The 57,671-nt window shown below is 70.3% G+C and carries 47 protein-coding genes (2 of these 47 only partly in view); 21 read left to right on the top strand and 26 right to left on the bottom strand.

Translation table 11 applies throughout. The features are described from left to right. On the top strand, nucleotides 1-640 hold the 3' portion of the coding sequence (locus tag AFR_RS32270) for a calcium:cation antiporter (RefSeq protein ID WP_023561017.1). The gene continues 461 nt to the left of window position 1, outside the view; only the last 640 of its 1,101 coding nucleotides appear in the window; its start codon lies off the left edge, out of view; the stop codon is at nucleotides 638-640. Nucleotides 641-1,617: 977 nt separating this feature from the next. Here AFR_RS32270 and AFR_RS32265 read toward each other — a convergent pair. After that, nucleotides 1,618-1,935, bottom strand: coding sequence for a VOC family protein (locus tag AFR_RS32265; protein ID WP_023561016.1), 318 nt, complete (start codon nucleotides 1,933-1,935; stop codon nucleotides 1,618-1,620). Between the two features lie 210 nt (nucleotides 1,936-2,145). Further along, on the bottom strand, nucleotides 2,146-3,204 hold the full coding sequence (locus AFR_RS32260; RefSeq protein ID WP_023561015.1) for a LacI family DNA-binding transcriptional regulator: 1,059 nt from the start codon (nucleotides 3,202-3,204) through the stop codon (nucleotides 2,146-2,148). A gap of 241 nt (nucleotides 3,205-3,445) precedes the next feature. Between AFR_RS32260 and AFR_RS32255 the strand changes: the two genes are divergently transcribed. Continuing rightward, on the top strand, nucleotides 3,446-4,852 hold the full coding sequence (locus tag AFR_RS32255) for a DUF1996 domain-containing protein (RefSeq protein WP_023561014.1): 1,407 nt from the start codon (nucleotides 3,446-3,448) through the stop codon (nucleotides 4,850-4,852). Between the two features lie 67 nt (nucleotides 4,853-4,919). On the opposite strand, the gene AFR_RS32250 is transcribed toward AFR_RS32255, so the two are convergent. Then, a complete protein-coding gene (locus AFR_RS32250) occupies nucleotides 4,920-5,480 on the bottom strand; it encodes a DUF305 domain-containing protein (RefSeq protein ID WP_023561013.1) in 561 nt (186 codons plus the stop codon). 217 nt (nucleotides 5,481-5,697) lie between these two features. Here AFR_RS32250 and AFR_RS32245 point away from each other — a divergent pair, with 217 nt between their 5' ends. Beyond that, nucleotides 5,698-8,340 (top strand): discoidin domain-containing protein, encoded by a 2,643-nt coding sequence (locus tag AFR_RS32245; protein ID WP_023561012.1) that lies wholly within the window; start codon nucleotides 5,698-5,700, stop codon nucleotides 8,338-8,340. Between the two features lie 62 nt (nucleotides 8,341-8,402). On the opposite strand, the gene AFR_RS32240 is transcribed toward AFR_RS32245, so the two are convergent. The 4 genes from AFR_RS32240 to AFR_RS32225 all read right to left on the bottom strand — a co-directional run bounded on the left by AFR_RS32240 (nucleotide 8,403) and on the right by AFR_RS32225 (nucleotide 15,563). Then, on the bottom strand, nucleotides 8,403-9,203 hold the full coding sequence (locus AFR_RS32240; RefSeq protein ID WP_084298208.1) for an endonuclease/exonuclease/phosphatase family protein: 801 nt from the start codon (nucleotides 9,201-9,203) through the stop codon (nucleotides 8,403-8,405). A 185-nt stretch (nucleotides 9,204-9,388) separates the two neighbouring features. After that, nucleotides 9,389-10,723, bottom strand: coding sequence for an outer membrane protein assembly factor BamB family protein (locus AFR_RS32235; RefSeq protein ID WP_023561010.1), 1,335 nt, complete (start codon nucleotides 10,721-10,723; stop codon nucleotides 9,389-9,391). 9 nt (nucleotides 10,724-10,732) lie between these two features. Next, on the bottom strand, nucleotides 10,733-12,061 hold the full coding sequence (locus AFR_RS32230) for an outer membrane protein assembly factor BamB family protein (protein WP_023561009.1): 1,329 nt from the start codon (nucleotides 12,059-12,061) through the stop codon (nucleotides 10,733-10,735). Between the two features lie 103 nt (nucleotides 12,062-12,164). Further along, the gene (locus tag AFR_RS32225; RefSeq protein ID WP_023561008.1) at nucleotides 12,165-15,563 is read right to left on the bottom strand and encodes a discoidin domain-containing protein; all 3,399 of its coding nucleotides are present in this window, start codon (nucleotides 15,561-15,563) and stop codon (nucleotides 12,165-12,167) included. Between the two features lie 445 nt (nucleotides 15,564-16,008). Between AFR_RS32225 and AFR_RS32220 the strand changes: the two genes are divergently transcribed. The 5 genes from AFR_RS32220 to AFR_RS32200 are packed head-to-tail and all read left to right on the top strand — an operon-like array spanning nucleotide 16,009 to nucleotide 20,221. After that, a complete protein-coding gene (locus AFR_RS32220; RefSeq protein WP_023561007.1) occupies nucleotides 16,009-16,368 on the top strand; it encodes a YciI family protein in 360 nt (119 codons plus the stop codon). Further along, nucleotides 16,365-17,606: an RNA polymerase sigma factor gene (locus tag AFR_RS32215; protein ID WP_023561006.1), complete on the top strand. Its 1,242-nt coding sequence runs from the start codon at nucleotides 16,365-16,367 to the stop codon at nucleotides 17,604-17,606. The genes AFR_RS32220 and AFR_RS32215 overlap by 4 nt, the downstream gene beginning before the upstream one ends. A 29-nt stretch (nucleotides 17,607-17,635) precedes the next feature. Next, nucleotides 17,636-18,316 carry a response regulator transcription factor gene (locus AFR_RS32210; protein WP_023561005.1) on the top strand — a complete coding sequence of 227 codons (681 nt, stop codon included), beginning with the start codon at nucleotides 17,636-17,638 and terminating at the stop codon, nucleotides 18,314-18,316. Next, nucleotides 18,309-19,658, top strand: coding sequence for a HAMP domain-containing sensor histidine kinase (locus AFR_RS32205; RefSeq protein WP_023561004.1), 1,350 nt, complete (start codon nucleotides 18,309-18,311; stop codon nucleotides 19,656-19,658). Before AFR_RS32210 ends, AFR_RS32205 begins: the two co-directional genes overlap by 8 nt. A 41-nt stretch (nucleotides 19,659-19,699) precedes the next feature. Further along, nucleotides 19,700-20,221 (top strand): hypothetical protein, encoded by a 522-nt coding sequence (locus tag AFR_RS32200; protein ID WP_023561003.1) that lies wholly within the window; start codon nucleotides 19,700-19,702, stop codon nucleotides 20,219-20,221. Between the two features lie 65 nt (nucleotides 20,222-20,286). Here AFR_RS32200 and AFR_RS32195 read toward each other — a convergent pair whose 3' ends face one another. Both AFR_RS32195 and AFR_RS32190 read right to left on the bottom strand, forming a co-directional pair. Beyond that, a complete protein-coding gene (locus AFR_RS32195) occupies nucleotides 20,287-21,060 on the bottom strand; it encodes a DUF5995 family protein (protein WP_023561002.1) in 774 nt (257 codons plus the stop codon). A 164-nt stretch (nucleotides 21,061-21,224) separates the two neighbouring features. Next, nucleotides 21,225-24,077 (bottom strand): helix-turn-helix transcriptional regulator, encoded by a 2,853-nt coding sequence (locus tag AFR_RS32190; protein WP_023561001.1) that lies wholly within the window; start codon nucleotides 24,075-24,077, stop codon nucleotides 21,225-21,227. Nucleotides 24,078-24,246: 169 nt separating this feature from the next. Here AFR_RS32190 and AFR_RS32185 point away from each other — a divergent pair, with 169 nt between their 5' ends. The 6 genes from AFR_RS32185 (at nucleotide 24,247) to AFR_RS32160 (ending at nucleotide 35,364) form a co-directional block, all read left to right on the top strand. Then, nucleotides 24,247-24,882: an adenylate/guanylate cyclase domain-containing protein gene (locus AFR_RS32185; protein ID WP_023561000.1), complete on the top strand. Its 636-nt coding sequence runs from the start codon at nucleotides 24,247-24,249 to the stop codon at nucleotides 24,880-24,882. A gap of 40 nt (nucleotides 24,883-24,922) precedes the next feature. Beyond that, the gene (locus AFR_RS32180) at nucleotides 24,923-25,828 is read left to right on the top strand and encodes a serine/threonine-protein kinase (protein WP_052359524.1); all 906 of its coding nucleotides are present in this window, start codon (nucleotides 24,923-24,925) and stop codon (nucleotides 25,826-25,828) included. Beyond that, a complete protein-coding gene (locus AFR_RS46910; protein WP_041841303.1) occupies nucleotides 25,810-30,156 on the top strand; it encodes a diguanylate cyclase in 4,347 nt (1,448 codons plus the stop codon). Before AFR_RS32180 ends, AFR_RS46910 begins: the two co-directional genes overlap by 19 nt. Before the next feature lie 119 nt (nucleotides 30,157-30,275). Next, nucleotides 30,276-32,330, top strand: a complete 2,055-nt coding sequence (locus AFR_RS32170; RefSeq protein ID WP_041841302.1) for a DNA gyrase/topoisomerase IV subunit B — start codon at nucleotides 30,276-30,278, stop codon at nucleotides 32,328-32,330. 16 nt (nucleotides 32,331-32,346) lie between these two features. Further along, nucleotides 32,347-34,869, top strand: coding sequence for a DNA gyrase/topoisomerase IV subunit A (locus AFR_RS32165; protein ID WP_023560998.1), 2,523 nt, complete (start codon nucleotides 32,347-32,349; stop codon nucleotides 34,867-34,869). A gap of 279 nt (nucleotides 34,870-35,148) precedes the next feature. Continuing rightward, nucleotides 35,149-35,364, top strand: a complete 216-nt coding sequence (locus AFR_RS32160) for a DUF397 domain-containing protein (protein ID WP_023560997.1) — start codon at nucleotides 35,149-35,151, stop codon at nucleotides 35,362-35,364. A 15-nt stretch (nucleotides 35,365-35,379) separates the two neighbouring features. Here the strand turns inward: AFR_RS32160 and AFR_RS32155 are convergent, their stop codons facing one another. Beyond that, nucleotides 35,380-36,261, bottom strand: coding sequence for a helix-turn-helix domain-containing protein (locus tag AFR_RS32155; RefSeq protein ID WP_023560996.1), 882 nt, complete (start codon nucleotides 36,259-36,261; stop codon nucleotides 35,380-35,382). Between the two features lie 294 nt (nucleotides 36,262-36,555). On the opposite strand from AFR_RS32155, the gene AFR_RS32150 reads away from it, so the two are divergent. Further along, the gene (locus tag AFR_RS32150; RefSeq protein WP_148308125.1) at nucleotides 36,556-37,212 is read left to right on the top strand and encodes a hypothetical protein; all 657 of its coding nucleotides are present in this window, start codon (nucleotides 36,556-36,558) and stop codon (nucleotides 37,210-37,212) included. Nucleotides 37,213-37,750: 538 nt separating this feature from the next. Here the strand turns inward: AFR_RS32150 and AFR_RS32145 are convergent. Both AFR_RS32145 and AFR_RS32140 read right to left on the bottom strand, forming a co-directional pair. Then, entirely contained in the window at nucleotides 37,751-38,353 is a 603-nt protein-coding gene (locus AFR_RS32145; protein WP_041841301.1) for a maleylpyruvate isomerase family mycothiol-dependent enzyme, read from the bottom strand. 37 nt (nucleotides 38,354-38,390) lie between these two features. Then, on the bottom strand, nucleotides 38,391-38,834 hold the full coding sequence (locus AFR_RS32140; protein WP_023560993.1) for a MarR family winged helix-turn-helix transcriptional regulator: 444 nt from the start codon (nucleotides 38,832-38,834) through the stop codon (nucleotides 38,391-38,393). 73 nt (nucleotides 38,835-38,907) lie between these two features. Between AFR_RS32140 and AFR_RS32135 the strand changes: the two genes are divergently transcribed. Beyond that, a complete protein-coding gene (locus AFR_RS32135) occupies nucleotides 38,908-39,282 on the top strand; it encodes a cupin domain-containing protein (protein ID WP_023560992.1) in 375 nt (124 codons plus the stop codon). A gap of 309 nt (nucleotides 39,283-39,591) precedes the next feature. On the opposite strand, the gene AFR_RS32130 is transcribed toward AFR_RS32135, so the two are convergent. The 5 genes from AFR_RS32130 to AFR_RS32110 form a co-directional block, all read right to left on the bottom strand. Then, on the bottom strand, nucleotides 39,592-40,467 hold the full coding sequence (locus AFR_RS32130; RefSeq protein WP_023560991.1) for an aldo/keto reductase: 876 nt from the start codon (nucleotides 40,465-40,467) through the stop codon (nucleotides 39,592-39,594). Between the two features lie 58 nt (nucleotides 40,468-40,525). Further along, a complete protein-coding gene (locus AFR_RS32125) occupies nucleotides 40,526-40,945 on the bottom strand; it encodes a MarR family winged helix-turn-helix transcriptional regulator (protein ID WP_052359523.1) in 420 nt (139 codons plus the stop codon). Nucleotides 40,946-40,963: 18 nt separating this feature from the next. Then, the gene (locus AFR_RS44170; RefSeq protein WP_023560989.1) at nucleotides 40,964-42,475 is read right to left on the bottom strand and encodes a GGDEF domain-containing protein; all 1,512 of its coding nucleotides are present in this window, start codon (nucleotides 42,473-42,475) and stop codon (nucleotides 40,964-40,966) included. A 143-nt stretch (nucleotides 42,476-42,618) separates the two neighbouring features. After that, nucleotides 42,619-42,828, bottom strand: a complete 210-nt coding sequence (locus AFR_RS32115) for a hypothetical protein (RefSeq protein WP_023560988.1) — start codon at nucleotides 42,826-42,828, stop codon at nucleotides 42,619-42,621. Nucleotides 42,829-42,884: 56 nt separating this feature from the next. Further along, nucleotides 42,885-43,718 carry a class I SAM-dependent methyltransferase gene (locus tag AFR_RS32110; protein ID WP_023560987.1) on the bottom strand — a complete coding sequence of 278 codons (834 nt, stop codon included), beginning with the start codon at nucleotides 43,716-43,718 and terminating at the stop codon, nucleotides 42,885-42,887. A 125-nt stretch (nucleotides 43,719-43,843) separates the two neighbouring features. Here AFR_RS32110 and AFR_RS32105 point away from each other — a divergent pair, with 125 nt between their 5' ends. Next, nucleotides 43,844-45,103, top strand: a complete 1,260-nt coding sequence (locus AFR_RS32105; RefSeq protein WP_041841300.1) for an ROK family protein — start codon at nucleotides 43,844-43,846, stop codon at nucleotides 45,101-45,103. 63 nt (nucleotides 45,104-45,166) lie between these two features. Here AFR_RS32105 and AFR_RS32100 read toward each other — a convergent pair whose 3' ends face one another. From AFR_RS32100 to AFR_RS32065, 8 genes are all read right to left on the bottom strand, one after another. Next, nucleotides 45,167-46,570 (bottom strand): GH1 family beta-glucosidase, encoded by a 1,404-nt coding sequence (locus AFR_RS32100; RefSeq protein ID WP_023560985.1) that lies wholly within the window; start codon nucleotides 46,568-46,570, stop codon nucleotides 45,167-45,169. Nucleotides 46,571-46,643: 73 nt separating this feature from the next. After that, nucleotides 46,644-47,651, bottom strand: coding sequence for an ABC transporter ATP-binding protein (locus tag AFR_RS32095; RefSeq protein ID WP_023560984.1), 1,008 nt, complete (start codon nucleotides 47,649-47,651; stop codon nucleotides 46,644-46,646). Continuing rightward, entirely contained in the window at nucleotides 47,648-48,733 is a 1,086-nt protein-coding gene (locus AFR_RS32090) for an ABC transporter permease (RefSeq protein ID WP_023560983.1), read from the bottom strand. The genes AFR_RS32095 and AFR_RS32090 overlap by 4 nt, the downstream gene beginning before the upstream one ends. A 3-nt stretch (nucleotides 48,734-48,736) precedes the next feature. Beyond that, the gene (locus tag AFR_RS32085; RefSeq protein ID WP_023560982.1) at nucleotides 48,737-49,717 is read right to left on the bottom strand and encodes an ABC transporter permease; all 981 of its coding nucleotides are present in this window, start codon (nucleotides 49,715-49,717) and stop codon (nucleotides 48,737-48,739) included. Continuing rightward, nucleotides 49,714-50,847 (bottom strand): ABC transporter ATP-binding protein, encoded by a 1,134-nt coding sequence (locus AFR_RS32080; protein WP_023560981.1) that lies wholly within the window; start codon nucleotides 50,845-50,847, stop codon nucleotides 49,714-49,716. Before AFR_RS32080 ends, AFR_RS32085 begins: the two co-directional genes overlap by 4 nt. Nucleotides 50,848-50,927: 80 nt before the next feature. Continuing rightward, nucleotides 50,928-52,613, bottom strand: a complete 1,686-nt coding sequence (locus AFR_RS32075; RefSeq protein WP_023560980.1) for an ABC transporter substrate-binding protein — start codon at nucleotides 52,611-52,613, stop codon at nucleotides 50,928-50,930. A gap of 119 nt (nucleotides 52,614-52,732) precedes the next feature. Continuing rightward, nucleotides 52,733-53,755 (bottom strand): LacI family DNA-binding transcriptional regulator, encoded by a 1,023-nt coding sequence (locus AFR_RS32070; protein ID WP_023560979.1) that lies wholly within the window; start codon nucleotides 53,753-53,755, stop codon nucleotides 52,733-52,735. A 183-nt stretch (nucleotides 53,756-53,938) separates the two neighbouring features. After that, nucleotides 53,939-54,787, bottom strand: a complete 849-nt coding sequence (locus AFR_RS32065; protein WP_023560978.1) for an NAD-dependent protein deacetylase — start codon at nucleotides 54,785-54,787, stop codon at nucleotides 53,939-53,941. 91 nt (nucleotides 54,788-54,878) lie between these two features. On the opposite strand from AFR_RS32065, the gene AFR_RS32060 reads away from it, so the two are divergent. From AFR_RS32060 to AFR_RS32050, 3 genes are all read left to right on the top strand, one after another. Further along, nucleotides 54,879-55,226, top strand: coding sequence for a hypothetical protein (locus AFR_RS32060; RefSeq protein ID WP_023560977.1), 348 nt, complete (start codon nucleotides 54,879-54,881; stop codon nucleotides 55,224-55,226). Nucleotides 55,227-55,420: 194 nt separating this feature from the next. Then, entirely contained in the window at nucleotides 55,421-56,089 is a 669-nt protein-coding gene (locus AFR_RS32055) for a hypothetical protein (RefSeq protein ID WP_148308124.1), read from the top strand. A gap of 113 nt (nucleotides 56,090-56,202) precedes the next feature. Next, nucleotides 56,203-57,243, top strand: a complete 1,041-nt coding sequence (locus tag AFR_RS32050) for an App1 family protein phosphatidate phosphatase (protein WP_023560975.1) — start codon at nucleotides 56,203-56,205, stop codon at nucleotides 57,241-57,243. Between the two features lie 3 nt (nucleotides 57,244-57,246). On the opposite strand, the gene AFR_RS32045 is transcribed toward AFR_RS32050, so the two are convergent. Continuing rightward, the gene (locus AFR_RS32045; RefSeq protein WP_041841298.1) at nucleotides 57,247-57,426 is read right to left on the bottom strand and encodes a hypothetical protein; all 180 of its coding nucleotides are present in this window, start codon (nucleotides 57,424-57,426) and stop codon (nucleotides 57,247-57,249) included. Between the two features lie 17 nt (nucleotides 57,427-57,443). Between AFR_RS32045 and AFR_RS32040 the strand changes: the two genes are divergently transcribed. Next, nucleotides 57,444-57,671: the 5' end (the start) of a hypothetical protein gene (locus AFR_RS32040; RefSeq protein WP_023560973.1), read on the top strand. It continues 417 nt past the right edge of the window; only the first 228 of its 645 coding nucleotides appear in the window; it begins with the start codon at nucleotides 57,444-57,446; the stop codon falls past the right edge of the window.

Here is a 57,671-nt window from a genome sequence, read left to right as displayed (position 1 = left end):
CTTCACGACCAGCCGCCCCGGCCCGCAGTTCTCCCCGGCCCAGCTCGCCTTCGCCGCCGTGGCCTCCCTCGGTCTCTACCTGCTCTTCGTCCTGGTCCAGACCCGCCGCCACCGCGACTACTTCATGCCGATCACCACCGCCGGCGAAGTCATCGAAGGCGAGGACCACCTCGAACCACCCTCGTCCAAAGCAGCCCTGACCAGCCTGGGCCTCCTGCTGGTCGCCCTCATCGCGGTCGTCGGCCTCGCCAAAGGCGTATCCCCAGCCATCGAATCAGCCGTCGCAGCCGCGGGAATGCCCCAGGCCGTCGTCGGCGTGGTCATTGCTCTGCTGGTGCTGCTCCCCGAGACGATTGCAGCGGTTCGGGCCGCGGCGCGCGACCGCATGCAGACAAGCTTGAACCTGGCGCTCGGCTCGGCGATGGCCAGCATCGGCCTGACCATCCCGGCCATCGCGATCGCCATGATCTGGCTCGACGGACCCCTGCTCCTCGGCCTGGGCGGCACGCAGATGGTGCTGCTCGCCCTGACCGTCGTGGTCGGAACGCTGACGGTCGTCCCCGGCCGCGCCAACGTCCTCCAAGGCGGCATCCACCTGAGCCTGCTGGCCGTCTTCCTCTTCCTGGCCGCCAGCCCGTAACCCAACGCGCACTCTCCAAACCGGCGCCGTCCCAGCTGCTCCTTCGGGGAGCGGGGGAGGGTGGTGGCTGCGGCGGCCGGATCAACGTCACCGGCCGTCTTGCAACGGTCCGTGCGTAGTGCTGGCCGCCGCTCCGCCAGGGTCGGGCGACCTGACGGTTCGGCGGGCGGCTTGTCAACGGTCGTCCCGCCTGTCGATCCCGGCCTTCGCTACGTCTTGGCCAGTCGGCTCCGGGCCGGGTCCCGCTCCGAGATCTTTGGCCTGTCCGGTGGGGATGACGATCGACTGTGATGTGACGGATGTCGGGCATGGCCGCTCGGTATGGACCGTCTGCCCCAACTTCAGGGAAGTCGGGGCTGTACGGGCTGGGGCTACACGGGCTGGGGAAGGCCCAACTTCAGGGAAGTCGGGGCTATACGGGCTGGGGAAGGCCCAACTTCAGGGAAGTCGGGGCTACACGGGCTGGGGAAGGCCCAACTTCAGGGAAGTCGAGGCTATACGGGCTGGGGAAGGCCCAACTTCCTTGATGTTGTGACGAGGCGCCGCATCGGCGATCAACCTCGGGATGATTTGTCGGTTTGTTGCGGCTGCTGATGCGGCGGCCAGGTCCGTGGTGGTTCTGATCGTGGGTCTGGGTGTCCGGTCGACCGCGCCGGGCGCGCGGTGGTCGAGGCGGAGCAGGAATCCGCCGGTCTCTCCTCCAACTTCAGGGAAGTTGGGGCTGTACCAGCTGGGGGAAGGCCCAACTTCCTTGATGTTGTGAATGGGCACCGCATCGGCGATGGACTTGGCAGTGGTTTATCGGGATTGTTGGTGTCGGTCGGGCCTGGTGATGGCCTGGTCGTGAGTACGGGCGTCAGCTCGACGGCGCCACGAGTGCGGTGGTTGACAGCGGGGATGCGCTCGCGCCGTTTGTCGAAGAGTTCGAACTTGCGGGTCAGCCCAGCAGGCCGCTGCCTGCTGCGGGATTGCGGCGCTCAGGTGGGAAGCGGTGCGGTGAAGACGATGGTGTTTCCGTCCGGGTCCGTCACTGTGAGAACGCGGGAGGACGTTGCCCCTTGGATGCCGGGGTGGTCGATTCCTTCGCGGTTCAGCCGGTCGGCGAGCTCGTCGAGGTCGGACTCGTCGACGACCATCGTCGAGCGGCCGGCGCGGTCGGTGTCCTTCCAGACCTGGACGCCGAATGTCGAGGTCAGGTGCCATTCGGTCAGGCCTTCCATCGGCCGCTCATCGGGGTCGCGGCCGAGCAGCCTCGTGTACCACCCGACGGCGGTTTCCGGGTCGGTGACCGTCATCTGTGCCAGTAGCCGGGTTATTGCCATGCCGGGACCGCTACCCCGTCGACCGCTGGTCCATGCAGCACGTCCACCTTCGTGGCGGGAGGCGGCAGGGAGCAGCGGCCCGGGCGGCAGCCGTTGCAGGCGGGATGCCCGCTGGTGCTTGTCTCGGCCGGTCGAGTGCCCAGGGGCGTGCAAGCAAGAGGAGGCCGGGCGGAGCGTCCGGGGTCAGGCCGACTGGCGGACGATCAGGGTGGGTTCGTAGATGACGGACGAGATGCGCATCGTCGGGTCCTCGACGCGGGCCAGGAGCAGCCGGGCGCTCTCCGCCGCCATGTCTTCCAGGGGGTGCCGGACCGTCGTCAGGGCCGGGCTGGCGGCCACCGCCGCGCTGCTGTCGTCGAAGCCGACCATGGCGACGTCGGCAGGGACCTGGCGGCCGGCGTCGCGGAGGGCGAGGAGGGCGCCGAGGGCCATCAGGTCGTTGGCGACGAAGACGCCGTCGAGGCGGGGGTTTTCGGCGAGGAGCGTACGCATGGCTTCTTCGCCGCTCTCCTGGGTGAAGTTGCCGGAGACGAGGGGGACCCAGGCGTGGCCGTGGCGGGCCATGGAGCGGCGGAAGCCGGTGATGCGGTCGTTGCTGGCGGGGACGTCGGCCGGGCCGGAGATCATGCCTATGAGCTGGCAGCCGCGGGTGACGAGGTGGTCGGCGGCGAGGGACGCGCCGGTGTCGTTGGCGAGGTCGACGTAGTTGATGGGGACGGGGTCGGCGGGGCGGCCGATCAGTACGGCGGGGACGCCGGCGTCGGTGAGCATGCGGGGGAGCGGGTCGTGGCCCGGCAGGGACAGGACGATCACGCCGTCGGCGAGGCCGTGGCGGAGGTCGCCGACGAGGCGGGTGCGTTGTTCCTCGGTGCCGACGATCTGGAGGGCGAGCTGGATGCCGGCCGTACGCAGGACGCTCATCAGGCCGCCGACGACGCGGCCGAAGTACGGGTCGGCGAAGAAGCGGCCCATGAACGGGTCGTCGTCGTGGGACTCGGAGTCGGAGACGACCAGGGCGACCGTGCCGGTGCGCCGGGTGACCAGGGAGCGTGCCAGCCGGTTGGGGACGTAACCCGTCTGGCCGACCGCGTTCCACACCATTTCGTGGAGCTGCGGGTCGACGTTGCGGATGCCGTTGATGACGCGGGAGACGGTCGCCCGGGACACTCCGGCGACCCGGGCGACGTCCTCGAGGGTCGGCAGTCGCTCACCCACGGGCACCCGTCCGGTGCCGGCGGTCACGGGGTCGAGCTCCGGGTCTTCATAACAGGTTTTATAGCACACCTCGGAGAGCGCTCTCCGACAAGACCGCTCCAGCCCCGGTGCGCCGCGTATTAGTTCCGGATCTGCCCCAGCATATTGACGAGCGTGCAACTTGGGCGTAACACTTCGGAAAGCGCTCTCCAAGTACGTCCCGCCTCGTCGGCCGATCCCCGCACCGCCGTCCGGTGAGGCACTCGTCCTCGTCCCCGTGGGAGAACTCATGAGATCAGGGAAAAGCCGGTTCAGACGGCTCATCGCGCCGCTCGGCGTGGCCGCCGTCGCCGGATCGCTGCTGGTGGCGGGGGTTCAGTCGGCGCACGCCGCCGACACTCTGCTGTCGCAGGGCAGGCCGGCGCTCGCCTCCTCGCTGGAGAACGGCGAGTCGCCCGCGGCCGCCGCGGTCGACGGCCGGGCCGACACCCGCTGGGGCAGCCAGTGGGCCGACCCGCAGTGGCTGCGTGTCGATCTCGGCAGCACGGCCACGATCAGTCAGGTCGTGCTGCAGTGGGAGGCGGCGTACGCGAAGTCGTTCCAGATCCAGACCTCGCCGGACGGCAACGCCTGGACCAGCATCTACAGCACCACAACGGCGACCGGCGGCACGCAGACGCTGACGGTCAACGGCAGCGGCCGGTACGTCCGTCTCTACGGCACCCAGCGCGGCACCGGCTACGGCTACTCGCTGTACGAGTTCAAGGTGTACGGCACGAGCGGCAGCACCCCGCCCGCCGGTGGTGGTGACGGTTATGTCCTCGCGAACCCGCCGGTGACCGGTGTGGTCCCGTCGACGGCCACCCCGCCGGCGACGAACCCGCCCACCACGCACCACGAGTTCCAGGCGAACTGTTCGGTGAGCCGGTCGAACCTGCCCGACGACCCGATCGTCTTCCCGAACATGCCGGGCGCTTCCCACTCGCACACGTTCATGGGCAACACGACCACGAACGCCGCGACGACACTGGCCAGCCTGAACGCGGGCGGCACCTCGTGCATCACGCCGGGTGACAAGACCGGGTACTGGATGCCGACGCTGCTCAACGGCACCACCGCGGTGCAGCCGCTCGGCCGTCAGGTCATCTACTACAAGAGCGGCGTGATCGACTACCGCAGTGTCCGCCCGTCTCCTCCCGGTCTGCGGTACGTGGTGGGCAGTCCGGTGGCGACGCTGGACGAGTTCAAGAACGCGCCCGGCGCCGTCGAGGGCTGGGAGTGCGGCGACAGCGTCCGTAACTGGGACTTCCCGGCGTCCTGCCCGGACGGCACGCAGCTGAACATCCGGTACCAGGCTCCGAGCTGCTGGGACGGCATCCACCTGGACACGCCCGACCACAAGAGCCACATGGCGTACCCGACGGTGGGTGTCTGTCCGGCGAGTCACCCGGTGGCCGTCCCGATGATCGAGTTCAAGATGGCGTTCCCGGTCAGCGGGAACATGGCGAACGTCAAGCTGTCGAGCGGGCGGGCCTACTCGTTCCACTACGACTTCTACAACGCCTGGGACGCGCCGACCCTGAACGCGCTCGTCAACCACTGCATCAAGGGCGGGCTGCAGTGTGACCCGCGCGGCTTCGATCAGTACAAGCCCGAGCGGGGTGCGGCGCTCAACGAGAACTACGTCCTTCCGTAACCGATAAAAGCAATCGTCCGGGTGCCCGCACGGGCACCCGGACGATTTACGGTCCGCTCGATAACAATTATCCGGCGACTTTCGGCAGATATTTTTTGCGGGTGCCGATGACCTCGCCGGCGAGTGCCTTGGTGCGGGGCTCGAGTCCGGATTTCTCCTCGCTGCCGGCCAGCCGCACACCCTGGTCGAAGTGCGCCTCGAGGTGGGCCAGCAGCAGTTTGTCGAACGCAGGTCCGCGCACCTTGGCGGCCTCCGCGACCAGTTCGGGGGTCATCATGCCCGGCATCGGCATGCCCTTGTGCGGGTTCTCGGCGGGGAGCTTCGCCTCGTCGTGCAGGGCCCGCAGGGTGGCCAGCTCCTGGTCGTTGACGGCTCTGACCTCGGTGACCAGTGCTTTGACCTCGGGGTCGGTGCTGTGTGCGGGGACCAGGTCGAGCAGCGGGAGCAGCTCCTCGTTCATCGCGATGTTGATCTCGACCCAGGCCAGGTCGGTGCCGCCGAAGAAGGACGACGCGGCGGAACTGGCCGCCGGCGGCGGGGCCGAGGCGGTGCCCGCGTCGCAGGCCGAGGCGCCCAGCAGCAGGGCGAGCAGACAGCCGGCCACGGCCGTGCGCTGCGGATAGATCACGCCGACTCCATTCCACACGGGGCGCGAAAGCCGAAAGGGAAGCGTCTCAGTGTCAATGCCGCCGACTCGGGTGTCAATGCGGCATTGGCCCTTCCTTCACGGCGTCATCTTTCAATTCCGGAACCCCAGCGTATTGACGTGACGCAACGTCCCCGTAACAATCGCAGCAGTGGGAGAGCGCTTTCCCAAGATCATTCCTCGAGCGACAGGTAGCGCCATGACTCCGATACCCCTGGCTGCGCCGCCCCGGCGCAGACGCCGCAAGTTCACCGTGCTCGCCGCCGTCCTCGCCACGGCGCTGGGCCTGACCGTCGCGTCCGTCACCACCTCGGCCAGTGCGGCCGACACGCTGCTGTCGCAGGGGAAGACCGCGACCGCCTCGTCGCAGGAGGGCGCCGACGTCTCGGCCGCGAAGGCAGTGGACGGCAACGCCGGTACGCGGTGGTCCAGCGTCTTCGCCGACCCGCAGTGGCTGCAGGTCGACCTCGGTGCCACCGCCACCATCAGTCAGGTGGTGCTGCAGTGGGAGGGCGCGTACGGGAAGGCGTACAAGATCCAGACCAGTGCGAACGGCACCGCCTGGACCGACGTCTACTCGACGACCACGGGCGCGGGCGGCACGGAAACGCTGGCCGTGACGGGGTCGGGGCGCTACGTCCGGATGTACGGCACGACCCGCGCGAGCGGCTACGGCTACTCGCTCTACGAGTTCAAGGTCTACGGCTCCACGAGTGCCAACCCGCCGCCGTCCGAGTGCGGCACGACCAACGCGGCCCAGGGGAAGACTGCGACCGCCTCGTCGCAGGAGGGCGCCGACGTCGCCGCCGCGAAGGCCGTGGACGGTGACGCCGGCACCCGCTGGTCGAGCCAGTTCAGTGACCCGCAGTGGTTGCAGGTCGACCTCGGCAGCACCCAGTCGATCTGCCGGGTGGTGCTGCAGTGGGAGGGCGCGTACGGCAAGGCGTACAAGATCCAGACCAGTGCGAACGGCACCACCTGGACCGACAGCTTCTCCACGGCCGCTGGTGCGGGCGGCACCGAGACCCTCGCCGTGACGGGCTCCGGCCGCTACGTGCGGATGTACGGCACCGTCCGTGGCAGCGGCTACGGCTACTCGCTGTACGAACTCAAGGTCTTCACCGGCTCGGGCAGCGTGACGCCGCCGCCGACGACGGGTGACCCTGTCGAGCCGACCGACCCGCGTAACCCCAACCTCGGCCCGAACGTCAACGTCTTCGACCCGTCGACGCCGGCCGCCACGATCCAGAACCGTCTGAACGCGCTCTTCACCGCGCAGGAGACCAACCAGTTCGGTCCCGAGCGCTACGCCGTGCTGTTCAAGCCGGGCAACTACTCGGCCGACGTCAACCTCGGCTTCTTCACCCAGGTGTCCGGGCTGGGCCTGTCGCCCGACGACGTCAACCTCAACGGCCACGTGCGTGTCGAGGCCGGCTGGATGAACGGCAACGCCACCCAGAACTTCTGGCGGGTCGCCGAGAACCTGTCGGTCACCCTCCCCGCCGGTACGACCGTCGAGCGGTACGCCGTCTCGCAGGCCGCGCCGTACCGCCGGATGCACCTCAAGGGTGCGGGCAACCAGATCCAGCTCTGGAACGGTGGTGACGGCTGGTCGTCCGGCGGCCTGATGGCCGACACCAAGGTGGACGGTGCGGTCGTCTCCGGCTCGCAGCAGCAGTGGTACTCGCGCAACAGCGAGTTCGGCAGCTGGGCCGGATCGGTCTGGAACATGGTCTTCCAGGGTGTGCAGGGCGCCCCCGCCCCCAACTTCCCCAATCCCTCCCACACGGTCATCAACACCACCCCCACGGTCCGGGAGAAGCCCTTCCTGTACGTGGACAGCACCGGCGAGTACAAGGTGTTCGTCCCGGCACTACGCCAGAACAGCACCGGCACGAGCTGGTACAACAAGACCCCGGCCGGCTCGTCGATCTCGCTGAGCGACTTCTCCGTCGTCCGTCCGGGCGCCACCGCGGCGACCATGAACGCCGCCCTCGCGCAGGGCAAGAACCTGCTGTTCACACCGGGCGTCTACAACGTCGACCAGGCGCTGCAGGTGAACCGCCCGGACACCGTGATCCTCGGTCTGGGTCTCGCCACACTGCGGCCGACCACGGGCACCGCGGCCGTCAAGATCGCCGACGTCGCCGGGGTGAAGCTGGCGGGTGTGCTCGTCGAGGCCGGCGCCACCAACTCGCCGACGCTGATCGAGGTCGGTCAGGCGGGCAGCAGCGCGAACAACGCCGCGAACCCGATCTCGCTGCACGACGTCTTCGTCCGGATCGGCGGCTCGGGCATCGGCCGGGCCACCACCAGCGTCGTCGTCAACAGCAACAACGTCATCGGCGACCACCTGTGGCTGTGGCGCGCGGACCACGGTGACGGCGTCGGCTGGTCGGTCAACACCGCCGACCAGGGCCTGGTCGTCAACGGCGCCGACGTCACGATGTACGGCCTGTTCGTCGAGCACTTCCAGAAGTATCAGACGGTCTGGAACGGCGAACGAGGCCGGACGTACTTCTACCAGAACGAGATGCCCTACGAGATGCCGAACCAAGCGTCCTGGATGAACGGGGCGACCCGTGGTTACGCGGCCTACAAGGTCGCCGACACGGTGAACACCCACCAGGCGTGGGGTCTGGGCAGCTACTGCGTCTTCACCCTCGACCAGTCGGTGGTGGGGGAGCGCGCGATCGAGGCCCCGGTCAAGCCCGGCATCCAGTTCACCAACATGGTCACCGTCTCGCTCGGCGGCCAGGGCACCATCAACAAGATCATCAACGACAAGGGTGGTACGGCGCAGAAGGGTGCGGAGATCCAGTACCTGACGTCCGGCCCGTAACAGAATTCCCTTGCGCGCCACGGTGCCACCGAGGCCGTGGCGCGCAGGGGCCTCCAGCTCCGTCAGGGATCCAGGTCCGCGCCGATGGCGTAGTGGTCCGACGGGTAGTGGCCGTCGATCGGGCGGTCGCCCGCGATGAAGGCCCCGCGGACCGTGACCGCCACACCCGGCCGCCCGGGCCGGACCAGCACGTGGTCGATCCGGCGGTCGATCAGTGTTGTCGCCTCCAGCGGCGCGTACGGCAGCAACGAGTCCAGTGTGGTCACCCCGGGATCACCGCCACCGGCTTCCCAGGTGTCGACGGTGACCTCACGCAGCGGCGCGAGCTCGGGCTCGTCCGGCGGGGCGTTCAGGTCGCCGACCAGCAGGACCGGCAGCGGGCCGTCCAGGGCGGGATCCATGATCAGTTCGGCCAGCGCCTCCGACTGGGCAAGACGGTCGGCCGCGTGGTGCGGCTCCCACTCCCGGCACGTGACGATGACGTGCAGCTCGCCGCGCGGATGGTCCAGGGTCGCGACCAGGGCCGTGGGCGGTTCACCACCGCGCTGCGGGTGCGGCAGCTCGTGCACCCTGGTCCGCAGGATCGGCCAGCGGCTGAGCAGACCGAGACCGACGGTCACCCCGGCCTGGTCCGGATGTTCGATCGGGTCCGGTGCCGGCGGCAGCGACGTGGGCGCAAAAGCCGCGTGCAGGCCGAGGATCCGCGCCAGCTCGTCCGGCTGAGTTGTCCCGTTCCCGGCCCAGGTCTCGACCAGCCCGATCACATCCGGCTGGTACGTCTCCAGGGTGATCTTGATGCCGGTGGCCCGCTCGCGCCAGTTGCCGCCGAAACGCCACCACACGTTCCAGGTCATGACCCGCATGCTCCGACCGTAAGCCCGCCGGGTTTCAACGGCACGGTGAGCCGGCCCGTTCTGCTGCTGGATCTCGACGGGGCGCCCCGGCGGTCATCTCGAGCGCGTCTTCCTCCCGGGTGAGAAACCCGTGCGCTACTGCCCCGGTCACGCCGCCTGGATCACCGAACTGGCCGCCGGGCTGACCTGGAGCGCTACGGCGCCAGGTCGAGGACCGAGAGCTGAGTGCCCGTGGTGCAGGCCATCAGGGTGCCCGCGGCCCGGCAGGCGAAGCTCTCCACCGGATCGATCAGGCCCCGCCACGTCACCCGGCCGGTGCGCTGGTCGAGCCGGCCGACCGCGGTGTTCCCCGGCGGGGCGCGGGTCGGGAGCAGCACGGCGACCGGCTCGTTCCTGTCGCTGTCGTTCCACGCGACACCGCCTGCCTCCAGGTCGATGATCGTCCGGCCGGTGCCGGTGTCGACCAGGATCGACCGGGACGCGTCCTCACCCTGGTCCATGAGGACACCGTCGCTCAACGAGATGGACAGGCCGCCGCCCTCGCGCTGCCAGAGCTTTTGCCCGGTGGCCAGATCGTGGCCCGACGTCCCGGCCTCGGTGGTGATGCAGAGGACCGGTGCGCAGCCGAAGAAGCCCTGGAACCGGTCGGCGCCGAGGTGCCAGAGCTCGCGCATCGTCATCGTGTCGTACGCCTTCAGCGTGGCCTTCCCGCCGTCCACGTCCTGCGTCAGCACGACGTCACCGGCGACGCCGAGGTCGGCCGAGGTGTCGTCCCGGCTCGCCCCGGCCAGTTGCGGCAGCCGGCGTGAGGTCACCAGCCGGCCGCCGGCCAGGTCCCGGACCTCGACCTGCCCGTCGTTCGCGGCGGTGACCAGCAGCCCGGCGGCCGTGTCGTCGGGAACCGCCCAGGTCCGCAGCCCGCGACCCGGGTGGGTCCAGACGGTGGCACCGCTGTGCACGTCCACCACCCGCAGCGAGCGCAGGGCGGCGCCGGTGTCGTCCCAGTCGGCGATCACGGCCCGTCCGTCCCGGGTGAACGAGAGATCACCCGGCAGCGTCCAGAGCTGCTGTCCGGTGGCCGTGTCGATGCCGACGGTCTCCTGCCCGGAGGTGCGGCTGACCCGGCTGCCGTCCTCCTGCCACTCGATCACCGGTTCGCGCTCGACCGGAAGCTGGATCACGCCGGACCGGATGAAACTCAGCGTGGTCGCCAGCCGCGCCACCGGCACACTCCAGCGGGTGGCGCCGGTACGCGGGTCGTACCGGGTGAGCCGGCGCTGGTCCTCCGCACCGGCGAGGACGTAGAGACCGTCGTTCATCATGGCGAAGGAACTGGAGACACTGACGTCGAGGCCGACACTCCAGAGCGGGAGCGGCGCCTGCGACCGGGGTGGCACCGAACCGGTGAGCGTGAGCGCACAGAGGACCGCGACGGCACCCGCCCCGAACCGCGGCAGCTGATGCCGCCAGTCAGGTGCGGGTGGTTCGGGAGCGTCGGCCGTGACCAGCCCGAGCTCGATGACGCTCACGGTCGCATCCTAGGGTGCGAGGTCGATGACCGTCAGCTCGAAGCCGGTCACACAGGCCATGATGGCGCCCGCCGATCGGCAGGCGAAACTGCCCACCGGGTCGATCGTGCCCAGCCAGGTGACCCGGCCCGTGCGCTGGTCCAGCCGGCCGGCCGCGGTGCGCCCCGCCGGGTCGCGGGTCGGCAGCAGCACGGGCAACGGTTCGACGGCCTCGCCGTCGTTCCACGCCACGCCGCCCGAGCCCAGGTCGACGAGGGTGCGCCCGGTGGCGGTGTCGATCAGCGCCGACCGGCTTCCGTCGTTGCCCTGGTCCAGGACGACGCCGGCACCCAGGTCGATCGACAGGCCGCTGCCCGGACGCCGCCAGAGCTGCCTCCCGGTGGCCGGGTCGACGCCGGCAGTCCCCGAATCGCTGGTGACACACAGGATCGGCGCACAGCCGTAGGAGCCCTGGAACCGTTCGGTGCCGAGGCGCCACCGCTCGCGCAACGTCGTCGCGTCGTGCGCGGTGAGGGCCTCCTGCTCCTTGAGCAGGACCAGATCGCCGGCGACGCCGAGGTCGGCCGGAGCGTCGTCCGGCCCGGTCCGCGTGAGCTGTGGCAGCACGCGTGACGTCACCAGCCGGCCGTCGGCGAGGTCGCGGACCTCGACCCGGCCGTCGGGCGCTGCGGTAACCACGCGGCTGGCGGCGATCGTGTCGGAGAGCCCCCAGGAACTCAGACCTCGGGCCGGGTGGGTCCAAACCGTGGCACCGCTCCGGACGTCGACGATGCGCAAGGACAGCAGGACGGAACCCGTTTCGTCCCAGTCGGCGGCGACGGCCAGTCCGTCCCGGGTGAAGGAGAGATCACCGGGAAGCATCCAGAGCTGCCGTCCGGTGGCCGCGTCGATGCCGATGGTCCTCCGCCCGGTCGTGCGGCTGACCCGGCTGCCGTCCTGTTGCCACTCGACGGCCGGTTCCGGCTCGACCGCCAGCTGGATCACCCCGGCCCGGACCAGGCCGAAGCTGCTCGCGAGCCGTGCCACCGGAACACTCCAGCGGGAGACACCCGTACGCCGGTCGTAAGCGGTGAGCCGGCGCCCCTGGCTCGTACCGGTGAGGACGTAGACGCCGTCGCCCGTCACGGCGAAGGAGCTGGCGACACTGACGTCGAGGCGGATGCTCCAGAGCGGGAGCGGCGCCCGCGAACGCGGCAGCGCCGATCCGGTGAGCGTGAGCGCGCACAGGACCGCGACAACCACGACCCCGGTCCGCGGGGGCACCCGCAGCCGCCGCGGGCGTGCCGGCGGCTCGGGAGCGTCACCGGGGATCAGCCCGAGCTCGATCACGCTGGACATCCATCGACTCTACAAAGCGCCGTGGCGCCCCCTCCCGGAAAGGAAGGGGCGCCACGGTTCCGGTACGGCGGCCACCGCCAGACGTCCGCCGTCGGTCCGTTGCTCAGCTGCGGTAGACGCCGAGCTCCCACAGGGAGTAGCCGTAATCGGTGGCGCGGGCGGTGCCGTTGACCCGGACGTACCGGCCGGTGCCGGAGATCGCCAGGTCGTCGAAGCCGCCGTTGCCGGCCGTCGCGGTGTGGACGGTGGTCCAGGTGCTGCCGTTGTCGGAGACCTGGACCGTGTACCCCTTGGCGTACGCGGCTTCCCAGGCCAGCAGCACCCGGTTGAACGACTGCACCGAGCCCAGGTCGACCTGCACCCAGGCGGTGTCGACCCATTCGCTGGCCCAGCGGGTGCTGTAGTTGCCGTCCACGGCGTACGCGGGCAGCTGTGGTCCGTTCGTGCCGGTCGGCTGGTAGGACGACGCGGTGACGGTCTTGCCCTGCGACAGGTTCGTGCCGGGGATCGTCGGCGGAACCACCTTGAACGAGCGCTGGTCGATGCCGACGTTGCCCTGCCCGTCGAAGGCGTAGACGTAGACCTTCCAGACCCCGAGCTGTTCGGGGGCCTTCGCGGTGAACGAGCCGTTGCCGTTGTCGGTGAAGACGACGTTGGTGAGGCCGGTCCCGCCGGTGATGTGCTTGTTGCTGTACATCAGGTTGTAGCGGATCAGGTCACCGTTCGGGTCGCTGACACCGGCGTTGATGGTGAACGTCCCGCCCGCCGGTACGGCGGTCTGGTTGCTCACCGACATCGAGTTGATCTCCGGCGGGGTGTTCGCCGAGGCCTGCCCGGTGTACGCCTGCTTCAGCGCGTGGTACCCGAGCCGGCGCCAGCCGCCGGTGAAGGTGTTGAGCCACACGCCGCCGAAGTCGTTCTCGAGACCGTAGTGGAACTCGGTCGCGCCGAGCGCCACACCCGGGTGCGACTTGATGGCGTTCCAGCTCGCGGTGTACCCGGCGCGTTTCTGCAGGTCGGTCGGCTCGGTCGGCACCCCGTTGACGTCGTTGGGCACCTCCCACTCGCCGTCCGGGCCACCCTCGGTCAGGATGTACGGCTTGGTGTAACCGCCGCTGATCCAGTCCTGCTTGACGCCGCCGATCGCGCCGTACGAGTTCACGGCCAGCAGGTCCAGCGCGGGCGAGTCGGCCTTGTAGTACTTCCACGCCCCGGTGTACGCGTCCGTCGAGGTGACCGGGTGGTTCGGGTCCGCGGCGTGGATCGCGACGGCCAATTCGTTGACGTACTTCGCGTACGCGACCCGCCGCGCCTCGACCTCGGCGGCGGAGAGCCCGTGGTCCTGCATCGTGAGGATGACCTCGTTGCCGACGTCCCACATCAGGACGCCCTGCTTGCCCTTGAGCGCGTTGACCCGGGCCACGATCTCGTTCTTCGTGTTGGTCTTGTACGCGGTGTCGTTCACGTAGTCCGCGCCCTGGTTGAGCCAGTGCCCGACGACGACCTTGATGCCCTGCTGGGCGGCGCGGTCGAGCAGCACCGGGGTGTTGGTGTCGTCGACACCCCAGAGGCGGATCGTGTTGACGCCCATGTTCTTCAGGTCGCGCATGTACCCGTCGGCGGCGGCCTGCGGCGGGCCGTACGTGATGCCCTTGACCTCGTACGGGGAGCCGTTGACGGTGAGCTGCCAGTTGCCCTGGGAGCCGGTGACCCGCACGGTCGACGGTCCGGACGGTGTGGCCGGGTCGGTCATAGCGGCCGGCGTGGTGCCGGTGGCGCGGGCGACCGTCACGGAGTCGACGCTGAGCACCCCGCCGGAGGTGGTCTCCGGGGTGGGGGTGGTGAAACCGGCGATGGCGTTCGGCAGCGAGCCGCCGATGGCCAGGTCGAAGCGGAGGAAGAAGCCGTGGTGCACGGCGGCGTTCCACGCGGTGACCCCGACCTGCGACTGCCGCACGACCCACGTCTGCCGGCCGTCGAGGTAGAAGCGGATCTCCTCGTCGGTCCTGGTCCGGTCGACGATCTGGGTGTACTCGTGGAATCCGGTCTGGCAGCCGGTGCAGCTGGCCAGCCCGCTCTGCCGCCCGTTGTACTCGGCGCACGGCCCGTCGGGCGCGGTGCCGCAGTGCAGGGTCTGCGACAGCTGGCTGCGGCCGTTGACGTCGGTCATGATGTCGGTCTCGCCGACACCGGGCCAGTTGGTGTAGTTGCCGCGGTAGGCCGCGCCGGTCGCGCGGAAGCCGGGCCAGTACCCCGCGGCGTTGGCGACGTCGGGCTGCTTGAGGACGGCGGTGAACTTCGTCTGCTGTCCGGCGAGCGGCTCGAAGTCGGTGCGCTGCGTCTCGATCCGGCCGGAGGTCCACTTGCCCGCGCCGTCCCGGATCGCCTTGATGTTGAGCTTGCCGGCGCCGTCGAGGTAGACGTTCGCGGTGGAGTCGCTCGCGGTCTCGACCTCACCGGTGCCCCAGTTGGCGGCGCCGCCGGGGTACTGGGTGCCGGTGCGCAGCAGCCAGTTCGCGGAGTTCGGTGAGGTGTTGGCGCCGCCGGTGAAGTCGTCGGTCCAGACCGTCGTGAAGTTGCCCGGGATCGGCGGCGGGGTGGTCGGGTCGGTCGGCGGGGTGCCACCACCACCGGTGAAGACCTTGAACTCGTAGAGCGAGTAGCCGTAGCCGCTGCCGCGCACGGTGCCGGACATGCGCACGTAGCGGCCGGTGCCGCTGACGGTCAGCGTCTCGGTGCCGCCGGCGCCCGTGGTCGTGGAGTAGACGTCGGTCCAGGTGGTGCCGTTCGCACTGGTCTGGATCTTGTACGCCTTGCCGTACGCGCCTTCCCACTGCAGCACGACCTGGCAGATCGTCTGGCTGGAGCCGAGGTCGACCTGCAGCCACTGCGGGTCGGCGAAGACGCTGGACCAGCGTGATCCCGCGTCACCGTCGACGGCCTTCGCGGCCGAGACGTCCGCACCCTCCTGAGAGGACGCGGTGGCGGTCCTGCCCTGCGCGGCGTTGCTGGTGCCGCATTCGGCCGGCGGAGGTGTGGCGCCGGTCGAGCCGTAGACCTTGAACTCGTAGAGCGAGTAGCCGTAGCCGCTCGCCCGCGCGGTGCCGTACATCCGGACGTACCGGCCGCTTCCGGTCACGGCCAGCGTTTCCGTGCCGCCCGCGCCGATGGTGGTCGAGTAGACGTCGGTCCAGGTGGTGCCGTTCGCACTGGTCTGGATCTTGTACGCCTTGCCGTACGCGCCCTCCCACTGCAGCACGACCTGGTTGATGGTGGCGGTCGCGCCGAGGTCGACCTGCAGCCACTGCGGGTCGGCGAAGACGCTGGACCAGCGGGTGCCGGCGTTGCCGTCGACCGCGTTGGCGGCCGCGACGTCGGCGCCCTCCTGCGACGAGGCGGTGGCTGTCCTGCCCTGCGACAGCAACGAATCGGCGGCGTGCGCGGTGAGCTGCACGACGCCGAGATAGGCGGCGACGACGGCGAGCACGGTGACGGGGATCAACCGGCGCCAGCGGCGGGGTCTGGGCGCTCGGGGAGGCGCCGGGGGAGAGGCCGGATGCACGGGAACTCCTGACGATCGGGGACGGAGTCGCGGGGAGCGGATCGAGATGATGGAGAGCGCTCTCCATGCTTGCCGCAGTGTTACGCCCGCTTTTCATTCGTGTCAATAGCGGAGGCGCGTGTGCGAGCTTCGAGCCGCCAAAGTCGTCCTGCTTATGCCGTCAAAGGCCGCTAATCGGATCTGGATCTCTTGACAGCGACGGCTGGAGCGACGAGGTTGGATGCTTCTTGGAGAGCGCTCTCCAAGCGTGGCCGGCGGCGCGAGCCGCCGGCCACGACCTCCTCCGCGGATTTGTTCGGGCAAGGATGTCGAGAACAGCGCGGGGTCTCCGACTCACCGGTGGAAGTGCCCCACCCGGGGCACCGATGAGCTGGGAGACTGAGCCATGAAGTACATGCTGATGATGTTCGGCGACGGCGCCACCATGATGCAGAGCCACACTCAGGAGTGGTTCGGCGAGATGATCGCGTTCATGGAGTCGTTCAACGCCGACCTGCAGAAATCCGGCGAGTTCCTCGTGGCCGAGGGCCTGGCCGACCCGTCCTCGGCCAAGACGGTCAGCCTCGTGGACGGTCAGGTGGTGGTCACCGACGGGCCGTTCGCGGAGGCCAAGGAGTCCCTCGCCGGATTCTGGATCCTCGATGTCGCCGACGAGAAGCGCGCGATCGAGCGGGCCGGCGAGGTTGTCGTCTGGGCCGAGCGGGTCGAGCTGCGCGAGGTTCCCGCGGGCCCGCCCGAGCTGTGACGACGGACGACCCCCGGATCGAGGGCCTGCTGCGCGAGCTGGCGCCGCAGGCCCTCGGGTTCCTCGTCCGCCGGTACGGGCAGTTCGACGCGGCCGAGGACGCGGTGCAGGAAGCGCTGCTCTCCGCCGCGCTCAAGTGGCCCGTCGAAGGGCTGCCGGACAACCCGCGTTCCTGGCTCATCACGGTGGCCGGGCGGCGCCTGGTCGACGAGTGGCGCAGCGAGAGCGCACGCCGGGCCCGCGAGGAGAACGTCGCGCTGCTCGAACCGTCCGGACCGGCCGCCGCGCCGGAGGAGGACGACACCCTCACCCTGCTGTTCCTGTGCTGCCATCCCTCGCTGTCCGGGCCCTCGCAGCTCGCGCTGACCCTGCGGGCGGTCGGTGGCCTCAGCACGGCCGAGATTGCCCGAGCCTTCCTCGTCCCCGAGGCCACGATGGCGCAGCGCATCAGCCGCGCCAAACAGCGGATCCGGGCCAGCGGGCTGGGTTTCACCGCACCACCCGAGGGTGAGCGCGCCGAGCGGCTGCGGGTGGTGCGGCAGGTGCTCTACCTCGTCTTCAACGAGGGCTACACGACCAGCGCCGGGGCGCAGCTGCACCGTGCCGACCTGACCGCCGAGGCGATCCGGCTGACCCGGATGCTGCACCGGCTGGTCCCCGGTGACGGCGAGACCGCCGGGCTGCTGGCGCTGATGCTGCTCACCGACGCGCGCCGGGCCGCCCGGACGGACGCCCACGGTGCGCTGGTCCCGCTCGACGAGCAGGACCGGACGTTGTGGAACACCGCCTTCATCACCGAGGGGGTGGCGCTGGTCTCGGGAACGCTCGGCCGTGGGCCGATCGGGGCGTACCAGTTGCAGGCCGCGATCGCCGCGCTGCACGACGAGGCCACGACCGCCGCGGCGACCGACTGGCCGCAGATCCTCGCGCTCTACGACGTGCTCGAACGCGTCTCACCCGGGCCGGTGGTCACGCTGAACCGCGCGGTCGCCGTGGCTCGCGCCCGGGGACCGCTGGCCGGTCTGGCCGTGCTCGCCGAGCTGGACAGCGACGAGCGGATGGCCGCCAACCACCGGCTCGAGTCGGTCCGGGCCCATCTGCTCGAGCTCGCCGGTGACACCGCGGCCGCGCACGCCTGTTACCTGCGGGCGGCGGAGATGACGGCCAGCCTGCCCGAGCAGCGCTATCTGACACTGCGGGCTGCCGCGCTCGCGACCCGTACAACATCCGAACATTGAGCCGCCGCCCGGACGGGCATGATGGTGCGGTGAGCGACAAAGGTCTGATTCTGCTCGTCGAGGACGAGCGGCCCATCGCGGACCTGGTCCGGCTCTACCTGACCCGGGACGGCTTCGGTGTGCACGTCGAGCACGACGGCACGGCCGGGCTGGCGGCGGCGCGGCGGCTGCGACCGGTCGCGTGTGTGCTCGACATCGCGCTGCCGGGTCTGGAGGGCACCGAGATCTGCCGACGGCTGCGGGAGGACGGCGACTGGACACCGGTCGTGTTCCTCACCGCCCGCGACGACGAGGTCGACCGGATCCTCGGGCTCGAGCTCGGCGGCGACGACTACCTGACCAAGCCGTTCAGCCCGCGGGAGCTCGTGGCGCGGGTGCGGGCGCTGCTGAGGCGTGCCTCGGGTCCTCCCGACGGCGGGCGGGTCCGGACCCTCGGGCCGCTGCAGCTCGACCCCGGCCGGCGCCTGGCCACGGTGGACGGCTCACCCCTGGCGCTGACCCCGACGGAGTTCGACCTGCTCGGTCACCTGCTCGCCCGCCCGGGACAGGTCTTCACCCGCGAGCAGCTGCTGGCCAGTGTCTGGGGCTACGCGGCGCACGCCGGCACACGGACGGTCGACGTGCACGTGGCCCAGGTCCGCGCCAAGCTGGGCCCGGCCGCGGGCCTGATCCGCACCGTGCGCGGCGTCGGTTACACCGCCGATGCGTAGGTTCCTCGGCACCCTGTCCGGGCGGACGGTGCTGGTCACGGCGGCCACCGCGGTCGTTGCCGTGATCATCACCGCGCTCGTGGCCCTCCCGATCGCCGTGCGGTCCGCCAACAACGCCGCCCGCGAGGACCTGATCGAAAAATCGGCGCTCGCTGTCGAGCTCCTCACCACCGAGCGCCAGGTCGCCCGCGAACGCATCGTCTCGCGCCTGCGCGCCGACGGCGTCGACGTCTACCTGATCCGGCGCGGCACCGTCGACCGGGCCGGGCTGCCGGACCGGGTGGTGACCGACGTCGCGGGCGGCACGATCGTCGACACCCGCGGCCTGGTCGGGGAGCGGTCCGTCCTGATCGTCGGGCGCCCGTTGCGCGGCAACAACAGCGGCGTGGTGCTGACCCGCGACACGGCGTCCGGCACGGCCGCCCGGGTCCTCGGCGGGGTGTGGGTCGCGCTGCTGGCCGGCCTGGTCGGCGGGGTCCTGGCCGGAGCGCTGCTGGCCCGGTTCATCGCCCGGCCGCTGCGGCAGGCCGCCGTCGCCGCGGGCCGACTCACCGCCGGTGACCGCTCGGTCCGGCTGGTGGTCCGCCCGCCCGAGGAGGTGGCCGAGATCGCCTCCGCCCTCAACCAGCTCGGCGCGGCGCTGCAGATCAGTGAAGGCCGCGAACGCGACTTCCTGCTTTCTGTCTCCCACGAGCTGCGTACGCCTCTGGCCACGATCCGGGGGTACGCGGAAGCCCTGACCGACGGGGTGATCGAAGCCGACGGTGTGTCCCGCGCGGGGGAGACCATGGTCGCGGAGGCCGACCGGCTGGACCGCCTCATCTCCGACCTGCTGGTGCTCTCCCGGCTCGAAGCGGCGGATCTGCCGGTCGACATCGTGGCGGTGGACCTGGTCGAGCTGGTCCGGGCGGCCGCCGAGGCCTGGGCGCCGAGGTGTGCGCCGGACGGCCCGCGGCTGCTGACCGAGCTGAACTCCGGGCCGGTGCTCGTCGACACGGACGCCGGTCGCATCCGGCAGGTCGTCGACGGGCTCTGCGAGAACGCCCTGCGGGTCGTGCCGGCCGGTGCGCCGCTGGTCCTCGCGGTGCGGGCCGGTGAGCGCGGCGGTGTGGTCGAGATCCGCGACGGCGGCCCGGGCTTCACCGACGAGGACCTGGCGGTGGCTTTCCAGCGCGGCGCCCTGCACCAGCGGTACAGGGGGATCCGCCGGACGGGCAGCGGTCTCGGCCTGGCCCTGGCGGCGCGGCTGGTCACCCGGCTCGGAGGTGCCATCAGCGCGGGCCACGCCCCGGAGGGCGGCGCGATGTTCACGGTGACACTTCCTTACACAACCCGAACGTGACGCTGATCCGGCCCGAGCACGGCCGGCGCAGTCTTTCCCCCATGACACGAACCCGTATCGCGCTGACCCTGACCACGCTGGGACTCGCCGGTCTGCTCGGGCTGACAGCCTGCGGAGCCGGCACGGGCCCGGCGGAAGCTCCGGCGGCCGATGTCGCCGACGAGGCTTTCGCCCTGCAGGCGGTCGGTCTGGAGACCGGTGTCGAGGCCGCCCCGGCCCCGTCCGCCTCGGCCGGCACCGGGAAGGACAAGGGCCGGAAGCACCCCGGCGCCCGCAAGTTCCTGCGCAAGAACACCCTGCACGGCGAGATCACGATGCAGGGCAAGGACGGCGTCAAGACCGTCGTGGTGCAGCGCGGCACCATCACCGCGGTCGACGGGACGACCGTCAGCGTCAAGTCGGCCGACGGCTTCAGCCTGACGTGGACGCTGGGCGACAAGGCCCGGATCGTCCAGGACAAGAAGGCGGTCGAGGCTTCGTCGTTGAAGAGCGGCACCGAGGTCGGCGTCGCCGGTGCCAAGGACGGCGACAAGAGTGTCGCCCGGCTCGTCGCGATCAAGTAATGGGTCAGGGCCCGCGTTCCTGGTGGAACGCGGGCCCTTCCCCGCCCCCTCGATAAAGATCGTGGTTACTGCAGGACCGCACCCATCGGCGACATCAGCAGCTTGCCGAAGGCCTCCGCGGTGCAGTCCAGCCGCTCCCGCTCGCGGCCCAGGGCCTTCAGGTCGTGGCGTACGGCCCAGAGCTTCTGGGAATTGCGCCAGGCGACGTTGCGGGTGTATTCGACGAGCTCGCCCTGCCACCAGTCGTCCAGGTCGCCGTTCATCATGTCGATGATCAGCTGCCACTTCTCCAGGAAGCCGCGGCGCAGACCCGGGATCGACTCGGCGAAGATGGCGTTGATCTGCAGGTAGTCGTGGTGCTGGTCGCTGCCGTCGCACGGGTCCGACCCGAGGTGGTCGAACGTCGTGACCAGGGCGAACGGCAGGTCGAAGTTGATGTGGGCGTTGACCCCGGCGGCAGCCGACGGCAGCGGCCGGGCGTCCGGCCCCGGGATGCGGTGGAACAGCACGGACCAGGCGCGCGGGCAGCCGGCGCTCATGTCGGACCACTGCCGCAGGGCGTCGAAATACCGGGCGGCGAACTCGACGTCGAGCCGGGACAGGAACGCCGGGTCGGCGAACCGGCCCGCGTACAGGCGCTCGAGCACGCTGGTCGTGATGGTCAGGTAGAGCTTGTTGAAGTCGGCGAGCGGGTTGCTGCCGAGCAGGGGTGGCACCCGGAGCAGCACGTCCTGGAGCTTCGTGAGCTGATCGACCACCGCCGGCACGTCGTCGGGGTGTCCGGCCAGCACATCGGCCATGTCCTGTTGCACAGGCCCCCAGACGGAGTCGGCGGTCATAACGGTCCTCCACAGACGGAACTTCACGGCGGAGGCCCTCCAGCACCGCCCGGCGACCTCGGGCCACCGGGCGGTGCTCCCCCGAACGAGAGTCAGCCTGTCACCGGCGACGTACGGGGGGATCGGTAGAACGACGTATTCGTGATACGTATGTAACGAAAAGGTCACGCCGCCCGGAGGAAAACACGGCTGGCCTGCACCCGGGTGCGGACCTGGAGCTTGTCGAAGATGTGCCCCACGTGCACGCCGACCGTCCGCTCGCTGATGAACAGCGCCTGGCCGATCTCGCGGTTGGTCAGCCCCTCGGCCACCAGAACCAGTACCTCACGCTCACGATCGGTGAGAACGCCCAGCTCGTCACCGGTGTCGCGGTCGGGCGCACGCAGCGGCACGGTGTCCTCGTCACCGGTCAGCGCCACGCGCGCACGGGTGGCCACCGCGGTGATCTCGGCCGCGAACGGTTTGGCGCCCATCGCGCGGGCGGTCGCGTACGCCTCGCGCAGCGCCGTCGTGGCCGCCGCCCGGCTGCGGGCCGACCGGCTCGGCCGCCGGGCGAACGACGCCTCGGCCTGCCTGAGCCGCGAGTACGCCGCCGGATAGGGCTGCTTGCGCCTGTCCCAGGACGCGGCCGCGCGCGCCCACAGCTCGGGGTCGTTGCGCTCGTCGATCCGGCTCTGCTCGGCCGCGCACAGGTCGAGATATCCGTCGACGACGGCCCGGACCGCCGGCGCGGCGTTGCCCGCGCCCTTGGCCATCCGCTCGACCACGGTCTGCAGCCGGCGCACCGCCGCCGGATCGACCGGCACCTCACCGCCGGCCTGCGCCTCGGCCTCGGCGCGCAGCCCGTGCCAGGCCAGCACACCGAGCAGCACCAGATCGTCGGAACGGGTCTCGGTCAGGCCGCGCTGCACGGCCGTCCGGGCCTCGGCGTGCCGGCCCTGCCACATGGCCAGTCCGGCACGCAGCGTCAGCATCGGCAGCACGTGGCGGGCGCCGCCACCGGCCAGGATCGTGGCGACCGCGTCCAGGTCGCGGTTGGCCTGCTCGACGTCACCGAAGCCGACCCACAGCCGGCACCGCGAGAGCAGCAGCTCCACCGCGTCGGCGCCGGACGGGCGGTGCCGCATCGCCGTGTCCAGCACCCGCTCGGCCTCGGCCCAGTCGCCGACCCGGAAGAGACCGTTCGCGGCGATCGCCAGCAGACGCGTCTGATAGCTGCGGCCCAGACCCATCGCGGCGAGCTTCTCGGCGCCGCGGCGGGCGACGAGCACACCCTCCTCGACGCTGTTGAGCGGGCCCGTGAGCAGCTCGGCGAGGTGCAGATAGGCGCAGCCGACGTCGTCCGGGTGCCCCGACCGCTCCGCGATCTCGACAGCCTGCCGGATCACCGCGAGCCCGGCGTCCGGGTCCTCCCGGAAGGCCAGGCTGAAACCGAGCGCGGCGCTGGCCCGGACCAGATCGGCGGTCGACCCGTCGGAGGCTTCGGACAGCTCCAGGGCGTCGCGGGCGCGGACACCGGCGTCGGCATAACGCCCCAGGTGGACCAGGAGCTCGGCGAGGTGCGCCGCCGCGCTTGCCTGCTCCGCGGGTGTGCACTCCCCGACGGCGAGCGCGCGTTCGTACTCGATCTCGGCGGTGGCGGACCGCCCGGCCGCCGCCAGATAGCGGGCCCGGCGCAGGTGGATCTCGCACTTGCCGGGGCCGTCCGGGCGCGCGGCCAGCTCCTCGATGCGGGTCAGCGCCCGCTGGTGCTCGCCGCAGCGGTGGGCGGCCTCCGCGGCGCGGGAGAGCAGCTCGGTGCGCTGGGCATCGTCGTCGCCGGTCAGCTCGAGGGCCAGCGTCCAGTACCGGTGGGACTCGACGTAGCCGTAGAGCTGCTCGGCGTCGCGCGCGGCGGCGATCACCGACGGCAGCGCGCGGACCGGCTCACCCGCCTGCCGCCAGTGGTGGGCCAGCCGGGCATGGTCCGGGCCGCAGGGAGACGCCTCGATGGCCTCCGCGTAGCGGCGGTGGCGGGCAGCACTCTCGGCCGGCAGGACCTCGTGCTCCAGCACCTCGGCGACCACCCGGTGCCGCAGCCGGTAGCCGTCGGCGGCGCTGGTCACGAAGCGGTGCGCGACCGCGGCGCGGATCGCCTCGATCAACTCGGTCTCGGGCAGCGGCAGCACGCGGGCCAGCAGTGCGTGCTCGACCGGCTCGACACCGGCGGCGACGGCGTGCACCACCTCGTGAGCGTGCGGGGGCAGCTCGTCGACGCGGGACAGGAAGATCTCGCGCAGGGTGTCGGACAGCTCGACCCGGCCGTCGCGCAGGTCCCGGGCCAGCTCCTCGACCACGAACGGGTTGCCGCCGCTGCGCTTGTAGACCCGGTCGGCGTCCTCCGGCGCCACGTCCGCCCCGGCGATGGCCGCCACCAGCTCATCGGTGGCGTCACGGTCGAGCGGGGCCAGATCGAGCACGCGTACGGACCGGAGCCGCCGCAACTCGGCCAGCACCCGCCGCAACGGGTGGGAACCGTGCAGGGACTCCGCTCGCACCGCCGCCAGCACCGACAGGTTGAGCTCGCCGAGACCGGCCAGCAGGTAGAGCAGCAGCTGACGGGTGCTGCGGTCGGCCCACTGGAGGTCGTCGAGGACCAGCAGCAGCCGGCGTCCCTGCGCCAGCGAGCGCAGCTCCCGGGAGACCCGCTCGAGCAGCGCGCCGGCGCCGTCCTGACCGGTGCCCGAGTCGGCCGGGCCGGGCTCGGTGTGCACCCCGGCGCGCCGCAGCGCCTGCAGCACCGGGTGCAGGGGAGAGGCGTCACCGATGTCGAGGCAGGTGCCGGAGAGCACGGCGGCTCCGGCGGAGCGCAGCGCCTCCGCCGTCTCACGGAGTAACCGGCTCTTGCCGACTCCGCTCTCCCCGGTGACGAACACCGCGGCCGTCCCGCCGGGACCGGCCGCCAGCAGATCGGTGCGAACTGCGGTCAAAGTGCCGGAACGTCCGACAAGTGGCGCGTCGTCCCCCTCGCTGGCCATGCGTGGCAGCCTAATGCCGATCCGGGTAGCAGGTTCTCGTCGGTTCGGACTGTTCTGCGTCACAAATTCGACCGTGAGGCGCGTGTCACAGATACGTCATTCTGCCGATCCGCCGTCCCGCCCCCCGATGACACCGTTGCCTCGCCAACGCGGCGAAGGAGCGTGGGACATGAACGGTACGACGGCCGGCCTGCGGTGCCGGCGACAGACAGTGACGGTGTTGTTCGTCGACATCGTGGGCTTCACCAGCCTCGTCGACGAGCTCGACTGCTCGGACGTCCGGGATCTGCAGGTCGACTACTTCTCGGTCGTGTCGGACCGGGTGCGGGCGGCGGGCGGGATCGTGGAGAAGTTCATCGGGGACGCCGTGATGGCGGTCTTCGGCACCACCGGCCCGGCCGCGGGCTCGGCGGAGGAGATCGGGTGCGCGGCGGCGAGCGCCGTCGAAGCGGGCCTGCGGGTCCAGGAAGCGCTGCGGGGGCGCCTCCTGGCCGGCCGGTACCCGGTGCTGACCCGGGTGGGCCTGGCCACCGGCGACGCCATCGTCGACCTGGAAGAGACCCGCGACGGCGGGTACGGCATGGTCAGCGGCAGCGTGGTGAGCACCGCCTCGCGGCTGCAGGCGTACGCCCCGCACGACACGGTCGTGGTCTGCGCCGCGACCCGTGAGGTCACCGACACCGCGGTGGCGTACCAGGAGATGCCGCCGGTGTCCGTGGCCGGCAAGGCGGCGCCGGTGGAGATCTGGCGGGCCCTGCACCCGCAGGTCGTGCCCGCGGGTCGTTCGCTGCAGGCGTGCGGCTGACAATCCTTCAGCGGACGCGGCGCGCGCCGATAGAGGCACTGTGGGTGCCTCGCCATCGCTGCCGGCTGAGCCGGCGCTGGTCCAGTTCGAGCCCGGCGACGCCGCCGGGCTCGAAGTGCTGGGCGAGATCGGCCGGGGCGCGCAGGCCGTCGTCCACCGCGTCCGCCACCGGGGCACCGACTACGCCCTGCGCCTGCTGCACCACGACGCCGCGCAGCACCCCGGCCAGGCCCGCGAGTTCCGCCGGCAGAGCGCCCTCCTCGCCTCGATGCAGAGCCCGGGGCTGCCCCGCGTGCACAAGGTGGGTCTGGCCGGTGGCCGCCCGTACGTGGTGATGGACCTGGTCGACGGTGAGGCGCTCGGCGCCCGGCTGACCCGCGGCCCGATCCGTGAGCGTGCCGCCGTGCAGATCGGCGCCGACGTGGCCGGCGCGCTGCGGACGGCCCACGAGCACGACCTCGTGCACCGCGACGTCAAACCGGACAACATCATCGTCACGCCCGAGGGCGCCGGCCGGCTGGTCGACTTCGGCCTGGCGGCACCGGCCGCCGGGACGACCGACGCCGTGGCCGGCACGCTCGTCTACTGCGCACCCGAGCAGTCCGGCATGCTCAACCGGCCGGTCGACGCCCGTTCCGACCTGTACGCCCTGGGCGCGGTCCTCTTCGAGTGCGTCACCGGTGCGCCGCCCTTCGCCGCGGCCGACGTCGGCGAGTTGCTGCACCTGCACGCGACTGCGCCCGTACCCGATCCCCGGGCTCTGGCTCCCGGTCTGAGCGCGACCTTCGCGGCGATCATCGTGCGGCTGCTGGCCAAGGACCCGGACGACCGTTATCAGAGTGCCCAGGGTCTGCTGGCCGACCTGCGCCGGCTCGGCGCCGAACCGGGCGCGACCTTCGCGCCGGGGAGGACGACGGGCCGGCCGCCGTGCTCGAGGCGCCGCTGACCGGCCGCGACGCGGAGCTCGAGACTCTCCGGAAGCGCTGGGCGCAGGCGGCAGCGGGCCGGGGCGGCGTCGCGGTGCTGCACGGGCCGTCCGGATCGGGCAAGACGCGCCTCGCGGCCGAGCTCGGCCGCGAGATCACCGCCGCGGGCGGGACCGTGCTGCGCGGCGGCGGCTCGCCGAGTGACCGCCGGCCGATGGCCACGCTCCGGGCGGCCGTCGACGATCACGTGCGGGGCCTGCTGCGCGGGCCCGGCGGCCGGATCGCCGCCGCCGCCCGGCTGCGAGCCGCGGCGGGACAGGGCGCCGCCCTGGTCACGAGCCTGTCGCCGGTCCTGGCCGAGCTCCTCGACGTGCCCGAGGTGGCCGGCGAGATCGGTCTCGAACGCCACTCGGCGGCCGTCGCCGACCTGCTCACCGGTCTGGCCCGCACCGGGGGGCCGGTGCTGCTGCACCTCGACGACGCCCAGTGGTACGACGACGGCACGGTCCGGGTGCTCGAGCAGCTCGCCGCCGGGCTGCCCGGCGTACCGCTGCTCGTGCTGGCCACCGTCCGTGACGATGCGTCCGCGGCCACGCTCGACCAGTTCGGCCGGGCCCGCGACACCGACATCACGCTGCCCGCTCTGACCCCGGAAGCCATCGGGGACCTGATCGGCTCGCTGTCCGGTGGCATCGGCATCGACCCGCGAGGCGCCGCCGCCATCACGATGCTGACCGGCGGCAACCCGTTCGTCGCTCTGGCGTACGCCAAGGCCGTGATGGACGCGGGCCTGCTCCTGCCGGACTGGGGCGCGTGGCAGATCGACGTCGCCGGCATCCGTGACCTGGCCCTGCCCGCGGACTCCGCCCAGCTCCTGCTGCGCCGGGCGGACGACCTCGGCCCGGAGAGCCGCCGTCTGCTGCGGGTCGCCGGGGTCATCGGCATCTCGTTCGGCCCCGGCCTGGTGGCCGAGGTCGCCGGGGTCGACCGCCGGCGGGTCCTCGACGTGCTCTCCGACGCCGGCCGCCGCGGACTCGTGGAGCACCGCGACGGTGTCCACCGCTTCCTGCACGACAGCATCCGCATCGCGCTGCTCGACGGCGTGGACGAGGACACGCTTCGCGACCTGCACCGCCGCACCGCCGACGTCCTGGACCGCCGGGACGGCGCCGACGTCTACGCCCTCGCCCGGCACTGCGCGCTGGGTGACCCGGCCGCGAACCCCGCCCGGATGCTGCGCGCCGGTCACGCCGCCGGCGCCCGCGCCCTGGCCGAGCACGCCCCGGACACGGCACTGGTCTACCTGCAGTACGCGTCCGAGGCCGCCCAGCTCGGCGGACTGCCGATGGGCAGCTCGGTCCTGCAGCTGCTCGGGGTGGCCTACCACCAGAACGGCCGGTTCGACGAGGCCATCGAGACCTTCCACGCGGCGCTCGAGCGGACCACCGACGGCACCGAACGCGCGCAGATCCATCTCATGCTCGCCCGCGTGCACGAGAGCAACTGGGGCGCCGCCGCGCAGCTGCGGGCCGTCGAGGACGGTCTCGCCGAGCTGGGCCGCCCGCTGCCGGGCAACCCGGTGCTCTCCGGGCTCGCCGGCTTCTGGCTGCTGATCATCGGGTGCCTGATCCGGGTCACCCGGCTCGGGTACGGCACGGCCAAGGATGCGCACCGCGAGCGGCTGCGCCTGCAGACGACGCTCTACCACTACGGCGCTTCCGGCAGTGTGCGCCGCTTGCAGCCCCTGAGGTCGCTGCTCTACGGCATGCGGATGGTCCACCCGACGAGCCGGCTCGGACCGTCACCGGAGCGCGCCCGCGACCTGGTCGCCCTGACCCTGGCCCTGCGCATGCTCGGCCTGCGGAGGATCTCCGACCGGATCACCCGCGGCGCGCTCGCGCAGGCCCACGAGCTCGGCGACCCCACCCTGGTCGCCCGTCTCGACTGGATGACCGCGGTCGCCGTGCACGGCAGCGGCGGCGACTCCGGCGAACGCGTCCGGCAGGTCGTCGCCGAACGCGACCGCTTCCTCGACGTCGGCCTCATCCTCGACTGCTACGCCGTGCTGGGCTGGGACTGGCTGCTCCGTGGCGAGGCCGGCGTGGCCGAGTCCGCGCGTACCGGGCGGCAGCGCTGGCTCGACGCCGGTGGGCACGCCGACCGCAGCGCCGTCGTGGCCGTCGACGCGGGCCTGCTGGCCCTGCGCGGCCGGGCCGGAGAGGCCATCGCGGCGCTGGCCCGGGCCGGCGCGGGACCCAAGGAGATCCACGAGGTCGTCGACACGATCGTCGCCCGGATGCTGTCCGCCCTCGAACGCGACGACCTCGGCACGGCCTTCGACGACGCCGTCGCCGAGTTCGAAGGGCTGGGACTGCGGGCCACCGACATCCTCCCGGCGCAGCACGGCTTCTACGTCTACCTGGCGTACGGCCGTCTGGAGCAGGCCCGCCGGGCCGCACCCGCCGAGCGCGACGCCGCCGTCGAAGCGGCCCGCCGGGCCGTCACGGCCCTCGGTCACGTCACCCGCCGCCCGATCGTCGCTGCCCACCACCGGATCACCCGGGCCGCTCTGCTCGCGCTGACCCCCGAGCACAGTGCGGAGGCCCTCCGGCTGCTGGCCAAGGCCGAGCCCCTGCTGCGCCGGGTGGATGCGCCGCTGACAGCTTTCGAGACCGCCCTGGTACGCGCCCGCGCGCTCACCGCCACCGGCAGCACCGGAGAAGCCGAACGCCAGGCGCGGATGGCCGCCGGCATCGCCGAGGCACAGGGCTGGCCGCACCGCGCCCGCCGGGTCGCCGCGGAGTTCCGGCTCGACGCGGGGCGGCGTCACCGCGTACCCGTGGTCGCCGCCCGGGGCCGGGCCGGGCAGCGCTGGGCCGCTCTGGAACAGCTCAGCCTGGCCGCGTCGCGGGTCATCGACCCCGAACGCCTCACACGGGTCGCGCTGGACGAGACCACCCGGCTGCTCGGCGCCGAACGCGCCATCCTATTCCTGATGGACGCCGACACGCAGGTGCTCACGCCGTACGTGGGTCGTGACGCCGGCGGTCAGGACCTGACCGAGCTGACGGGGTACAGCGCCACGGTCGTGGACCGGGTCCGGCACAGCCGCGAGCCGCTCGTGATCACCGGCACCGAGGAGGGCGAGGCACTCGGGGCGCAGAGCGTCGTGCAGTACGGCCTGCGCAGCATCCTCGTCGCGCCGCTCGAGCTCGACGACCGCCTGCTCGGCGTGGTCTACCTGGACAGCCGCGTCGCCAAGGGCGTTTTCACCGTCGACGACGCCGACATCCTCACCGCGATCACCCACCACATCGCCGTCGGCCTGGAGACGGCCCGCGCCGCCCAGCTCGAGGTCGCGGTGGCCGCCGCCAACCGCCAGCGGGACATCGCCGAGACGCTGCGCCGCGCGATGGCCCGGCTCACCGGCACCCTCGACCCGGAGCTGGTGCTGCGCCGGCTGCTGCTCACCGCCCGGCAGACGCCCGGCGCCAACCGCGGCTGGCTGCTGCTCGGCACGTCGGAGTCCACCGAGCTCACCGTGCTGGGCGGGCCGGTCCCGCTCACGCTGGTCCTGGCCGAGCACCCGGCCCTGCGGCCGCTGCTCGACAACCGCCAGGCAGACCTCATCTCCGGTACGCCGGCCTGGGCCGACGCGCTCTCCGACTCGACCGGGCAGAGCTGGCTGACCGTCACCCTCGACGACCGCAACGGCGCGGTGGGCGTCCTGGTGCTGTCGTCGGACCGGCCCGGGGCGTACGCCGCCGCGGACCTCGGCGTCGCGGCCGCACTGGTCGGCCAGGGCATGGTCGCCTACGACAACGCCCGGCTGTTCAGCCGCGTGAACGAGCTGGCCACCACCGACAGCCTCACCGGTGTCGCCAACCGGCGGCGGTTCTTCGAGCTGGCCGAGCGGTCCCTGACCACGGCCCGGACGGAGGACGGCCCGGTCACCGCGCTCATGGTCGACATCGACCACTTCAAGCGGATCAACGACGCGTACGGGCACCAGACCGGTGACGACGTGATCAAGGGTGTGGTCAACCGTCTGCTCGAGGGTCTGCCGGTGGCGGGTCTGGTCGCCCGGTACGGCGGCGAGGAGTTCGCGGTCCTGCTGCCCCGCGTCGACGCCGAGGGCCCGGCACTGGCCGAGGCGCTGCGGGGCGCGGTCGCCGGCACGCCGCTCGACACCCGGTCGGGGCCGATCCCGGTCACGATCAGCGTCGGGCTGGCCCGGCTGCGCCCCGGCGACACCACCGCCGACACCCTCCTGGGCCGGGCCGACGCCGGCCTCTACGCGGCCAAACAAGCCGGTCGGAACCGTGTCGTGGCTCACGACGTGGAGTAAATGCCCCATTGGTCGCGTGTTATGTGGTGGCGCTCGCGGTCGGCCTGACGAAACTCGTCGGTGGTGCCCGGTAGGCTCGCCGCGTCGTTGACAGCTGCCATTGCCGGGAGTAGTGCTTCGTGACTGCGCAACCAGAGATCCTCTACGGGGCTGATGACCTCACGCACCTCGAAGGACTCGACGCTGTCCGTAAGCGGCCGGGTATGTACATCGGCTCCACGGACAGCCGCGGTGTCAACCACCTCGTCAACGAGATCCTCGACAACTCCACCGACGAGGGTGTCGGCGGGCACGCCGAGCACGTCGAGGTCACTCTGCACGCCGACGGTTCGGTGCAGGTGGACGACGACGGCCGGGGCATCCCGACCGACATCAACGCCAAGTCCGGTCTCAACGGTGTCGAGCTCGTGCTCACCCGCCTGCACGCCGGCGGCAAGTTCGGCGGCTCCGGTTACAAGACCTCCGGCGGCCTGCACGGCGTCGGCGCGTCCGCGGTCAACGCTTTGTCGCTGCGTTTCGACGTGACGGTCAAGCGCGACGGCAAGGTGCACGAGCTGTCCTTCCAGCGTGGTGTGCCCGGCGTCTTCTCGGGTCCCGGCCCGGAGGCGTCGTTCGTGCCCGAGTCCGGCCTGCGCGTGGCCCGCAAGATGAAGCGCGGCGAGCGCACCGGCACCTCGATCCGCTACTGGTACGACTCCCGCTACTTCGAGACCGGCGCGCGTCTCGACGTCGACGTGGTGCGGGCCAAGCTGCGCAACACGGCCTTCCTGGTGCCCGGGGTGGCGTACGTCCTTCGGGACCAGACGGGCGAGGAGCCGCTCGAGGAGAAGTTCCACTATCCGCACGGACTGACGGACATGGTGGAGTTCCTCTCGCCGGCCGGCGACAAGCCCGTCTCCGGGATCCTGATGGTCGCCGGCGAGGGCACCTACAAGGAGAACGCCGCCGACGCCAACGGTGTCATGCAGTCCAACGTCTCGCGTGTGGCCCAGGTCGAGGTGGCCTTCCGCTGGGGCACCGGTTACGACCGCACGGTCGAGTCCTTCACCAACACGATCCGCAACGTGCACGGCGGCACCCACCGCAAGGGTTTCGAGCGGGCCCTGGTCCGCGCGCTGACCGAGGCCATCCGCAACGCCCGCGGGCTGCTCAAGCCCAAGGAGGACCCGCCGGTCCTGGACGATCTGCTCGAGGGCATGACCGCGGTCATCCACGTGCGGGTGCCCGAGCCGCAGTTCACCTCGCAGACCAAGGACGAGCTCTCCACCGCGGGCATCACCCGGGTCCTGCAGGGTCTGGTCGAGCAGCACCTCAAGAGCTGGATCGACGACCGGCGCACCAAGAGCGAGGCCCGGACGGTCCTGCAGAAGGTCGTCGACGCGGCCCGGGTGCGCCTCACCCAGAAACAGCAGAAGGACGCGGCCCGCCGCAAGACCGCGCTCGAGGGCGCCTCGATGCCGCCCAAGCTGGTCGACTGCCGCTCCACCGGCATCGGCCGCAGCGAGCTCTACATCGTCGAGGGTGACAGTGCGCTCGGCACCGCCCGGATGGCCCGCAGCTCCGAATACCAGGCGCTGCTCCCGATCCGCGGCAAGATCCTCAACGTCCAGAAGGCGAGCCTGCAGCAGGTCCTCGACAACGTCGAGTGCTCGGCGATCGTCCAGGTCCTCGGAGCCGGCTCCGGCCGCACCTTCGACATGAGCACGATGCGCTACGGCCGCGTCATGATCATGGCGGACGCCGACGTCGATGGCTCGCACATCCGCACGCTGCTGATCACGCTCTTCGCGAAGTACATGCGCCCGGTGATCGAGGACGGCCGGCTGTTCGCCGCGATGCCCCCGCTCCACAAGATCACGACCAAGGGCCGGAACGCCGAGACGATCTTCACGTACACCCAGCAGGAGATGGAGACCACGCTCCGCAAGCTGGAGCGCTCCGGCAAGTCGATCGCTCCCGTGAGCCGGTTCAAGGGTCTCGGTGAGATGGACGCCGACGAGCTGTGGGACACCACGATGAACCCCGCCACCCGGACGGTCCGGCGCATCACCCTGCAGGATGTCGAGCGGGCCGAGGCCACGCTCGAGTTGCTGATGGGTGAGCGCGTGGAGCCGCGGAAGAACTGGTTGATCGAGGCCGCGGGCCGCATCGACCAGGAAACGATCGACGCCTGAGGGGCTGTTACCAGACATGGCACGCCGCAAGAACGAGCAGTCCCGGGTGGACCTGTCGGCCTTCGACCAGGCCGGCGCCCGGATCATCGACAACCCGCTGACCACCGAGGTCGAGGACTCCTACCTGGAGTACGCGTACTCGGTCATCCACTCCCGTGCCCTGCCCGACGCGCGCGACGGCCTCAAGCCGGTCCACCGCCGCATCCTGTGGTCGATGCAGGAGCAGGGCCACCGCCCCGACCGGGCGTACGTGAAGTCGGCCCGCGTCGTCGGTGACGTGATGGGTAAGTACCACCCGCACGGCGACCTGGCGATCTACGACGCGATGGTCCGGCTCGCACAGGACTTCTCGCTCAACGCGCCGCTGATCGACGGGCACGGCAACTTCGGCTCACCCGACGACGGCCCGGCCGCCTCCCGGTACACCGAGGCTCGCATGTCCCGCGAGGCGATGCTGCTGGTCGGCGAGCTCGGCGAGGGCACGGTCGACTTCAAGCCCAACTACGACGGCTCCGAGCTGGAGCCCCGGGTGCTGCCCGCGGCGTTCCCCAACCTGCTGGTCAACGGCACGTCCGGCATCGCCGTCGGCATGGCGACCAACATGATCCCGCACAACCTCGGCGAGGTCGTCGCGGCCGCCCGGCACCTGATCACCACGCCGGAGGCCGACCTCGACGCGCTCATGCGGTTCGTGCCCGGCCCCGACCTGCCCACGGGCGGCCAGCTGCTCGGCCTCGACGAGGTCCGCCGGGCGTACGAGACCGGCCGCGGTGTGGTCCGCATGCGCGCCCGCGCCCAGACCGGCCCGCTCGAGGGTGGCCGCGGCCGCCAGGCGATCACCGTGGTCGAGCTGCCCTACGGCGTCGGCACCGAGAAGATCATCGAGGCCATCACCGACGAGGTGAAGGGCAAGCTCATCACCTCCGGCCCGCGCAAGGGCCAGCGCCAGCCGGCCCGCCTGCAGGGCATCGCCGACGTCAAGGACCTCACCGACCGCGAGCACGGCATCCGGCTGGTCGTCGAGTGCAAGGTCGGCGTCAACCCCCAGGCCCTGCTGGCCGACCTCTACCGCCTGACACCGCTGGAGTCGTCCTTCGGCATCAACAACCTGGTGCTGGTCGACGGTCAGCCGCAGACGCTGGGCCTCAAGGCGCTGCTCGAGGTGTTCCTGGCCCACCGCTACGAGGTGGTCACCCGGCGGACCACCCACCGGCGGACCAAGCGGCAGGACCGCCTGCACCTGGTCGACGGCCTGCTCATCGCCCTGATCGACATCGACCGCGTGGTCGCGATCATCCGGGGCAGCGACGACGCCGCGGCCGCCAAGCAGGGCCTGATGACCGAGTTCGGTCTCACCGACATCCAGGCGACGTACATCCTGGACACCCCGCTGCGCCGGCTCACCCGCTTCGACCGCATCGAGCTGGAGACCGAGCAGGAGCGCCTGCGCACCGAGATCGCCGAGCTCAGCCGCATCCTCGACAACAACGACGTGCTCAAGCAGGTCGTCTCCGACGAACTCGCCGAGGTCGCGTCGGAGTTCGGCGGCCCCCGCCGCACCACGCTGATCGACGGCGACCTCAAGGAGGTCCTCGCGGCCTCCGTGCCGGCCGGCCCGCTCGAGGTGGCCGACGACCCCTGCCAGGTCATCCTCTCCGCCACCGGCCTCATCGCCCGGACCGCCGCGGAGAGCGAGGAAGCCACCGAGGGCCGCCGCCGCAGCGGCCGCGTCAAGCACGACGCCGTCCGAGCGGTGGTCCACTCGACCGCCCGCGGCCGGGTGCTGCTGGTGACGAGCACCGGCCGTGCCTTCAAGGTCGACGTGCTGCCCCTGCCGGTCCTCCCCGAACAGTCGGGCACGGTGTCGGTCCGCGGCGGCATGTCCGCCTCCGAGCTGATCCCCCTCGAGCCGGGGGAGAAGGTCGTCGGCCTGGCCCCGCTCACCGCCGAAGGCTCACCCGGCCTCGCCCTCGGCACCCGCCAGGGCGTCGTCAAGGTGTGCGCCCCGGAGTGGCCGGTCCGCTCCGACGAGTTCGAAGTCATCACCCTCAAGGACGGCGACGAGGTCCTCGGCGCAACCTGGCTCACCGACGGCTCCGAGTCCGTCGCGTTCGTCTCCTCGGACGCGTCGATGCTGCGCTTCCCCGCCAAACTGGTCCGCCCCCAAGGCCTCAAGGGCGGCGGCATGGCCGGCATGAACCTGTCATCCGGCGCCGACGTCGTCTCGTTCAACGTCGTCAACACCACCGACGCCCAGCACGGCGAGCCGATGGTCGTCACCTCCACCGGCACCCAGGTGAAGGTCACCCCGTTCTCCACGTACCCGGCCAAGGGCCGCGCCACCGGCGGCGTCCGCGTCCAACGTTTCCTGAAGGGCGAAACCCGCCTGACGGTCTCCTGGGTCGGCCCCCGCCCGGTCGGAGCCAGCAGCACCGGCGACCCGGTCGAACTCCCGGCCACCGACCCCCGCCGCGACGGCTCCGGCGAAGCCGTCCTCATGGGCCCCCAAATCATCGGCCACCTCATCGAACGCGGCTGATACCACGAGGTCGAAGCGCGGGGCCCGACGGAAGATCCGTCGGGCCCCGCCTATTTGTGTCCGGCAATCGTTGATGTGACGCCCTGTGCAGGCGTGGTGGCGTAAAGCGTCGGCGACATGGCAGAATCAAGGTCGTCAATCTAGATCCACTGTTCATCGCATGCCGAAGATCGGCCGGCGACTGCACATACATAGTCGACCATGGCGCCGCCGGAACTCGACGCTGTTGTCGGAAGGCATGGCAGGATCGCATGGCGGCTTCTGTAGGCGGGAGAGGCAGTGACCGACTCAATCTGGACCGATGCTGTATGGCACAAGAGCTCCCGCAGCAACGGTGGTGGTCAATGTGTCGAGATCGCTGTTCACGCGGACCTGGTTGCGGTTCGTGATTCCAAGGACCCGGACGGCGCCATGCTGATCTTCCCGGCTCGGACATGGCAGTCGTTTCTCGGCTGGATCGTCGACAATGACGAACTCACCAACCTCGGCCGATGACCTTCTGATCGGCCGTCAGCTCATCCTTTCGATGATCTTTCCGAGGAAGTCGCCGAGGTCGGTGGGTCCCCCGACGGCGGCCTCTTCCAGTTTGTAGAACTCCTCCTTGTAACGGGCGATCACGTCTGCGCCCTCCCTGGCGGACACGCTGGCCGCTCTGTTCTCCAGGAACAGAAGCTCGTCGTCCTCGGGGTCGGGAAACTCCAGCATGGTGAAGCCGCCCTGCATGCCGAAGTGGAATCCCTGCGAGAACGGCATGATCTGAATGCTGACCCGGGGATACTCGTTCAGTTCCTGAAGGCGGCGCAGCTGATTGATCATGATTTTCGCGTCACGGGGCTTCAGGCCCACCCAGCGGCTGACGACTGCCTCGTCCAGAATGAAGAACATCTCCGGCGGATCATCGCGCTCCAAGATGCCTTGACGCAGCAATCGGGCTTCTGTCTGCCGTTCGATGTCGTGCTCGGTGGTGTCGGCCGACGCGTACGCATTGTTGATCGCCCGCGCGTACTCCTCGGTCTGCAGCAGGCCGGGGACAAGAAGTGGATCGCTCTGACGCAGCAGCGAAGCAGATCCCTCGTAGCTCAGGTACGCCATGAAGTCGGGAAGCAGGACATCACGGTACTGGCTCCAGGTCTGCTGCTTGCGTCCCTGCTGGGCCAGTTCGGTGAGCGTTCTGATCAACTCCGGATCCGTGACCTCGTAATGGCCCAGCAAAGCCCGGAGATCAGTTTGCGAGATCCCGACCTGGCCGTTCTCGATCCGCAGGAGTTTGGACGGTGACCAGCCGAGCTCGTCGGCGACCTGTTTCTGGGTGAGTCCCGTCTCTGACCTGGCTCGGCGTAGCTCGACCCTCAAGCGACGTCGCTGCACCGTGGGATCGAGGTGTTGCTCCATGACCGACAGTCCCCCTGCGTGGGTTATTGGTGTACATCGTGGGTTCAATCTTGCAACTTACGTATAGTGAGCAACAAACAGCTGGTAGCAGATTGAAGGTAACCGCGTGCGTGTAGCGGTTGGCTGGCATCGGACGATACTCTAGACGAACAGCTACCAGCTACCTGCACCTGCAAGTCGCCGCATACCAAGTGCGACCTCCCACCGGAGACTACCTGTCCACCGTCGTGGGTACCTGCAAATCGGGCCTGCTTTGATCCGCGTCCCACCCGCCGATCAAGACGAGCCCCCGAGGTGTCCAGCTTCGAGACCGGAGTCAGCGTGACCAGGACGCCAGAGTCAGATCGAGAGACGACGGGCCTGCCCACCGAACCGAGGCCCACCGGCTCGGAATCTCGGCGCCCCTGGACGGATCGCCTGCGACGGTTTCTGCCGCGATCCGGAAAGGCCGACGGCGTCGACGGCCAAGCCATCGAGAGGCTGGATCAGCCCGACGAGGTGTTGCCCGCCGATGCCACCGAGGGCGTCGCAAAGCCCGGTGCCTGGCAGCCCTTGCCCGTGCAGCCGCCCGAAGCGGAGCCTTCGGCCTCGCCGACCCGTGGTCCGGCCTGGTTGCTCGCCGTGCTCGACTTCATCGAGCGAGCCACCGGCCGCACCACCTCGCTCCGCGAGCACCTGACGATGTTCATCGTCTACGTCTTGATGATTCTGCTGACCGTCGCGGTTGTCATCGGTGGTGCCGTCGTCCTGGTCGTCAACGTCATCTCGATCGGCACGTGGCCGGGAATCACGTCGATCGTTGTTCTCGCGGCATCGGCCGGCGGCGCAGTGTTTGTCAAACGGGCCCAGCGGGATGCGACGCCTCCGGCGACGGGGCCTACTTCAGGTTCCACGGCGACGGAGTCGACGTCACCGGATGCCACGGAGGCGGGGGAGTCGCCGAAGAGCTGACTTCAGCGGGTACTGAGCCACCGGGTGACGAGCCGGGTGACACGCGGCTGGCTCCACCAACTACCGACACACGTGAGCGCCAGGGTTCCCGAGGCGATCAGCACAGTGGACAGAAAGCTGGATCGATCCCCGAGCAACGAACGCACCACGACGGCACAGACGATGAGTGAGGTTGCTGCGAGGGCTGAAGACGTCATCAAGCCTGCCAGCAACAGGGCGGGTCGTATCCGTACCGTCGGCTTTTTCGTGGCAGCCCTGGGCTGGTGAGTCGTGCCGTCCGTCGCCGATTCCGCAGGATGCGAATAGGTCGGCATGCGGTCGAGTCTAGCCAGATCACCTGAATAAGGCGACGTTGATCTATGGTCCGCCACGACACCACCCCCTTGCATCTGTGATTCAACTAGTTGTCACCAGTAAAGGCCACGCGTGACGCAGTGTTTCCCTCCATGGTGCCGAATGCTGTCCGAATGGCTTGCCTGTCCCGTCCTGCCGGGCGGTGCCGGTGCCGCCCGGCAGAATCAGGTCGGCCACGTCCGAGTCACGGAGATTCTGTCCCGCTGAGCCGGCCCGGCGGCAGACGTCGTCCACAGACGAAGAGCAGCAGATCCTGCGCCGACCCGCGGACCGGTGTTCCGGTGCCGTGAGTCCAATTCACATCGGTGGCCTGCAACTGGAGGCCGTCGAGTTCGGTACCGAAGAACTTGATGTTTCTCGGCTTCATGCCGGTGAGGACCAGGGCCACTCGCTCGGGCGGCACGCGGCGGTCCAGGCCGAGTCCGACTGTGACGTCGAGACCATGGATCACCTGGTGCGCAAGTGCGCCGTGGGTTCCGCCGCCGGGTGGCTTCCAGCGGTGGTCGATGTTCTGACGCATGCAGGCCAACAGGTCGGCTGCCGACAGTTGAAGAGCGTCGTGACGGGCGGTGGTGTCGGCCATTCGATTGAAGTCGCCGCGGGCCTTTGCCAGGTCGAGCATCGTGCGGCCGAGCGAGGCCCGGAACGGCATGGTGAGATGGGCGACGACCTCGCGTACCCGCCAGCCCTCGCACAGGGTGGGTGCGTCCCACTGGTCGGGGCGCAACCCGGCGAGTAGGTCGGCCTGCTCAGTGCGTTCCGCGATCAATGCTTTCCGAAGGTCCATGCCAGGTATACGCGCCGGCGGGCCGGAACTGATCGGGCTACCAGGTCGGGCGTAGGCGACCGGGTGTGGCCAGGAGGGACAGGTCGGCGCGGAGGGCGGCGAGGCGCTTCGGACCGAGGGTGTCTGCCCAGGGGCGGAGCACCTCGGTCGCTGCTTCGTCGGCGGCGCGGGTGCAGGCCCAGCCCTTCGCGCTGAGGACGATGAGGCGGGCGCGGGCGTCCTCCGGGTGGGGGCGGCGCTCCACGTAGCCCTTGGTGACGAGTTCCTCGACCATCTGGCTGGCGGCCTGCTTCGTCACGTCGAGATGCTCGGCGAGCTGCCCCACCGTTGCGCCGTCCCCGGCCAGACGGGCGAAGGCGAAGCCGTGGGCCGGCCGGATGTCGTCGAAGCCCCGGGCCCGGACGCCCGCATCGACGCCGTCCACCAAGCCGCGGGCGGCGCTCAGCAGGAGCACCGGCAGGTCGAGGAGATCACGTTCCACCGGGCCAGTTTGACAGACAGGTCAAGCTGCTTGACTATTTAGTCAAGTAGCTTGACCAATTGAGGAGATCACGATGTCGGTAATCCGTGAGCACCAAGCCGTCGCCCATCAACTGCACGGGGCGACCTTCCACTCGTTTGTTGCGCCCTCGTCGGGCAGTGCCGAGCTCTGCGCCTGGCGGTTGGACATTGCCGCCGGCACGGTCGGTGTGCCGCATCGGGTCAGCCGGGAGGAAATCCTGCTGATCATGTCCGGCGAGATCATGGCGACCGTCGACGGGGCGGCCACCACGGTCCGGCCCGGTGAGGTCATCTTTGTGCCCGCGGGCGCGTCGTTCGGCGTCGACAACACTTCCGGGGGGCCGGCGTCCGCCTGGGTGACCACAACGGTCGGGCTCGAAGCCACCCTCGCGGACGGTTCGTCGATCAGCCCGCCCTGGGTGCGCTAGGCGTTCCGTCCACGGGCAGCGCAAGGTCACCACAACATCGTTGAAGTTGGGCCTGCAAGGGTGTCCACCGCGACGTGATCGGTTGGCCCCGCCGACTGACAGCTCCACACCAACGAGGTCCTCATGTCCCGCGAAGCGGTGGGCCGGCCGGCCCCGGGCCGAGGTTTTGGAGCGGATGCGCGCCACCAACCGCACACAACACCGAACGGCTCGACCCGGCGCAGGGCCCTCGCATGACGCTTGCGAAGGCCCAACATCGGTGAAGTTGGGCCTGCAATCGGGCGTGCCTGCGTCACGGTGGAGGAGACCCTAGGACCTGACGGCCTCGAGGCGGGTCATCGTGGCGGAGTCGAGGTCGAGGTCGGCCGCGGCGAGGTTCTCGGCCAGGTGCTCCGGGTCGGCGGAGCCGGCGATGAGCATCGTGTTCGGGGAGTGGTTGAGCTGCCAGGCCAACCCGACCTGCGTTGCCGTGACGCCCAGGTCCGCCGCGACCGCCAGCACGACCGGGTCGTCCACAACCTTCGGGAGGTTGAACGGCGGACCGCCGTCGCCCAGCGGGAAGTAGGGCACCCAGGCCACTTCTGCCTCCCGGCAGGCGGTCAGCAGCGGCTCGTCCGAGCGGTCGAGCAGGTAGTAGAGGTTCTGGACGCACGTGATTCCGGCCGGCAGTGCGGCCTCGAACTGGTTCTGGCGCACGTGGCTGAGGCCGATGGCCCGGATCTTGCCTTCGTCGCGCAGGGCTGTGAGTTCGGCGAGCTGGTCTTCCAGGGGTACGGACTGGTCGCCCGACGCGAGGAGGCCGGGGCGGAAGTCCATGCGGCGGAGGTTGACCACGTCCAGGTATTCAGTGCCGAGGGACTTCAGGTTGGCCTCGACCGCCTCGCGCAGCTCGTGGGGTTGCTGTGCGGCGGTCATCGGGGCCGGGCCGCCGGTGATCGGGCGGGCGCCGGCCTTCGTGGCCAGGATGACCTCGTCGCGCCGTCCCTGGAAGGCCGCGTGCAGGAGGTGGTTGGCCAGTCCGGCGTCGTAGAACTCGGCGGTGTCGAAGTGCCGGATCCCGAGGTCGTAAGCGTGGTGCAGCACCCCGATCGCCGCCGTCTCGCCCAGCTCCGCAGTGCGGGATGCGAGCCGTCGCAACCCGTATCCGATGCGCGGGACCGGGCGGCCGGCCAGGGGGTAGGTCATGCGTGTCTCCTCGGCAGCAGTGTTGACATTTCAACAGTGCTGGCAAGGTGTTGAAATGTCAACAGAGGTGCGTCAGGATCTCCCGCAGAGCCTCGCGCTGGGCGGGGGTGAGCTTTCCCGTCAGGTGCCGGTCGACCGCTGCGGCCAGGTGAGGCTGGGCGGCGGTGATGACGTCCTGCCCGGGCGCGAGCATGACGATCTCCACGCCGTTGCGGAGGCGCTCGCGGGACACGTACCCGCGTGACTCCATCCGGGTGAGCAGGTGGGACAGGCGGCCGCGGTCCCAGCCGGTCGCCGCGGCGAGAGAATTCTGGCGCAGCCGGCCGCCGGCCTCGTTGACCTGGACCAGCACGGTGAGCTCGGGCTCCGACAGCCCGCTGCCCGCGGTCACCTCGGCGACCACGTTGCTGCGGACCATTTCACCGGTACGTTTCCAGAACAGCCACAGGCTCACGTCGTCCCGGGCATCCGCTGGCATGACCCCCAAGTTACGGGATCAGCCCGGCGATACGGCGTACGAGCCCTTGCCGTCGCGCTTGACCGCGTACATCGCGTGGTCGGCTTCGCGGAGGAGGGCCTCGGCGTCGTGGAGGTCCGGGCGGGCGAAGGCGATGCCGACGCTGGCGCCGACCTGGGCTACCCCTCCGTCGACGGGGACCGGGGCTTCGACCTCGCGGACGATGCGGGCGGCGATCTCCAACGGGTCACCGCCGGGCAGGGATGACAGCAGGACCGCGAACTCGTCGCCGCCGATGCGGGCGACCGTGTCGGTTTCGCGGACGCAGGCGCGCATGCGGTCGGCGATCACTTTGAGGAGCGCGTCGCCGGCGGCGTGGCCGTACGCGTCGTTGACCGGCTTGAAGTCGTCGAGGTCGATCAGCATGACGACCACGGGACCGTCCGCCGCCAGCGCCGCGTCCAGCCGCTGGGAGTAGAGCTGACGGTTCGGCAGGCCGGTGAGGCCGTCGTGGAAAGCCTGGTGCTGGAGGCGGGCCGCGAGGGTGTCGCGTTGCTCCAGCGACTGGTGCAACCGGCTCAGCAGCAGAGCGTTCTCCCGGAACGCGTCGAGCTGGCGGAGCACGACCAGCAACGTGCTGATCGCGGCGCCGGCGAGGGCGATCGGGATGGTGGCCGTCTCCTGTCGCCAGATCGCCACGGTCAGCAGGCCGTACGTGACGACGATCGCGCCGTACGGCAGCGGGCTGTACGGACGCCGGCGACGGCGGGTCTCCAGAGCCGACGGGTTGTGGAGCACCTGGAGATGCGTGATGCGGACCGCGATCGTCAGCATCGCGTGCGCGGTGATCGTCAGGGCCAGGAACCAGTGCAGCTGCTCGGGGCCGAGGCCGTCCGCGCCGGACTTGAGCGCCGCCGCGGCGGTGCCGATCAGGGCGCAGGAGCGGGTGAAGAGTGTGGTGCCGGACATCGTCAGCTTCACGACGACGAACACGCAGAGGAGCAGGACGACCGGGCCCATCAGCACCGGCGCGGCGGCGTCGAGCAGGGCGGCCGGGTGGTCGGGGACGATCAGGGACCAGCCGACGACCACGGCCGCGACCATGACCGTCGCGACGTCCAGCCAGAAGCGGAGGCGTTCGCGGCGGGTGGTGAGTCCGAGCGGTGCGGTGAGCAGCGTGATCATCAGCCAGGCGCTGCCGGCCGAGAGGGTGGCCACCTGGATCTTGCCGCCGGTCGCGGCGGTGGCGAGGGCCGGGTGGGAGGCCGCTTCGACGATCTGCGCCAGGTCGCCGATGAGGTAGACGATCGCGCCGGCGAGGACGGCACGCCAGAACCTCCGGGCGACGGCGGGCAGTCCGGGCGTACGTGTGAAGGAGCGGGTGATCCCGATGAGGCAGATGTGCACTGCCGCAACAAAAACCCAGGCGGTCACGACCTGGGCGGTGCGGCTCGCGGGTGCTGTCGCGTACCAGAGAACGAGGCCGGCGGTCGTGGCACACAGGGCGAGCAGCAGTCGATCACGGCGTAAGCCGGTCAGGATCTGTCTCATCACGCCTGCCTGTGGTCGCTCCACCGCCTCCCGGGCAGGAGACACAGGCACCATCGGCGGGACGCCGCCGTTCTCAAGCGAACGACGGCGTCCTGCGACGAAGAGCACTGAGCCAGGATAGGGGGTAACCCATCCACTGCGATCTACTTCGACGGCTCCGGGATGTCGCAGGTGATTTTCGGGTTGACGCCCAGCCAGTTGAGCGGGCCGGCGACCACCGTGACGACGACCGTGCCGGCCTCGGCACAGCTGGCGTCGCCGGTGTCCTTGAAGTAACCACGCTCGAACGCGGCGACGGCGCCGAGGACGAGCCAGATGATGACGATGACTCCGCCGATTGATCCTGCGCGCATCGGGGCTCCTATGTCGTGGGGGGACTGGCCGCGAGATACCCCAAATGCTTCGATCTTTAAACGGCGTTGCGGACCGCCTGCAGCGTGTACGAGTGCGGAAGCCGTTCCGGGCGGTCCGTGAGCTGCCATTCGCCGTTGTCCAACTGGTGCATGTGACCCCGGAGCGCCTCCCACGGCACCGAGGTGTGCTCGACGAGCCCGGTCACGCTCAGACCGGCGTCGAGCAGGGCGGTCACGATCTCGCCGAGGCCGTGGTTCCACTCGTGGGTGGTGTTGTGGGTGAAAACGGCGTCGGTCTCGACGTAGGTGCCGCCCTCGTTCCAGATCTGCGGCTCCGCCTGCTCGAAGTAGGAGTAGTCGAGCGCGAGCGTCCCGCCGGCGGGCAGCGGGTCGGCGAGCGCCCACAGGATCGGGTGGCCCTCGCGGAGGAAGAGGCGGCCGCCGGGGCGCAGCAGGTCGGCGACGACCCGCGCCCACCCCCGGATGTCGGGCAGCCAGCACAGCGCGCCGATCCCGGTGTAGACGAGGTCGAAGCCGCCGCGGCCCAGCTTGTCGGCGGCGCTGTAGAGCTCGGACTCGACGAACTCGACCGGGTTGCCCGCGAGCCCTGAGATGCGGCGTGCCTCGGCCAGCGAGGCGGAGGAGAAGTCGACGCCGGTCATGGTGGCGCCGAGGCGGGCCAGTGAGACCGTGTCGGTGCCGATGTGGCACTGCAGGTGCACGCCGCGCAGGCCCTTGACGTCGCCGAGCAGCGGGAGGTCGAAGCGGACCACGTCGCTCAGGTGCTCGGGGTCGGCGGCAAAATCGGTCACCCGGTAGTCGGCGGACGCGGCGTGGGCCCGCGCCCGCTCGTCCCAATTGGCCCGGTTGAGGTCGCGATAGTCGGTCACGGCGCGACGCTATCGCAGCTCCGGGCCGGTCCGCGTGGTGGTTTCCGTGCCGCCCGTGCCACATGATGTCAGTGGCATAGCGTTAGATGGCAGGTCGACAGGGCTGAATGTGAAGGTGGTAGAGGTTGGAGACCAGGCGTACGACGGTGCGGGATGTCCGCCGCGCGAACCGGGCCAGCCTGCTCACGGACCTGTTCCACGGCGGCCGGCAGAGCCGGCAACAGCTCGGTGACACGACGGCGCTGAGCCAGGCGAGCGTGAGCAACCTGATCGGCGAGATGATCGACGAGGGTCTGGTCGAGGAGGCCGGCCTGGTCGGTTCGGACGGCGGGCGGCCCCGCGCGCTCCTGCGCGTCGCCCCCGGGTACGGCTACGTCGTGGGCGCCGACGTCGGTGAGACACGGGTCCTGGTGGAGCTGTACGACCTGGCCATGTCGCGTCTGGGTGTCGCGCAGTATTCGCTCGGCACCGGCGGCCCCGACCCGGAGGTGGCGGCGGCAAAGCTGCTCGAGGGTCTCGACTCGGTTGTCGCCGAGGCCGGCATCGCCCGCTCGGAGGTGCTCGGTTACGGCGTCGGTGTCGCCGGGGTCGTGGATCAGACCGGCGGCTCGCCGGTGGTCCACTCGCAGACGACCGGCTGGGACGCCGTTCCGCTGGGCGACATGCTCGCGGCCGGCACCGACGTGCAGATCTTCGTGGAGAACGGTGCGAAGACCGTCGGCCAGGCCGAGATGTGGTTCGGCGCGGGCCGGGGCGCCCGGCACGCGGTGATAGTCATGGTCGGGACCGGCGTCGGTGCGGCCGTCGTGATGGACGGGCGCAGCTACCGCGGCGCGTTCAGCAACGCGGGGGAGTGGGGCCACACCACCCTGGTGTACGACGGGGACGTCTGCCGGTGCGGTGCCCGGGGGTGCCTCGAGGCGTACATCGGCGCGGAGAAGGTCATCGCCCGGCTTGCCGCGGCGACCGGGCAGCAGCCGGAGCCGAAACTGCTCAGCCGGATGCTGGCCGCCGACGGCGCGCTGGAGGGTGAGGCCGCCGACATCATCGCCGAGACCGTCGGCTATCTGGGTGCGGGCATCGCGGGGCTGGTCAATCTCTTCTCCCCGGAGCGCATCGTGCTCGGTGGCCCGGCCGGTTTGGCGTTGGGAGAGCGCTTTCTTCCCGACATTCGGGCCGCAGCCGCACGAAACGCCCTGAAGCAGCCGTACTCGCGGACCCGGATCGATCTCTGCCAGCTCGGCCCCGACGCCGTGGCGATGGGGGCGGCCACGCTGCCGATCGCTCGGCTGCTCGCCGACGGCGGCCTGCCGGTCACGTCGGGGCAGGCGGCGCCGCTGTCGCGCGCCGCCCACCGCCGCTCGATGAGCCGGGGCCGTCACTGAGAACGAGCACCGGCCCGGACAGATGAAAGGCCCGGCCGGAGCCGGGCCGTTCATCTCCCCCGATCAGGAACCGCGGACGCGGCTGATCGTGTCGCGGAACCAGAGTGCGGACTGCTTCGGCGTACGCACCTGGGTGTCGTAGTCGACGTGCACGATGCCGAACCGCTTCGCGTAGCCCTCGGCCCACTCGAAGTTGTCCATCAGCGACCACGCGAAGTAGCCCTGGATGTCGGCACCCTGCTCGATCGCCGCCGCCACCGCGGCGATGTGCTCGGCGAGGTAGGACGTGCGGTCGTCGTCCGCGACGTACCCGGAGGCGTCGGCGGTGTCGTCGAACGCGGCGCCGTTCTCCGTGATGACGATCGGCAGACCCGGGTAGTCGCGGTGCAGCCGGACCAGCAGCTGGGTGAACCGCTCCGGCGTGATCGGCCAGTTCATCGCCGTACGCGGGCGGTCGAGCTCGACACCGCGGACGACCGGGTGACCGTCGGCGTCCTCGGTGTTGCCGTTCTCGTCGGTGCCGCTGAAGTCCTGCCCGAAGTAGAAGTTCACCCCGAGCACCTCGAACGGCGTCGAGATGATCTCCAGGTCGCCGTCCTGCACCGGGAACGCCGTGTTGCGGGCGGCCAGGTCCTCGACCATGTCGGCCGGGTACTCGCCCTTGCGCAGCGGGTCGAGGTAGATCCGCAGGCCCATGCCGTCGGCGCGACGGGCGGCGTCCCGGTCCAGCTGCGTGTCGGTGGCGGGGTCGGCCGTACCCATGTTGAGGGTGATGCCGAACTTCATCTCCCGCGTCGCCGCGGCCTTCATCCGCTGGGTCGCGAGACCGTGACCGAGCAGCAGGTGGTGCACGGCCGCGATGGCGGCGTCGAAGTCCTTGCGCCCGGGGGCGTGCACGCCGACGTTGTAGCCCAGCCACGCCGAGCACCACGGCTCGTTCAGCGTCGTCCAGTTGTCGACCCGGTCGCTGAGCTTGTCGAAGACCAGCATCGCGTAGTCGGCAAAACGGTACGCGGTGTCGCGGTTCGGCCAGCCGCCCGCGTCCTCGAGCTCCTGCGGCAGATCCCAGTGGTAGAGCGTCACCCACGGGTCGACGCCGGCGGACAACAGCTCGTCGGTCAGCCGGTCGTAGAACGCCAGGCCGGCCTCGTTGACCGGGCCCTTGCCACCGGGCTGCACCCGCGGCCACGCCACCGAGAAGCGGTAGGTGTCGACACCGAGACTCTTGATCAGCGCGACGTCCTGCGGCATCCGGTGGTAGTGGTCGCACGCGACATCGCCGTTGTCGCCACCCACCACGGCGCCGGGGACACGGCAGAACGTGTCCCAGATGGACGGTGTCCGGCCGTCCTCGGCCGGTGCGCCCTCGATCTGGTACGAGGACGTGGCAACGCCCCACTTGAACGACGGGGGCAGCGCGGCGGTGGGCAGGAGCAGACCGGAGGCAGAGCTGGCGGTGGGGTTCATGGTTCTCCTGAGGAGCGGGGATGGGTACGAGGACGGCCCCGGCGGTAAGGCCGGGGCCGTCGGTGTCGGTGTTTCAGCTGACGGGCTGCTTGACCGGGTGCAGCCAGCAGGCGACCGTGCGTGTCGCCCCGTCGGGGGTGTCCGGGTTGCCGAGGACCGGGATGTTGTCCGCGCAGGGGTCGAAGGCCTTCGGGCAGCGCGGGTGGAACGAGCAGCCGGTCGGCATGCCCTTGAGGTCCGGCGGTGATCCGGGGATGCCGGTGAGCTCGCGGCGCGGCCCGCGCAGGGCGGGGAACGACCCGAGCAGACCCGCACTGTACGGGTGCAGCGACTCCCGGTAGAGCGTGGACGCCTGCGCCTCCTCGACGATCCGGCCGCCGTACATGATGGCGATGCGGTTCGAGAACTCCACCAGCAGCGACAGGTCGTGCGTGATGAAGATGACCGAGAAGCCGAGCCGCTCGCGCAACTCGATGAGCTGACCCAGGATCTGCCGCTGCATCACCACGTCGAGCGCCGTGGTGGGCTCGTCCATGATGACGACCTGCGGCTGCAGGATCAGCGCCATGCCGATCATCACGCGCTGCCGCATGCCGCCGGAGAGCTGGTGCGGGTAGGCGTCCATCCGGTCCGGCGAGATGCCGACCAGCTTGAGCATCTCCCGCGCCCGGGCGGTGCGGCTGTGCGACGACATCTGCGGCTCGTGCGCCGCGAGGACGTCCGTGAGCTGGGTGGAGATCTTGTGCACGGGGTTGAGGGAGTTCATCGCGCCCTGGAAGACGATCGCCGTCTCGGCCCAGCGGAACGCCTGCAGTTCCTTGTCGCTGAGCCCGAGGACGTCGTACGCGTCGCCCTTCTCCGGGTGGTAGATGACCTGCCCGCCGCTGACCACTCCCGGCGGGGCGAGCAGCCGGGTGAGGCCGTACGCCAGGGTGGACTTGCCCGAGCCGGACTCGCCGGCCAGGCCGAGCACCTCACCGCGGTGCAGCGTGAGGTTGACGTCGCGGACGGCGTGCACGGCCTGGTCACCCAGTCCGTAGTCCACGTTCAGGTTCTTGATCTCGAGAACCGGCTCGCTCACTGTGCCGCCTCCTTGCTGCGGTTCACCGGGGTCGGCTTGCCGCCGATGACCGGGATCGGGCTGGCGTGGGTGTGCGGCGCCGCCGAGTTGTCGAGGACCGGGGTGAAGCCGACGCGCATCCGGACGGTACGACCCGAGGCGGTCTTCACCTTGGTCTTGCCCATGCTGCGCAGGCGGGGGCTGACGAACTCGTCGATACCGAAGTTGATCAGCGAGAGGGCGGTGCCCAGGAACGCGATCGCGAGACCGGCCGGGACGAACCACCACCACGCCCCCTGGGCCAGCGCCTGCTGGCTCTGCGCCCAGAAGAGGATCGTGCCCCAGTTCCACGAGGACACCGAGCCGATGCCGATGAACGCGAGGGTGATCTCCGAGGTGACCGCGAAGATGACCGTGCCGACGAAGCCGGACGCGATGATCGCCGTGAGGTTGGGCAGGATCTCGAAGATCACGATGCGCCAGGTCGACTCGCCGTTGGCCCGGGAGGCCTCGATGTAGTCGCGTCTGCGCAACGACAGTGTCTGGGCTCTCAGCACCCGGGCGCCCCAGGCCCACGACGTGAAGCCGATGATCAGGGCGACCAGGGTGTCACCACCACCCGGGACCGCCGCCGTCACGATGATGATCAGCGGCAGCGCCGGGATCACCAGGAAGACGTTGGACAGCGCCGAGAGGCTGTCGTCCCAGCCGCCGCCGAGGTAGCCGGCGGTGACACCGATGAGCACCGACAGCAGCGTGGCGAGCACGCCGGCGGCCAGGCCGACCAGCATGACGGCCCGCGTACCGACCAGGATCTGGCTGAAGATGTCCTGGCCCAGGTGGGTGGTGCCGAACCAGTGGTCCGCCGACGGCGGCGCCACGAACTGGTCACCGCGGGCGTCCGGGTCGTACGGAGCGACCCAGGGACCGATGATCGCGAAGAGCAGGTAGATACCCAGGACGATGATGCCGGTCGCGGCCTTGCGGTTGGAGACGAACCGGAACCGCCGGCGCTTCTCCTTCTTGGGCTTGGCCGGCTCGGGCTGGGCCATCGCGCCCTGGCCGGGGATGACCTGGTCGATGCTGGAGGTGGGAATGGTCACCTGTCAGCCCTCCTTGCGGGTGCGCGGGTCGAGCAGCAGGTACGCGATGTCCGCGATCAGGTTCGCCACCAGCACCGAGATGGTGATGACGAGGAAGATGCCCTGCATCAGCGGATAGTCCTTGGCCCCGACCGCCCGGAAGAGCAGGAAGCCCAGACCGGGGTACGAGAAGACGATCTCCACCAGCAGGGTGCCGCCGACGATGAAGCCCAGCGACAGCGCAAAGCCGGAGACGTTGGGCAGCAGGGCGTTGCGGGCGGCGTAACTCAGCGCCACCCGGCGGTCCGACAGGCCCTTGGCGTGCGCGACCGTGATGTAGTCCTCCGCCGCGACGGTGACCATCATGTTGCGCATGCTCAGGATCCAGCCGCTCACCGACGAGATGAGAATCGTCAGGGCGGGCAGCAGGCTGTGCTGGATGGCGCTGGGGATGAAGTACTGGTCCCAGGCCGGCACGTAGGCGCCGTCGTAACCACCCGACGACGGGAAGAAGCTGTCCGGCCCGGCGAGCAGGTAGATCGCCAGCAGGCCCAGCCAGAAGTACGGCACCGAGGAGAGGAACGTGGTCGCCGGCAGCAGGCCGTCGATCCACGAGCCGCGCCGCCAGCCGGCCAGCACGCCGAGGCTGGTGCCGATGAAGAAGCTGATGATGGTCGTGATGCCGACCAGCGCCACGGTCCACGGCAGAGCGTCACCGATGACCTCGGAGACCGGCGACGGGAAGGCCGTGAAGGACAGGCCCAGGTCGCCCTGGAAGAGCTGCTTCCAGTAGTCGATGTACTGGCTCCACACGCTGGCGTTCTTGTCCAGGCCGAACAGCACGTAGAGCGAGTCGATCGCGTCGGTGCTCATCTGCCCCTGGAACCGGGCGAGCAGCGACTTGACCGGGTCACCGGGGATCATCCGGGGGATGAAGAAGTTGATCGTGATCGCGGCCCACGCCGTGAAGAGGTAGAACAGGACCCGCTGGACCAGGAACTTCATCGGACCTCCTCCGGGTGCGCGTGGTCGGCGACCGTGACGGCCTCGGGGGAGTGATCGATCGCCGCGGAGCCGGGCTTCTCGGCCGCGACGGTGGCCTCGTCGTAGAGCCAGCAGGCGGCCCAGTGCCCCGGCTTGTCGCCGATCTCGAGCCGGACCGGCAGGTCCGTCGTGCACCGCGGCATCGCCATCGGGCAGCGCGGGTGGAAACGGCAGCCGCTCGGCGGCTTGATCAGGCTGGGCGGCTCACCGTTACCGCGGTCGGCGTGGTCACCGAGCATGTTCGCGATGCGGTCCGGGTCCGGCGCCGAGTCGATCAGCAGCCGGGTGTACGGGTGCGCCGGCGTCTGGGTGACGGTCTCGCTGTCACCGCCCTCGACCATGCGGCCCGCGTACATCACCATCGTGTCGTCGGCGAAGTACCGGGCCGAGGCGATGTCATGGGTGATGTAGAGGATGGCGAGGTTGAGGCGTTCCTTGAGGTCCCGCAGGAGGTTGAGCACGCCGAGGCGGATCGAGACGTCCAGCATGGACACCGGCTCGTCGGCGAGCAGGGCCTCGGGGTCCGCGCCCAGCGCCCGGGCGATGGCGACACGCTGCCGCTGACCACCGGAGAGCTCGTGCGGGAACTTGTCGAGGTAACGCTCCGGCGGGGTCAGGCTGACCCGGGTGAGCAGGTTGGTCAGGGCCTCTTCGAGCTCCGCCGCGTTGCTGCCCGCGTTGTGGTGGATCTTCAGCGACCGTGTCAGGTGGTACCGGATGGTGTGCACCGGGTTCAGCGACGCGAACGGGTCCTGGAAGATCATCTGGACCCGGGCGGCGTACTGGCGGAAGTGCCGGCCGCCCCGGACCTTGGTGCTCTGACCGTGGAGCTGGATGTCGCCGGCGGTGCGCGGGTAGAGCTGCGCGAGCAGGCGGGCGACGGTGGATTTGCCGGAGCCGGACTCGCCGACCAGGGCGGTCACGCGGCCGCGCCGCAGCGTGAGATGTACGTCATCAACCGCGTGGACGGCGTCGTGCGTGCGGTTGAAAAGGTCGCGCAGCCGCCGGCGGACGGGGAAGTGCTTGGTCAGGCCGATCGCCTCAAGCACCACCTCGTTGGCCGGCGCCTCGGCCTCTTGGCTCAACGTCATTGCCGAGTTCCTTCGCAGGGGGTGTCGGAACTGCCGCGGTGCCGCCCCCGGGACACAGGTCCCGGGGGCGGCGGTGCGGATCAGGAGTTGGCGGGCTTGAGGTGCAGGACGACGTCCAGGGCGTTGGCCTGCGTGGGCTGACCGGCGCCGTAGGTGTTGGTGTCGTCGGGCCAGCCGACCCAGTTCTTGGTGCTGTACGCCATACCGATGTTGTCCGCGCCGACCGGGATCATCGGAACCTGCTCCACGAAGATCTTCTGGATCGTGTTCATCGCGGTCTTGCGGGCTGCGTCATCCGTGGCGTTCGCGTACGCCGCCAGGGCCGTGGTGGCCTCGGGGCTGTTGAAGCGGCCGAAGTTGCCACCCGGGGAGGCGGTGCCGATCTTCTTCAGCACCTTGCCGTCCATGATGGTCTGGTAGATGTCGTAAGGCGTCGAGCCACCGTTGGTCCAGCGGAAGGTGGCGTCGAACTTGCCCTCCTCGACGTTGCGGAACCAGGCGTCCTGGTTCGCCTTGTCGACGGTGGCGGCGATGCCGATCTGCGCGAAGTTGTCCTTCACGATCTCGAGCGAGGTCTGGTAGTCGGACCAGCCGCTCGGGTCGGTCAGGGTGATCTTCACCGGCTTGCCGCTCGGGTCGTTCAGCGTGGTGCCGTTGAGCTTGAACCCGGCGTCGGCGAGGACCTTCTTGGCGCCCTCGACGTCGACGGTCTGGTTCTTGCCCTTGTACTCCTCCGCGACGAACGCGTCACCGGCGGGCGACGGGAGACCCGTCACGCTGGTCACCAGCGGGTGGAAGTAGCCGGCCTCGGCCTGGTTGAAGATGTCCTCGCGGTTGACGACCATGCTCATCGCCTTGCGCAGGGCCACGTTGTCGAACGGCGCCTTGGTGGTGTTGATGTAGAGGCCGTGGATGCCGAGCACCGGCGGGGCCCAGACCTTGTAGTGCGCCGGGTCCTTGTCGATGAAAACCGTCTTGTAGTTCGGGATGAAGACGAAGGACCACTCGGCGGAGCCGTCCGACAGGGCGGTGGTCTGCGCGTTGTTGTCGGTGTACGACGTGTAGCGCAGCTCCTTCACCTGCGGCAGGTCCTGCCAGTAGCCCTCGGTGCGGACCGACAGCGTGGTGGTCTGCGGGGTGAAGGACTTCAGGGTGTACGGGCCCGAGCCGACCGGCGTCTTGTTGGCGTCGGTGGCGGGGTCCTTGATGCCTTCCCAGATGTGCTTCGGCACGATCGGGGTCTGGCCCAGCCACTTGTCCTTGTAGACGAACATCGAGTTGGTGAACGTGACCGTCACCGTGCTGCCGCTGGCGGTGATCTCGCCGTACGGCGTGGCGGCGGAGTTCAGCGCCTCGTTGGTCTTGATCAGGTTGAACGTGTAGGCCACGTCCTCCGCGGTGAGCTTCTGGCCGTCGGACCAGGTGGCGTTGTCGCGGACCGTGATGGTGACCTTCTTGAAGTCCGGCGACCACTCGGCGCCGGTGGCGAGCCACGGCTTCGACGGGTCGGCCGGCTTCACCGGGTTCCACATCATCAGCGGCTCGTAGAGCATCCAGCGGTAGCCGAGCGAGGCACCCGCCGACGTGCCGAGGAACGGGTTGTGGTTCTCGGTCTGCGGACCGTTCGGCATGCCCACGGTCAGGAACGTGGCACCACCGGAAGCGTTCTTGTTGCCCGCGTTGGGGGAGTCGCCGCTGCAAGCAGCGAGTCCGCCCGAGGCGAGCACGCCCGCCAGGGCGACCGCGAACAGTTTCCTTCTCTGCATCTCTAATTCTCCTCAGGTGTTACGGATTCGGGTGAGAGGGGTGCCCCGAGGAAGGGCGGGTGCGCCGGTGCCGGAGCAACGGCTGTAGGTGCTATTCCGGGGGACTTGCGAGGTACGTGTTACGAAGGTTCGGCATAGGGGCCCGCGCCGGTCGAGCCGCGGGCGGTGAAGGTGGCGGGAATGACGGTCGGGCGGTTGGGCAGGGGTGAGCCCTCGAAGTGGGCGAGCAGCGTGCGTGCCGCGGCCTCGCCCATCTCCCGCAGCGGTTGGTGCACGGTGGTCAGCGGCGGCTGGGTGTGCGCCGCCATGGGAATGTCGTCGAAGCCCACCACCGCGACGTCCTGCGGGATGCGCCGGCCGCTGTCGAGCACGGCCTGCATCGCGCCGGTGGCGGAGAGATCGTTGTGCGCGAAGATCGCGTCGAACTCCAGGCCCGCCTCGTACGCGGACTGGACAGCCTCGAAGCCGCAGGCGATGGTGAAGTCGCCCGGCAGCACGCGGTCCGCGGTGACGGGGTGGCCGGCCTCGGCGTAGACGGCGGCGAACCCGTCGAGCCGCTGGGCGGTGCAGCCGAAGCGCTCCGGCCCCGCGATGACGAGCGGCTTGTGCCGCCCGATCTCGAGCAGGTGCCGGGCGGCCGCGCCGGCGCCGGTGTGGTTGGTGGTGCCGACGCTCGGGATCTGCACCGGCTGCACGTCGCGGTCGTCGATGAGCACCACCGGCAGCCCGCGGGCGTGCAGGGTGGCGATGTAGTCGAGGGTGCCTTCCGGCTCGATCACCAGCAGGCCGTCGAAGCTCTTGGCGGAGACCTGGGCGCCGAACTGGCGCATGGACTCCTCGCCGCGGTTGCAGGTGAACAGCAGCAGGCCGTACCGCTCGGTCTCGAGGACGTCGACGGCGCCCTGCAGGACGTCGCCGATCCACGGCCAGGTGAGCGAGGGGACCAGCATGCCGACCACGCGGGTGCGGCCACGGGCCAGGCCGACCGCCCGTGAGCTGGGCACGTAGCCCATTTCCTCGATGACCTTGCGGACCCGGGCGGCGGTCGACTCGTCCAGTTCACCCTTGCCGTTGAGCACCCGGGAGACAGTGGTCTTGCTGACCTTTGCCCGGGCCGCCACATCGGCGATGGTGATTGGCACGTGTCCTCCGACTGTTACCGCGAACGTGTCCGGATGGTGTCACCGCAGTTTCGGAACCGGTTTCGGGAGCGGTTCCGGCAGTTAACTCTGGTGACCCGGCTCACGTCAACGAGTCGGAAGCTTTATTTAGGTTTCGAGACGATAACCAAGGGGATGCTCGCTCGTTTACAAGGTTCGCAACGGTCATCCAAGCGGTGCAAACCGCCCCGCGCCCTCGATCCGGCGCACCAGTTCGGGCAGCACCTCACCCAGTGCGGCATCGACGATCAGACCGGCGTACGGCTCGCCGCGCGTGACGCCCTGGTTGACGATCGCCACGCGGATGCCGTCCTTGGCCGCACGCAGGACGAAGCGCCGCCCCGACATGACCGTCAGGGACGAACCCAGCACCAGCAGTGTCCGCGCACCGGCGACGAGCTCGAAGCTGCGGCTCACGCGGGCGGGCGGAACCGTCTCGCCGAAGTAGACGACGTCGGGCTTGAGCATGCCGCCGCAGGCGAGACAGTCGACCACCGTGAAGCCGTCCAGCTCGGCGTCGTCGATGTCCACGTCACCGTCGGGGTTGACCGCGGTCACCGCGGCCGCAAAGCCGGCGTTGGCCGCGTCCAGGCGCTCGGAGTGCTCCTCACGGGCGGTCAGCTCACCGCAGTCCAGACAGGTGATCCGGGACAGGTTGCCGTGCAGCTCGACCACGCCGTGCGCGCCGCCGGCCTGGTGCAGCCCGTCGACGTTCTGGGTGATGATGCCGTCGACCCGGGCCAGCTCCTGAAGACGCGCGACCGCCCGGTGCCCGTCGTTGGGCCGGGCGTCGCCGATCGTGCGCCAGCCGAGGTGGCTGCGCGCCCAGTACCGCCGGCGGGCCACGGGGTCCCGGGTGAAGGCCTGATAGGTCATCGGCGTGGCGCTGCGCCGGGCCGCGCCCGACGGGCCACGGTAGTCCGGGATGCCCGATTCGGTGGACAGGCCGGCCCCGCTGAGCACCACCACGCCGCCGTCGCCGGTCCACTCGACGAGCTGTTCGATCTGTGTCACTCACCCATGGTCCCTCACTCGCCGGAGTGGGACGAAGGACGCAGTCACCACTATCTGTGCACGGACGGGCCGAGAACGGTATCTTGATCGGGTGGCTGTCGTCGTGCGCCTGCTCCCCCGTCACTGGGACGGGCGCCGCCTGCTGCAATTTCTGACCGGGCTGGCCCTGATCGCGCTGGCTTTTGCGGCCCCGGCCCTCGCCGGGACACCCGTGGACGCCCCTCAGGAGCCCGCCTTCACGGTCGTGACCACGGTCGACACGCCGGTGGCACCCGCCCGGGTCGAGGTCGGAAGTCCGGACGTCACCGCCCCCGATGCCTCCGCGGGCGCTGCCCTCGGCGAGGCCGGCGGCGACGACGAGATCTGCACCGATGCGGCCGGACGGCTGCACGGCACCACCGTCGACGCGAACGGTGAGCGCGGACCGCCGCGCATCTGAGCACGTCGCACCACTCCCGCATCCGACGGCGTCGGCCCGTGGCTCCGAGCACCGCAGAGCCCGCTGACCCGTCGTTCCGGTGGCTCCGTCACTCCTGTGCGCGTACGGGATCCGGATCTGCCACCGGCCGCCGCCGAGAGCGGCCCGGAGACCGTCACCCACCGCTGAGATCCTGAGAGAAGCCGGTGTTCATCGTGGAAACCGCTGCAACCGTCTGGATGATCGTGCTGCTGGCCGTCGCTGCCGCGACGGCCATCCTCGCCGTGCCCCGCCGTCCGTCCCGCGCCGCCGCCCTCCCGGCCGCGGACCCCTACGCCGAGCAGGTCGCGCTGGCCGCTGAGCAGGCGGCCGCCATCGCCCGCCGCCGCCGCGCCGACTGGACCCGCGCCCAGGAGGAGGTCGACGCGGCCTGGGCGGCGTTCGACGTCGCTGACCGTGACGCCCGCCGCTATGCCGCCGCGGCCGCCTTCCCGGTCTTCAAGCAGCGCCGCACCCGGGCCGAGCTCGCCGACCGGGAGCGCCACCTGCACCGCTCGGCGACGGCCTACTGCCGCCGCCGGGAGTTGTCGATCGCCCAGCTCAACGAGGTGCTGGCGCATCGCGGCGGCTGGAACCCGCGCCGGCATCCGGTCGCCCAGGAGGCCGCCCTGCGTGCCGCCGTCCGCGAGCACCGGTTCGCCGACTACCAGGCGGCGACCGGCCGGGAGCGGCAGGCCTGGCAGGATGCCGAGCGGGCAGCCGCCACGGTGCGTAGTCTTCGGGCGGAGGCCCTGCAGGTGCGTGCCCGCGCCGGGCGCGACGTGCACTACGAGGAGCAGTGGACCTCGGTGCGGCCGGCCAAGGCGCGTCTTGCGGTGCACTGAGCCGCTCTGTCCTCTGTGGACCGGCATCGCCGCGGCCCGGGCGTTGCGGCGCGGAACACAGGCAGGCCAGGTACCGTCACAGGGTCGCTGATGACAGACGGCAGGAGGCCGAAGTGTCCTTGACCCCGGCGGGTCGACCGAGCGTCGTGCGCCTGCACCGGGCCGCGCGCATCGAGGACGCCGTGCACGAGGTGATCGAGCGACGGCTGCGGAACCGCGGCTGGGAGCCGGTGATCACCGCGTACACGGGTTACGGCGCACCCGGCTGGGCCCGCGTCATGGCCCGCGTCGTGCTCACCCGGCGCAGCCAGGCCGTCCGGCGGCTGGAGAAGACGCGCGGCTGGCGCAGCTTCACCACGTCGCCGGTGAACAACGCGCCCGTCCAGATCCAGGTCGGCGACCAGATCCACGAGACCCGGACGGACCGCAGCGGGTATGTCGACACCCGGGTCAAGGGTGATCTCGAGCCCGGCTGGGCGAAGGTGCGGCTGACCACCGACGGCGCCGAGCCGGTCGAGGCCCCGATCCGCGTGGTCGACCCGGCCATGAAGTTCGGTGTCGTGTCCGACATCGACGACACGATCATGGTGACCGCGCTGCCACGGCCGCTGCTCGCCGCGTGGAACACGTTTGTCCTCGACGAGCACGCCCGCATGGCCGTTCCCGGCATGGCCGTGCTCTACGAGCGCCTGGTGACCGCCAACCCCGGCGCGCCCGTCTTCTACCTCTCCACCGGCGCGTGGAACGTCGCGCCGACGCTGACCCGCTTTCTCTCCCGGCACCTCTACCCGGCCGGTCCGCTGCTGCTCACCGACTGGGGCCCGACCCCGGACCGCTGGTTCCGCAGCGGTCAGGAGCACAAGCGCAACACCCTGCGGCGGCTCTCGGCGGAGTTCCCCGACATCAAGTGGCTGCTCATCGGTGACGACGGCCAGCACGACCAGGAGATCTACTCCGAGTTTGCGCACACCCACCCGGAGAGTGTCGCCGCGGTCGCCATCCGCCGGCTCTCGCCGACGCAGGCCGTGCTCGCCGGCGCCGTCCCCGGGCCGTCGGGCACCCCGGAGGCGGTCGGCTCCGGGGGCAAGACGTGGTTTGCGGCTCCCGACGGCGCAGGCCTGTATTCCCTGCTCAAGGACACCGATGTCGTCTGAGGGTCAGTCCTCACCGGTGGTGGCGGGCGCCTCGTCCGCCGCCTCCGCGACCCGGGCGTGCAATCGCCCCCGGATCTCGTCCGGCGTGTACGCCCGTCGCTTACGCTCCGAACGCGCCAGCACCGCACCCGTGGCGGCGACTCCTGCCAGCCCGGCCAATCCCGCTACCTTCCACCAACGCATCTGCTGAGGATAGACAAGTGGTTGCCGACATCAGCCTCGACGAGGCCATCGATCTCACGCGTACGGGTGACATCTGGATCTTCCGGGGCCGCTCAGGACCGGATCGTGCCATCCAGACGATGACCAACAGCCCGGTCAACCACGTCGGCATGTCGCTCGTGATCGAGGACATGCCGCCGCTCATGTGGCACGCCGAGCTGGGCAAGTCGCTGCCCGACCTGTGGTCGGGCACGTTCCAGCGCGGC

This window comes from Amorphoplanes friuliensis DSM 7358, from assembly GCF_000494755.1.
Taxonomy (GTDB): Bacteria; Actinomycetota; Actinomycetes; order Mycobacteriales; family Micromonosporaceae; genus Actinoplanes; species Actinoplanes friuliensis.
The sequence above is the reverse complement of the archived record's forward strand: the minus strand, read 5'-3'. Positions and strand labels throughout refer to the sequence as shown.

Coding starts and splice junctions, on each gene's coding strand:
- AFR_RS32145 (WP_041841301.1), bottom strand. CDS start 38,353: ATGGACCTTCGGAAAGCATTGATCGCGGAACGCACTGAGCAGGCCGAC.
- AFR_RS32165 (WP_023560998.1), top strand. CDS start 32,347: ATGGCACGCCGCAAGAACGAGCAGTCCCGGGTGGACCTGTCGGCCTTC.
- AFR_RS32200 (WP_023561003.1), top strand. CDS start 19,700: ATGACACGAACCCGTATCGCGCTGACCCTGACCACGCTGGGACTCGCC.
- AFR_RS32240 (WP_084298208.1), bottom strand. CDS start 9,203: ATGCGGGTCATGACCTGGAACGTGTGGTGGCGTTTCGGCGGCAACTGG.
- AFR_RS32125 (WP_052359523.1), bottom strand. CDS start 40,945: ATGCCAGCGGATGCCCGGGACGACGTGAGCCTGTGGCTGTTCTGGAAA.
- AFR_RS44170 (WP_023560989.1), bottom strand. CDS start 42,475: ATGAGACAGATCCTGACCGGCTTACGCCGTGATCGACTGCTGCTCGCC.
- AFR_RS32265 (WP_023561016.1), bottom strand. CDS start 1,935: ATGACGGTCACCGACCCGGAAACCGCCGTCGGGTGGTACACGAGGCTG.
- AFR_RS32085 (WP_023560982.1), bottom strand. CDS start 49,717: ATGAAGTTCCTGGTCCAGCGGGTCCTGTTCTACCTCTTCACGGCGTGG.
- AFR_RS32220 (WP_023561007.1), top strand. CDS start 16,009: ATGAAGTACATGCTGATGATGTTCGGCGACGGCGCCACCATGATGCAG.
- AFR_RS32205 (WP_023561004.1), top strand. CDS start 18,309: ATGCGTAGGTTCCTCGGCACCCTGTCCGGGCGGACGGTGCTGGTCACG.
- AFR_RS32080 (WP_023560981.1), bottom strand. CDS start 50,847: ATGACGTTGAGCCAAGAGGCCGAGGCGCCGGCCAACGAGGTGGTGCTT.
- AFR_RS32115 (WP_023560988.1), bottom strand. CDS start 42,828: ATGCGCGCAGGATCAATCGGCGGAGTCATCGTCATCATCTGGCTCGTC.
- AFR_RS32190 (WP_023561001.1), bottom strand. CDS start 24,077: ATGGCCAGCGAGGGGGACGACGCGCCACTTGTCGGACGTTCCGGCACT.
- AFR_RS32185 (WP_023561000.1), top strand. CDS start 24,247: ATGAACGGTACGACGGCCGGCCTGCGGTGCCGGCGACAGACAGTGACG.
- AFR_RS32135 (WP_023560992.1), top strand. CDS start 38,908: ATGTCGGTAATCCGTGAGCACCAAGCCGTCGCCCATCAACTGCACGGG.
- AFR_RS32075 (WP_023560980.1), bottom strand. CDS start 52,613: ATGCAGAGAAGGAAACTGTTCGCGGTCGCCCTGGCGGGCGTGCTCGCC.
- AFR_RS32255 (WP_023561014.1), top strand. CDS start 3,446: ATGAGATCAGGGAAAAGCCGGTTCAGACGGCTCATCGCGCCGCTCGGC.
- AFR_RS32045 (WP_041841298.1), bottom strand. CDS start 57,426: ATGCGTTGGTGGAAGGTAGCGGGATTGGCCGGGCTGGCAGGAGTCGCC.
- AFR_RS32195 (WP_023561002.1), bottom strand. CDS start 21,060: ATGACCGCCGACTCCGTCTGGGGGCCTGTGCAACAGGACATGGCCGAT.
- AFR_RS32100 (WP_023560985.1), bottom strand. CDS start 46,570: ATGAACCCCACCGCCAGCTCTGCCTCCGGTCTGCTCCTGCCCACCGCC.
- AFR_RS32230 (WP_023561009.1), bottom strand. CDS start 12,061: ATGTCCAGCGTGATCGAGCTCGGGCTGATCCCCGGTGACGCTCCCGAG.
- AFR_RS32130 (WP_023560991.1), bottom strand. CDS start 40,467: ATGACCTACCCCCTGGCCGGCCGCCCGGTCCCGCGCATCGGATACGGG.
- AFR_RS32155 (WP_023560996.1), bottom strand. CDS start 36,261: ATGGAGCAACACCTCGATCCCACGGTGCAGCGACGTCGCTTGAGGGTC.
- AFR_RS32245 (WP_023561012.1), top strand. CDS start 5,698: ATGACTCCGATACCCCTGGCTGCGCCGCCCCGGCGCAGACGCCGCAAG.